Source organism: Bradyrhizobium sp. 2TAF36 (assembly GCF_052114925.1).
Taxonomy (GTDB): Bacteria; Pseudomonadota; Alphaproteobacteria; order Rhizobiales; family Xanthobacteraceae; genus Bradyrhizobium; species Bradyrhizobium barranii.
Genome location: NZ_JBFRFR010000071.1, coordinates 1 through 48,096, shown reverse-complemented (window position 1 = coordinate 48,096; position 48,096 = coordinate 1). Strand labels below are relative to the sequence as shown.

Annotated in this window: 38 protein-coding genes and 5 pseudogenes; 23 read left to right on the top strand and 20 right to left on the bottom strand. The window is 57.7% G+C overall.

What is annotated here, in order from left to right:
- From AB4Z51_RS33465 to AB4Z51_RS33445, 5 genes and pseudogenes are all read right to left on the bottom strand, one after another.
- Positions 1–1,046 (bottom strand): LysR family transcriptional regulator (locus AB4Z51_RS33465; RefSeq protein ID WP_441498825.1); only part of this gene is annotated, 1,046 nt, incomplete at its 3' end.
- 30 nt (positions 1,047–1,076) lie between these two features.
- Entirely contained in the window at positions 1,077–1,883 is an 807-nt protein-coding gene (locus AB4Z51_RS33460) for a sensor histidine kinase (protein ID WP_167768236.1), read from the bottom strand.
- 351 nt (positions 1,884–2,234) lie between these two features.
- Entirely contained in the window at positions 2,235–2,525 is a 291-nt protein-coding gene (locus AB4Z51_RS33455) for a hypothetical protein (RefSeq protein WP_135216219.1), read from the bottom strand.
- Between the two features lie 350 nt (positions 2,526–2,875).
- A complete protein-coding gene (locus AB4Z51_RS33450) occupies positions 2,876–3,946 on the bottom strand; it encodes an IS630 family transposase (protein WP_441498824.1) in 1,071 nt (356 codons plus the stop codon).
- 667 nt (positions 3,947–4,613) lie between these two features.
- A pseudogene (locus AB4Z51_RS33445) lies at positions 4,614–4,820 on the bottom strand (transposase); the annotation flags it as partial.
- Positions 4,821–4,995: 175 nt separating this feature from the next.
- Between AB4Z51_RS33445 and AB4Z51_RS33440 the strand changes: the two are divergent.
- From AB4Z51_RS33440 to AB4Z51_RS33430, 3 genes are all read left to right on the top strand, one after another.
- On the top strand, positions 4,996–5,820 hold the full coding sequence (locus AB4Z51_RS33440; RefSeq protein ID WP_167768234.1) for a biotin/lipoyl-binding protein: 825 nt from the start codon (positions 4,996–4,998) through the stop codon (positions 5,818–5,820).
- 694 nt (positions 5,821–6,514) lie between these two features.
- A complete protein-coding gene (locus AB4Z51_RS33435) occupies positions 6,515–6,970 on the top strand; it encodes a c-type cytochrome (RefSeq protein WP_244623337.1) in 456 nt (151 codons plus the stop codon).
- The gene (locus AB4Z51_RS33430; RefSeq protein WP_244623336.1) at positions 6,967–7,383 is read left to right on the top strand and encodes a hypothetical protein; all 417 of its coding nucleotides are present in this window, start codon (positions 6,967–6,969) and stop codon (positions 7,381–7,383) included. Before AB4Z51_RS33435 ends, AB4Z51_RS33430 begins: the two co-directional genes overlap by 4 nt.
- 507 nt (positions 7,384–7,890) lie before the next feature.
- On the opposite strand, the gene AB4Z51_RS33425 is transcribed toward AB4Z51_RS33430, so the two are convergent.
- Entirely contained in the window at positions 7,891–8,253 is a 363-nt protein-coding gene (locus AB4Z51_RS33425) for a winged helix-turn-helix domain-containing protein (protein ID WP_441498828.1), read from the bottom strand.
- Between the two features lie 633 nt (positions 8,254–8,886).
- Between AB4Z51_RS33425 and AB4Z51_RS33420 the strand changes: the two genes are divergently transcribed.
- A protein-coding gene (locus AB4Z51_RS33420; RefSeq protein ID WP_441498823.1) for an IS3 family transposase occupies positions 8,887–10,082 on the top strand; the annotation gives its coding sequence in 2 pieces (ribosomal slippage) (positions 8,887–9,148 and positions 9,148–10,082; 1,197 coding nt in all).
- A gap of 280 nt (positions 10,083–10,362) precedes the next feature.
- On the opposite strand, the gene AB4Z51_RS33415 is transcribed toward AB4Z51_RS33420, so the two are convergent.
- Positions 10,363–11,592, bottom strand: a complete 1,230-nt coding sequence (locus tag AB4Z51_RS33415) for an ABC transporter substrate-binding protein (protein WP_135216215.1) — start codon at positions 11,590–11,592, stop codon at positions 10,363–10,365.
- A gap of 529 nt (positions 11,593–12,121) precedes the next feature.
- Between AB4Z51_RS33415 and AB4Z51_RS33410 the strand changes: the two genes are divergently transcribed.
- Entirely contained in the window at positions 12,122–17,587 is a 5,466-nt protein-coding gene (locus tag AB4Z51_RS33410) for an AAA family ATPase (RefSeq protein WP_135216214.1), read from the top strand.
- A gap of 107 nt (positions 17,588–17,694) precedes the next feature.
- Here AB4Z51_RS33410 and AB4Z51_RS33405 read toward each other — a convergent pair whose 3' ends face one another.
- Entirely contained in the window at positions 17,695–18,336 is a 642-nt protein-coding gene (locus AB4Z51_RS33405; RefSeq protein WP_135216213.1) for a response regulator transcription factor, read from the bottom strand.
- A 304-nt stretch (positions 18,337–18,640) separates the two neighbouring features.
- On the opposite strand from AB4Z51_RS33405, the gene AB4Z51_RS33400 reads away from it, so the two are divergent.
- The 10 genes and pseudogenes from AB4Z51_RS33400 (at position 18,641) to AB4Z51_RS33355 (ending at position 31,042) form a co-directional block, all read left to right on the top strand.
- Positions 18,641–19,015: a response regulator gene (locus AB4Z51_RS33400; RefSeq protein WP_135216212.1), complete on the top strand. Its 375-nt coding sequence runs from the start codon at positions 18,641–18,643 to the stop codon at positions 19,013–19,015.
- A gap of 1,627 nt (positions 19,016–20,642) precedes the next feature.
- Complete coding sequence (locus AB4Z51_RS33395; RefSeq protein WP_244623335.1) at positions 20,643–21,242, top strand: HD domain-containing protein; 600 nt, start codon at positions 20,643–20,645, stop codon at positions 21,240–21,242.
- Between the two features lie 847 nt (positions 21,243–22,089).
- Positions 22,090–23,076 (top strand): MBL fold metallo-hydrolase, encoded by a 987-nt coding sequence (locus AB4Z51_RS33390; RefSeq protein ID WP_441498822.1) that lies wholly within the window; start codon positions 22,090–22,092, stop codon positions 23,074–23,076.
- A gap of 243 nt (positions 23,077–23,319) precedes the next feature.
- The gene (gene sorA / locus AB4Z51_RS33385; protein WP_135216209.1) at positions 23,320–24,528 is read left to right on the top strand and encodes a SorA family sulfite dehydrogenase catalytic subunit; all 1,209 of its coding nucleotides are present in this window, start codon (positions 23,320–23,322) and stop codon (positions 24,526–24,528) included.
- 77 nt (positions 24,529–24,605) lie between these two features.
- On the top strand, positions 24,606–24,866 hold the full coding sequence (gene sorB, locus AB4Z51_RS33380) for a c-type cytochrome (protein WP_441498827.1): 261 nt from the start codon (positions 24,606–24,608) through the stop codon (positions 24,864–24,866).
- A gap of 276 nt (positions 24,867–25,142) precedes the next feature.
- Positions 25,143–26,513, top strand: a complete 1,371-nt coding sequence (locus tag AB4Z51_RS33375) for an aminotransferase-like domain-containing protein (RefSeq protein ID WP_441498821.1) — start codon at positions 25,143–25,145, stop codon at positions 26,511–26,513.
- A 773-nt stretch (positions 26,514–27,286) separates the two neighbouring features.
- Positions 27,287–27,616 carry a hypothetical protein gene (locus AB4Z51_RS33370; RefSeq protein ID WP_135216206.1) on the top strand — a complete coding sequence of 110 codons (330 nt, stop codon included), beginning with the start codon at positions 27,287–27,289 and terminating at the stop codon, positions 27,614–27,616.
- A gap of 198 nt (positions 27,617–27,814) precedes the next feature.
- Entirely contained in the window at positions 27,815–29,401 is a 1,587-nt protein-coding gene (locus AB4Z51_RS33365; protein WP_135216205.1) for an MFS transporter, read from the top strand.
- Positions 29,402–29,925: 524 nt separating this feature from the next.
- Positions 29,926–30,057, top strand: a pseudogene (locus tag AB4Z51_RS33360) (5-aminolevulinate synthase); the annotation flags it as partial.
- Between the two features lie 658 nt (positions 30,058–30,715).
- Positions 30,716–31,042, top strand: coding sequence for a hypothetical protein (locus tag AB4Z51_RS33355; protein WP_441498820.1), 327 nt, complete (start codon positions 30,716–30,718; stop codon positions 31,040–31,042).
- Between the two features lie 378 nt (positions 31,043–31,420).
- Here AB4Z51_RS33355 and AB4Z51_RS33350 read toward each other — a convergent pair whose 3' ends face one another.
- The 10 genes from AB4Z51_RS33350 to ligD form a co-directional block, all read right to left on the bottom strand.
- Complete coding sequence (locus tag AB4Z51_RS33350) at positions 31,421–31,822, bottom strand: hypothetical protein (protein WP_441498819.1); 402 nt, start codon at positions 31,820–31,822, stop codon at positions 31,421–31,423.
- 89 nt (positions 31,823–31,911) lie between these two features.
- Positions 31,912–32,625, bottom strand: coding sequence for a sensor histidine kinase (locus AB4Z51_RS33345; RefSeq protein WP_441498818.1), 714 nt, complete (start codon positions 32,623–32,625; stop codon positions 31,912–31,914).
- Complete coding sequence (locus AB4Z51_RS33340; protein ID WP_441498817.1) at positions 32,625–32,990, bottom strand: DUF4118 domain-containing protein; 366 nt, start codon at positions 32,988–32,990, stop codon at positions 32,625–32,627. The genes AB4Z51_RS33345 and AB4Z51_RS33340 overlap by 1 nt, the downstream gene beginning before the upstream one ends.
- Before the next feature lie 117 nt (positions 32,991–33,107).
- Complete coding sequence (locus AB4Z51_RS33335) at positions 33,108–33,458, bottom strand: helix-turn-helix domain-containing protein (RefSeq protein WP_441498816.1); 351 nt, start codon at positions 33,456–33,458, stop codon at positions 33,108–33,110.
- A gap of 128 nt (positions 33,459–33,586) precedes the next feature.
- The gene (locus AB4Z51_RS33330) at positions 33,587–33,811 is read right to left on the bottom strand and encodes a hypothetical protein (RefSeq protein ID WP_441498815.1); all 225 of its coding nucleotides are present in this window, start codon (positions 33,809–33,811) and stop codon (positions 33,587–33,589) included.
- Between the two features lie 90 nt (positions 33,812–33,901).
- The gene (locus tag AB4Z51_RS33325; protein ID WP_441498814.1) at positions 33,902–34,090 is read right to left on the bottom strand and encodes a hypothetical protein; all 189 of its coding nucleotides are present in this window, start codon (positions 34,088–34,090) and stop codon (positions 33,902–33,904) included.
- 7 nt (positions 34,091–34,097) lie between these two features.
- Complete coding sequence (locus tag AB4Z51_RS33320; protein ID WP_441498813.1) at positions 34,098–34,814, bottom strand: hypothetical protein; 717 nt, start codon at positions 34,812–34,814, stop codon at positions 34,098–34,100.
- 74 nt (positions 34,815–34,888) lie between these two features.
- Positions 34,889–35,770 (bottom strand): dienelactone hydrolase family protein, encoded by an 882-nt coding sequence (locus tag AB4Z51_RS33315; protein WP_441498812.1) that lies wholly within the window; start codon positions 35,768–35,770, stop codon positions 34,889–34,891.
- A gap of 176 nt (positions 35,771–35,946) precedes the next feature.
- Positions 35,947–36,381, bottom strand: a complete 435-nt coding sequence (locus tag AB4Z51_RS33310) for an ion channel (protein ID WP_441498811.1) — start codon at positions 36,379–36,381, stop codon at positions 35,947–35,949.
- Between the two features lie 171 nt (positions 36,382–36,552).
- The gene (ligD, locus tag AB4Z51_RS33305; RefSeq protein ID WP_441498810.1) at positions 36,553–37,476 is read right to left on the bottom strand and encodes a non-homologous end-joining DNA ligase; all 924 of its coding nucleotides are present in this window, start codon (positions 37,474–37,476) and stop codon (positions 36,553–36,555) included.
- Positions 37,477–37,584: 108 nt separating this feature from the next.
- On the opposite strand from ligD, the gene AB4Z51_RS33300 reads away from it, so the two are divergent.
- On the top strand, positions 37,585–37,779 hold the full coding sequence (locus AB4Z51_RS33300; RefSeq protein ID WP_441498809.1) for a DUF3606 domain-containing protein: 195 nt from the start codon (positions 37,585–37,587) through the stop codon (positions 37,777–37,779).
- A gap of 38 nt (positions 37,780–37,817) precedes the next feature.
- Here AB4Z51_RS33300 and AB4Z51_RS33295 read toward each other — a convergent pair whose 3' ends face one another.
- On the bottom strand, positions 37,818–38,714 hold the full coding sequence (locus AB4Z51_RS33295; RefSeq protein ID WP_441498826.1) for a 3'-5' exonuclease: 897 nt from the start codon (positions 38,712–38,714) through the stop codon (positions 37,818–37,820).
- 230 nt (positions 38,715–38,944) lie between these two features.
- On the opposite strand from AB4Z51_RS33295, the pseudogene ku reads away from it, so the two are divergent.
- The 5 genes and pseudogenes from ku to AB4Z51_RS33270 form a co-directional block, all read left to right on the top strand.
- Positions 38,945–39,472: pseudogene (gene ku, locus AB4Z51_RS33290) on the top strand (non-homologous end joining protein Ku); the annotation flags it as partial.
- Positions 39,444–39,746, top strand: a pseudogene (locus AB4Z51_RS33285) (transposase); the annotation flags it as partial. The pseudogenes ku and AB4Z51_RS33285, both read left to right, overlap by 29 nt.
- A 753-nt stretch (positions 39,747–40,499) precedes the next feature.
- Positions 40,500–40,898 carry a response regulator gene (locus tag AB4Z51_RS33280; protein ID WP_135216195.1) on the top strand — a complete coding sequence of 133 codons (399 nt, stop codon included), beginning with the start codon at positions 40,500–40,502 and terminating at the stop codon, positions 40,896–40,898.
- A gap of 282 nt (positions 40,899–41,180) precedes the next feature.
- Positions 41,181–42,071: pseudogene (locus tag AB4Z51_RS33275) on the top strand (adenylate/guanylate cyclase domain-containing protein); the annotation flags it as partial.
- Positions 42,072–42,283: 212 nt separating this feature from the next.
- Positions 42,284–44,734 (top strand): AAA family ATPase, encoded by a 2,451-nt coding sequence (locus AB4Z51_RS33270; RefSeq protein ID WP_441498808.1) that lies wholly within the window; start codon positions 42,284–42,286, stop codon positions 44,732–44,734.
- A gap of 49 nt (positions 44,735–44,783) precedes the next feature.
- Here the strand turns inward: AB4Z51_RS33270 and AB4Z51_RS33265 are convergent, their stop codons facing one another.
- Positions 44,784–46,193 carry a patatin-like phospholipase family protein gene (locus tag AB4Z51_RS33265; protein ID WP_441498807.1) on the bottom strand — a complete coding sequence of 470 codons (1,410 nt, stop codon included), beginning with the start codon at positions 46,191–46,193 and terminating at the stop codon, positions 44,784–44,786.
- A gap of 382 nt (positions 46,194–46,575) precedes the next feature.
- Between AB4Z51_RS33265 and AB4Z51_RS33260 the strand changes: the two genes are divergently transcribed.
- On the top strand, positions 46,576–46,926 hold the full coding sequence (locus AB4Z51_RS33260) for a hypothetical protein (RefSeq protein WP_135216192.1): 351 nt from the start codon (positions 46,576–46,578) through the stop codon (positions 46,924–46,926).
- Between the two features lie 635 nt (positions 46,927–47,561).
- The coding region (locus AB4Z51_RS33255; RefSeq protein ID WP_441498806.1) for a nitrilase-related carbon-nitrogen hydrolase at positions 47,562–48,096 on the top strand (535 nt) is incomplete at its 3' end.

Below are 48,096 nucleotides of genomic sequence, written 5' to 3'. Positions count from 1 at the left end.
CGTCTGCTCCGAGGGGCCCACTCCAATGTGGTGCCAATAAACGAACGCTTTGATCCTGCAATATGCCCTGCGGATCGATCGCGCAGATGTTCAGTAGCACGCGATAGTATGTTGAGGAACCACTGCTGGGCCGCGTCATTCGTTGTGCGTTCGTGCCACAGAACGCCGACCTCGGCCGACTCGGATTTGTAGGGCAGCTCATACGTTGTCAGCGATTGTGTGCGGGACATTGACGCGGCTAGTGGGCGGGGCACGATCGCGGTCAACTCCGATTGCTCAAGAAGCGTCGGTAGGGCAAAAAAATGTGGCAGCGAGACCATTATCCGGGCGCTCTGGCCCGAGGTCGAAAGCGCCTTTTCCAAAGCAGCCCGATCGTACATTTCTGATCGCCGAAATAATCCGCGTTCGGATACGAACCCTTCAGCAAGCTCATTCTGTTGGCCATGCAACGAGATCGCCGCGATCGAGAGTTCCGAAAGCGACTCGACAGACAACCTTCCAAGATGTCGAGAAGATCCGGCGATTAGCACATCGTCGCACGCGAAGAGCGACTGTGACCTGAATCTGGGTGCAATGTGCGAGAAAGTCCCGATGGCGGCGTCAACGTGTCCCAGGTCGATCTGCTCAGCCAATTCGGTGGTGCTGTCGGACCGAACAACGAGGTCGATTAGGGGCGCCTCATGCCTAAGGAGGTCTAGCAAGCGAGGTACCATCACAATCGTCACGAAATCGCTTACGGCGATCGTGAACTGCCGATTTGCGTTGGATGGCTCGAACTTAGGTACGCCAACTGCTGTCTCTAACGATTTCCATGCCTGACGTACGAGGGGGGCCATCATGAGTGCGCGGGCAGTYGGCTGCATTCCGTTCGGAGTGCGGATGAAGAGTTCGTCCCCTAGGACTTCTCTCAATCGGGCAAGGGCATGACTGACCGCGGACTGGCTCAGACATATCCTCTGACCAGCCCGGAGTACGCTGCGCTCCTCCATCACCGCGTCGAAGACCCTTAGAAGGTTTAAATCAAGCCTGTTCAGTATCGTTGTCATGATTAGCCAGGGTGGTTACGGGAGTATAGGTCAGCGACAAGTCGGATCCACGGGGCGATCGTCACACTTCGGCAGCTCGGACCTCGTCGCAAAGATCGAGAAGAAAGATCCAAGTGATGGGCGCGATGCCGCATAAATTCGGTGTCCCAGCAAGCCGAGCGCCTGTCTGACAATAAAAAGCCCGATGCCGAGGCCGTCGTTCCGCATCGGATCAAGCCGCGTGAACGCATCAAATATTCTTGGCATCTGTTCGCTAGCAATGCCGATGCCAGTGTCGTGCACCTCGATCCGAAGGTCTGAACCGCAGCGCCTGCAACCAAGAAGGATGCGTCCACCTGGTTGCGTGTACTTTATGGCGTTACTCAGCAAATTGCGCAAAGCCGCTCGCAACAGCAGACCGTCACTTCTCACTATCGCACCGGAACTAACTAAGCGAACGCTGACCCCTTTGCTCAATGCGGTTTCCTCGTTGTCCTGGTACGCCTGCCGCAAGACCTCTCCTACGCAAACCGGCGTCAGCTTGAGAGACTTGGTATGCTCCTGGATTCGAAGCGCGGTGGTAAGCAATGCCAATTGTTCCCTGAGGCGATCGATCGCGTTCTGGCCTGTCTGCAGCAGGCGTAGCTCAGCGCTGGTTCGAATTCCCATGCCAAGCAGCTCGTGTGCACTCTGGATCACTTGCAACGGCTGACGAAGATCGTGCCCCGCGATAGCGAGTAGGACCGTCTCGAACTCCGTTGCGATGTGAGATTGGCCGCTTCCCTCACTGGCATGCTCCGGCATAATCGCAATTCGGCCAGCCGCGTCTCGATCCAAGGCAATGTGTGTGGGGTGCATAGTGTTTCCTTTCAGCCTAATGGCTGTGAAAGAACATTCATTATGACGAATGGTACCCCGCATACGCCGGCGTTCGAGTTAAACGTGCTAAGAATTTGTAAAGAGGGCCAACCAGGATCAGCCGTTTTTCGGATAAGCACGAATTTTGGAGCCGCATCCAGCTAGGGCGATCCCCCATTTGATGAGCCTATCGCGCCATTCGAATTCCTAATGAATTCGCCGTGCGTTCGCTAACCTCCGCTACACTCGCAGCTGGATGGAGTATCTAGTGCTGGATCATTTTCACCCCATCTGTCCAGCAGGAGGCGAGCGGCTAGGAGATCAGGCGCTTCATCCTTCTGTAAATTGTTCCTAAATGGATCTAACTATTGCTCTGGCGCCGTGGTCGCGGCCTTGCCGATCTTCCAAGCGCGCAAAGGTGGTCGCGGAGCGCAGTTGATACGCCAGCGCGGCCTGCTGTTTACCCACTTCCAAGGATCGGCGGATCGCGTTTATCGCGCAATGACTTCCTAGTTGCGACTTCTCAGCGAGAATTTCGGCCTGTATACGAAGCAGCTCGGCAAGCTCCAGCGCAGCCCCGGAACCGTTTGCCAGATGTATAGCTTCGTCGACGATGACCAGCGCTTCGTCGAAACGTCGCAATCGCATAAGTCCCTCCGCGAGAGCGCCAGAGAATACGGTACGGAGCATGTTGTGCTGTTCAGAGTCGAGTGACGCCAACGCCTGTCGGAGCAGATCAGTGCCCGAAGCAAGCTCCCCATTGTGAAGCGAACCTCGCCCTTGAACGCTAAGCCAATGAAGCGAAACGGATCCAACCCGTGGTGTGTGGCGTAATCGCTCAATCGATCTGAAAGTTCGGCTGCACGATGGACGAGGCCAGCTCTTAGAAATACTTGCGCCGTATAGAGAGAAATGCATATCGAAATCGGATGACGGCGGACTTCCGCCTCCCGGATCGCCTGCTCCGCCGTACTAGTACCTCGTCACAGAGATTATGACTCTTTGGAAGTGGCGGGGTAGGCGCCAGCCATTTTGGCGCGAGCCTTGTCTGTTGTGAACATCCATTTGATGCGGGAGCGGGCGGCATTTCGTTGTCGTTCCCAGGCGGTGATTTCGCGGCGCAGTCGCTTAGGGTCGTCGATCCTGCGATCCAGGCACTGGCCCCGCAGGACGCCGATTTCGATCTCGACCATGTTGAGCCAGCTTGCGTGTTTTGGGGTATAGTGGAACTCGAGCCGTCGCAAAATCCGCCTGGCTTCGGCGGGCGGGAACGCCTGATAGAGGGCGCCGGCGGAGTGGGTCGATAAATTGTCCTGGACGACCCGGATGATCTCGGCGTCGGGATAATGGATGTCGACGAGATCACGCATGCATTGGGCGTAATCCCTTGCCGCTCGCCGCTCGGTGACCTTGACCTTGCGCCAGGGACGATGCACGTCGAGGAGAACGAAGAGATTGACCGTGCCATTGCGACGATACTCATAATCGTAACGTTCGAGCCTGCCGGGCTTGGCCGGGATGGGCTGACGCGTTTCGCCGATGAGTTGCACCGGGCTTTCGTCGAAGCACACCACTGGCCGCCTGGAGTCGGGTGCCTCGGCATAGAGGTCGAGCACATCCTCCATGCGGGCGACGTATTCGCCGTCGACCTGCGGAATGCACCACATGTCTTTGCGCCAGGGCTTGAGGGCATTCTCGGCCAGGCGCCGCCGAACCGTCTCGTGCGACAGGCTCTTGTGTTCGGTGAGCTTGACCATCGCACCCGCCAGCAGCTTTAGCGTCCAGCGGGCACGGCCCCTTGGCGGACTGGCGCAGGCTGTCGCCACCAGCAAGGCTTCTTCCTTGCCCGTGAGTTTGCGCTCCGCCCCGGGACGCGGCTCTTCGCTCAGCGCCCGCTCCAGATTGCCTTCCACGAAGCGTCGCTTGGTCCGGTACACGGTCGAGCCGCTCACGCCGACGCTCCTTGCGATCTCCTCGTCGCTGGTCTCGGCATCGGCGGCCAGCAAAATCTGCGCTCGCTTGAGCTTGCGGGACGCATGCTTGCCGCCGCTGAGCAGACGCATGTGAGTCCTTCGACAAAACCCTTCACGCCCACGCAGGGGCAGTATCTGGCTTTTATCCACCTCTATACCCGGCTGCATCGCAGGCCCCCGGCCGAAACCGACATGCAGGAATATTTCCGCGTCAGCCCGCCTACGGTTCACCAGATGGTCCTGACACTGGAACGCGCCCGCCTCATCAGACGGCAGCCAAGGACGCCTCGCAGCATCGAGGTCCTCGTTGATCCGAAACTCCTGCCGGAGCTAATCTGACCGCCGGACCCAACCTGTCAAAATCACTGTGCAGAGCCACTAGTCGCGCGGTTTGCGTACCCGCGTAGCCAAAGCGTGCCTCCCAGACCGACGAGCGCACGCACTCGATGATCGTAGCCAAAAAAGCTCGGATCGTGCACCGCATAGTTTTTGGAGTGCGCAAAGCCCCGTTGGCAATGGCGTTGCGCAGCATCTTGACTTCCGACGCAATGATAGGCGACGCCAAGCATCCACTCGGCGGTCACTTGCCCAGCTGGAATGTTGTGACGTCTCGAAATCGTTCTTGCCTGCCTTGCCACAGCGAGAGCGCCACGAAAATCRCCCGTCCTATAAAGGAAAGTATTCAGGCGAGCTAGGAAATGAAGCTGCTGAGTGAAGTCATGTAGCTCTGTGGCAATGGCCAAGCCTCGTTCAAGACTTCCAGGAACTCCTTGGACCACCCGTAATACATCGAGGCGGCGATGCCTTCGCGGCGGCAGAGCTAGGAGATATTCTCCTCGCCGCGCAGCCCCTCCAGCACGATACGGATCTTCTCTTCGGCCGAGTAGTGCCCGCGCGTTTGGCGCCGGATGTCTTTCAGGACTCGTTCTGCCGGCGCTTTGCCCGGTCCAGAGTTTTGCTCCATCTTCGCTCCTTAAGGCTACGATGAACCAGAAATCCTCCCTTCGTGAAGTCCTTCTATTTGTCTCAAAGGTCCTGACGGCGAACAATGACCATTGTTCAGCCGCGCAATGACGTCGTTTCACTTCCACGCCGATGGCCGCCTAGGTAGTCCATGCGTAGCACGGGAGGGAAAGACGATGGTTACGGTAGAAGCTGGCGAGCGAGGACATCGACTCATAGGCCGTCTGGTTCTGCCGATCGCCGCCGTTTTGCTGGCTGTGGCCCTGGTCTGTGTTGCCGGTGTGCGTTGGAACGATTGGGTCGGGGGTACGTCAACCCAGGTCACAGATGATGTTCATGTCCGAGCCCACATTACGCGGTTGTCGGTTCGGATTGCTGGGCAGGTGCGGACTGTCGCCGTCGACCACTTTGAATCTGTCCGAGCCGGGGGCCTTCTGGCCCAAATCGATAATTCGGAATTTGCTGCGATCGTTGCCCAGGCAGAAGCCAATGTAGCTGCCGCACGGGCCGCGTTGGAGAACCTGACCAAACAAACAGAACTACAGTATGCGGCGATTGCGCAAGCGGAAGCCGCAGAGCAAGCTGCGGTGGCTCGGCAGGTCGAGACTCGGGAAGAAAATGTATTGGCGTACATCGATAGTTATTGGCTCGCGTTTGCCGCCGCCGCGGTTGGCTTGCTTCTTCTCGCGGCGATTACCGAGCCGCCGGCGGGCCCATTGCCCCCCTGTCGCCATCCTAACAACGGGACCGGCCGTCCTCAGGAGCGCGCGGCAGGCCGACCCTGGTGGAGGCAAGTCAGCATCATCAGTGAGGTCACCTCTACTTTCATGGCATTGGTTGTCGATTCCAGGCGCCTGGGCCTCCAGATCAAGCCGGCAAGGCGTCGAATCGGTGGGACCATGAAGCATGGATACAGCTCAAGAATTGAACCCGATCCCTTGCACGATCCTGATACTTGGAAGTGGATCGACGGGCCGTTAAAGCCTCCTGAGGAGGTGTAGGTTGCGCTCTCCGGGCAGATTTGGGAACGTCGGCAAGCACATGGCGGAGAGCTGCAGCATGCTCATTCACCATTGCGGTTCTTTCACTTCCTTGCGGCTGCACGTAGCGCTGGATGAGCCGATCGCGACCGCCCCAAATGGAAGCGATTTCGACCGGCATATTATTGTTTGCTCCGTCGAGCACCTCGGGGTGGCAGAGCACGTCGAAAGAGACGCCCGAGAGGTTAGAGAGTAGCTATTCATTTGCCGATACGCTCGCCCGGCTGCGGTCGAATCTTGAAGCGTCCGGGCGCTTGCGTCTGGGACCGTGCTGTAGACGAGGCTTGGTCGGATTGATCGGCCGTTCAGCAATAACGTTGCGAAGCGGCGGCTTGCTTCGATTGAAGCGATCGGCAGCCGCCTCGCTCTTCTTTGGACGGTGGCGGACTCCGACCATTACCGCTGTAACCCGAATTCGCGCTTCGCAATTGTCCCGTAGTGATCCTGGCTCAGAATTGTCCAGCGTTGAATTGTAGGAAGTCTAACCGTGCGGACGCGACCGTGCACCTGCGGCCCAGCCGCTAGCGCCGCCATCAGCGTAAACCACCAGCAAATCCCATCCTGCTCCGATCTCTCCTACGCATCACCTATCCGGGAGTACCATGCATAATATAGTTGAAGTGCTCGCATTGATTGCCGTGGGCGCAATATTGGCATGGTCTGGCCTCCGCACTTGGCTGAAACGCGTGCCATCAAATGGGGCGGTGCAGGTCTGCTAGGGGGGCTGTCCGCTGTGGCATTGTCTGTCAGCATGCTGATGTCGCTCGGGATGATCGAGCAGCATCGCCGCTCGGCCTCGATCCCGAACGTCAAGGTTACGGCGACGCCCGAGCTGCTTGCACGTGGCAAGGGCATCGCCGACGGTCTCTGTGGTGCGTGCCATTCACAGACCGGCACGCTCACCGGCGGCTACGATCTGGCCGTTGAACTCCAGTATCCAATTGGATCGTTCGTGGCTGCAAACCTAACTCCGACCGGGTCATTGAGACATTGGTCCGATGGCGAGATATTCCGCGCCATTCGTAACGGCATCGACGCGGACGGCCGATGGCTGACCATGATGTCCTCCATCAGGGCCGGGCGGTTGAGCGACGATGATATCAAGGCTTGATCGCTTATATTCGCAGTGTGGCTGCGGTAGGAAATCCGACGCCGGATCCGCCCGATCGAATGAATATCCTCGGCCTGGTCATGCTCGGTGCAGGCATGTTGCCGCCCGCCAAGCCGATCATCACAGGCCATGTCTCGGGGCCGTTGAAGGGGCCGACTTACGAATCGGAGTACATCCTGTCGTACCAAGATTGCCGCGAGTGCCACGGCGAGAAGTTGACCGGCGGCGTACCCGGGCAGCTGGCGCCGCTTGGACCCGACCTGAATCTGGTCAAGGATTGGACGCTCGCCGGCTTCACTGCAGCCATGCGCACCGGCATCGGCCCCAACGGCCATCAAATCAGCGAACAAATGCCGTGGCGTTCGGTCGGGAAAATGGATGATGACGAGCTGAAGCGATCTACCAGTATCTGACGCACATTCCCAGTTCATAGCGCCGGGGCCGTTTTTCAGGCACCAGCTCGGCTGTAATCCAAGCTCAGGCGCGACCCGTCCGAGCGCCCCGCCACGCGCGAGCGCGAGCGGCGAGGCCCCTTCCCAAGCCAATGTGAGCATAGATTTCGATCCCAGTAGTAGGCCGAGGAGGGGATCACGGCCAAGTAGGGGAGGCCTGACGGCTCGGGGCTGTTGTCAAGTACGCCTTTTCTACTGCCGAATTGAGCGAGGCAGGCGTAAGGCGTGCAGGTGGTCCGAATCGGATACTGGGTCTCGCATCTCGGCGGCGCCAGCCACCTCTTAGATTAGCCCCAATGTCCTTGACCGTCTGCCAAGCAAGAAGCTCATCGCAGCAACGGGCGCCATGATCGATTCTATGAACGAACCTTGCGCCGTCGGGCTGACGATTTAGGAGTCGTTCGCACGTGCGATTTGCGCGAGAAGACTCGCAACAATCAGAAAAGTCCTACCCGAGTGCTTCCGAACTTAGGTTGGCACAGGATACCCGTTGAGTTGACGGGAGGTGAGACGCTGCACCGGCGCAACAAACACATAGCCTCTCATGGGTACAGTCACGATGGAGCGCTGACACTTCGGAGCTAATGCACGTCTAAGCTCGCATACCTGAACTCGGATGTTTGACTCACTAACCATTAAGTCCTGCCAAACGTGCTCCAAAATCTCTCGAAGAGCCACAACTTCTCCCGATCTCTTCACCAGGAGCACTAGTATGTCGAAAGCCCGTCCTCCAAGCTCAACGTGATCCTGGCCCTCGAGCAGAAGACGTCTGCCGGGTATCAAACAATAGGGTCCAAACGTTACAACTTCTGCTTCTTGGGTTCTCGGCATATCCAGAATTTGCCCTAACACATCTTGTCGGGGCGGCATGCTAGCATGTAGGAGTTCATTGATTTGCATGGCATTTCCCAGTGTTCGATGGCCCTCAGATGATGCCTGTCGGCGCAACCAATCAAACAACGATCAGGTCCGGGGCCGCAATCGCACGTTGGTGGGACCGAGAGCTGGGGAAAGATGATAAAGCCTATACAATGGTATGGGTCACTTCAGATGGAATGCGTTGGTCCTGTTGGGTGCCTCTCGGAGCAAAGGTCGTCACCCAAACTCTCTCCAATGTCTTGGAATCGAATCTTCGAGATCCTTCGGTGGACAGTGAAGCGTTAAGGCATGACGTGCAGGCGCACGATCGATGGGCGCATCGGCGTCTCACATTGCGAGGGCACCAGAATGCCCAGAAGGGAGGAGGCGCGATTGCTGGCCACCGGCAGAGCACGTCGTCAGCGCAACGTGAACGGGCGTGCTACGTTAGGAGCCTTCACGGGCTGCCTTAGCAAAGGCACCGACGGAGGATGGACGTGCGGTACGTCGCGATAAAATGACGCAATCGGAAGATTACAGATCTGACCTGAGCCCCTGAACTTCCTCCAAAATTGGGTAGAGTCCGTCACCTTGAGGGAGACGGAGATGAAGCAGTCGAGGTTCACGGAAGAGCGGATCATTGCGATCCTGCGGGAGCAGGAAGCGGGGTCGAAGACGGGAGATGTTTGCCGCAAGCACGGGATCAGCAGCGCGAGGTTCTACAAATGGAAGGCCAAGTATGGTGGCCTGGACGTATCAGAAGCTCGGCGCCTGAAGGTCCTTGCCGACGAGAGTGCGAAGCTGAAGAAGCTGTTGGCCGAGGCGATGCTCGATAACGCCATGCTAAAGGACCTCAATTCAAAAAAATGGTGACGCCCGTCGCCAGACGGCAGGCTGTGGCTTACCTTTGTTCAAGTTTTCAGGTCAGTCAGCGGCGGGCGTGTGAAGTGATTGGGGCTGATCGGTCCACGGTTCGCTATCTCAGTCTTCGATCTGACGATACGACCATTCGCGTCCGCCTGCGCGATTTGGCGTCGGTACGCCGGCGCTTTGGCTATCGCCGTCTGCTTCTCATGCTCCGCAGTGAAGGCGTGCTTATCAACCACAAGAAGCTGAGGCGGCTGTATGCCGAGGAGCGGCTGCAGGTTCGCCGTCGAGGTGGACGTAAGAGAGCTCTCGGAACACGGGTTCCAGTGGAGTTGCCGCAGGGACCGAACCAGCGCTGGTCACTGGATTTCGTCAGCGACACGCTGACCGACAGCCGACGCTTTCGTATCCTGGCTGTCGTTGATGACTTCACCCGGGAATGCATCGCATTGGTGGCCGACACGTCGTTGTCGGGGATCCGGGTGGGTCGTGAGCTCGATGCCGCGATCGCCCGACGAGGCCGCCCAACGATGATCGTCAGCGACAATGGGACCGAGCTCACCAGCATGGCCATCCTGCGTTGGTCGCAGCTCACCCGGATCGAGTGGCATTACATCGCGCCAGGCAAGCCGCAGCAAAATGCCTTCGTGGAAAGCTTCCATGGACGACTGCGCGACGAGCTGTTGAACGAGACGCTGTTCTCGTCAATCGATCATGCTCGGGAGCTGCTTGCCGAATGGCAGGACGATTACAACACCGTGCGTCCGCACAGCGGGATCGGCAACCTGCCGCCATCAACTTACGCCAGGCTAACAGCGCCCGACATGCAACGGGACGGGACGCTGCGCCGTGTCGAGGGCTCCGCGCCCCATCCCGTTGCATCACCGAGCGACACAGGCTCAAATGACCAAAGGATTCTTCCCATCGCTGGATGATCTTTGGGGCTCAGGCCAGATCCAGAGAGAAGGACCGAGAATCTTCCTAAAGCTCTTTGTTCCTGATGACGAAATTCCTGCCCTGCCAACGTGCTGTGGTCAACTTGGCACACGAAGTAGTGGAAATGCTTCATCCGAAAAGCAGGTCTGGACCTCCCTCGCGTTGGTCGGGGGACACCAGGCTCAGCAGATTGTCGCCGGCAGGTGCAAGCGTAGGCCGATTGCTTCCCGGAGAGCACGGTCGGATAGGTAGCAGCAACTCACACCAAAATAGGGTCCGTTACTGCGTGCCGATTTCACCAGAGAGCGGTTTGCCGAACAGTTCATTGTACTCACCGTTGAAGCGCGAGAGCTGCATCTGTTCAATCGGGTTAAAATCGATCTCGCTGGTGTTGATCTTGATGCCCGGAAGGAGCGCGCCGAGCTCAATATCCTTCAAACTGGCCGCTTGCTTCATGATGTTAGCACGCGTCAAATCGTCACCGCACTGCTTGAGAACCCGTACAAGCGTCTGCGCGGTCGCGTACCCATACACGTTAAAGATGGAGCTCTTGTCGCCATCCGGAAAGTACTGATCCATGAAAGCCGTCCATTCCGTGATGGCCGTGTCATCCTTCCAGTTTGGATCGGTTGGGTCCTTGAGGTAGTTTGCAGAAATGATACCCTTAGAGTTCTCGAGTCCCGCCGGCTTGAGGACTGCACCTACCGAATTCGAGATGTTGGCCAGGATCAAGGTCGGCCTCCAACCGATTTCTGCCGCCTTCTTGATCGCTTGTGCAGCGAACTTGGGCGACGCCTCGTCGAAGAAAATGTCGGCGCCCGATGATTTCAGCGCCACCACCTTCGAGTCCACCGTCGGCTCGGTCAAATCGTACGAGATTTCGGCAACGATCATTCGCTTTGCTGCGGCTTCGCCGAGCCCGTCCTTCAAACCTTTCAAGTAGTCGCGGCCAGAATCGTCATTTTGATAAAGAATGGCGATCTTGCCCTCTGGGTGATTTTCCAGGATGTATCTTGCATAAATGCGGCCTTCGGTTTGATAGGTCGGCTGCCAACCCATAGTCCAAGGAAAGGTCTTGTAGTCGCCAAACCTGCTCGCTCCGGTTGCTACAAACAAATGAGGGACGTGCTTCTCGTTCATGTACTTTTGGATAGCCGCGTTTGTAGGGGTGCCTAAGCTCTCGAAAATGAAAAGTACCTCGTCGCCTTCGACGAGCTTCCGCGCTTGCTCCACGGTTTTTGGCGGACTAAAGGCATCGTCATAACTGATGAAACTGATCTTGCGCCCGTTGATGCCGCCGTGATCGTTCACCATCCTGAAGAAGGCCGCTTGTGTTCGACCTATTTGCGCGTAAGCCGACAAGGGCCCGCTATACGGCATGATATTCCCGACCTTGATCTCGGTATCTGATGCGCCGGGGTCATAATGTTTCTGAGCAGCACTCGGACCTGCGGTGAACGCAAGTGTCAACGCGACGGATACCAGCAGAATGAAGCGGAGCTGCATCATGTCAACCATCCCCTTGCCATTTGGAAAAGTGGCGCGACAACACTTGGAGCAACGCGTAATACTGTCTTCTGGTCCCGAGGACTAAGTGTTCCTTCTCGGGGCTTCTGTTCAAGAGCCGTATTTTACAGATCCTCGCGCACCCGGCCACCTCCCTTTGGCTTAGTCCCGTTTATACCAACGTATGATGGGAGGGCTTTTTGGCACTGCGGCAAAGCAAGCCAGTGCTCGCTCATTAYGGGCCGAAGAACAAGCTGTACCTTCGTCTGCGTCGTCGGGCCCGCAACTTGGCAACTCGAACTGTCTAAGCCAATCTTATTGGACTATCCTATTGAAAGCGCAGTTTATCGGCGAAGCGTGGGGCCAATTGCCGTTTTGCGCTCGACGTAGGAAAGCTTCCACGAGATTGCGTGAAAATGCTACTCTGACCGGACACAAACTCTGCTTCGCCCTTTTGTGGCTCTTACCCTTTTTGGCGAGGCGGTGTCCGCGCCTCCTGACCAACAACGGTTTGCGAGTGGGACCATTTCCAATGGTGAACGCGAGCGGAATAGACGTCCTTGAGATTTTGTCCGAAGACGGCGGGCTCATATTCGGCCGAGGTTCACGGTTAGCCGCAGGAGGGCAGCGCCAGCAAGTACTGGTTGCCCTTCCGGCTGCGAAACGAGCAGAAGCGAGCACTCTTAATCGTCTGGCGCATGAGTATTCGTTGAGAGATGAACTCAAAGGCGACTGGGCGGTGCAGCCGAGTGAACTCCTGACGGACTGCGGTCAGAGCATTCTCCTGTTTGAAGATTCGGGCGGCAAGTTGCTCAGCTCGCTACTCGACGCTCCGATCGGCATAGAGATCTTCCTACGAATTGCCCGTGGCCTTGCGGCGGCCCTACAAAAGGTCCATGAGCAAGGCCTGGTCCATAAAGATATCAAGCCCAGTCACATTCTGATCAACTCGGCTACGGGTGAGGTCCGGCTCACCGGCTTCGGCATCGCGTCACGCCTCTTCCGAGAACGCCAGGCGCCATCTCCCCCGGAATCGATCGCCGGCACTCTCGCCTATATGGCCCCGGAACAAACCGGGAGAATGAACCGCTCGATCGATTCCAGGAGCGACCTGTACTCCTTGGGCGTCACGCTCTATCAGATGCTCACGGGCGCGCTCCCCTTCAGCGCGTGCGATCCCATCGAATGGGTTCATTGCCACATTGCTCGAACGCCAATACCACCGAACCAGCGGTCGGATAATACTCCCTCGCCGGTCTCTCAACTTGTGATGAAGCTCCTCGCCAAGACTGCGGAGGAGAGATATCAGACGGCTGCGGGAGTCGAACACGATCTTCGGCGATGTCAGGCCGAATTCGAGAAACGGCACCGAATTGACGAATTTCAGCTCGCGGAGCACGATCTGATAGGCCGGCTTCAGATCCCTGAAAAGCTCTACGGTCGTGCGCACGAAATAGACTGTTTGCTTAGCACGTTTGACCGAGTCGTAACCACTGGTGTGCCCGAATTAGTTCTCGTATCCGGATATTCAGGCATCGGCAAGTCATCTGTAGTTAATGAGCTTCACAAGGTCCTGGTGCCGCCGCGAGGGCTGTTTGCCTCTGGCAAGTTCGGTCAGTATGAACGTCACATTCCGTATGCCACCGTAGCGCAGGCCTTTCGAACTCTCGTCCGCCAGATTCTAGGCGAAGGCGAAGCGGAGCTCCAACGCTGGCAACATGAGTTGCGCAGCGCGCTTGGCGAAAATGGCGGGCTGATTGTGAATCTCATCCCCGAGCTGGAACTCCTCATTGGCAAGCAACCGCCAGTCGCTGATCTATCTCCTCAGGATGCGCAGCGCCGTTTTCAGACAGTGTTACGACGATTTATTTCTGTGTTCGCGCGTCCTGAGCACCCGCTGGCGCTTTTCCTTGACGATCTGCAATGGCTCGATGTCGCAACGCTGGATCTAATCGAAAGCCTTACCGCGCAATCGGATGTGCGGCATCTGTTGCTGATTGGTGCTTATCGAGACAATGAAGTCACGGCTACGCATCCCCTCTTCGAAAAGATCGACGCGATCCGTCGAGGCGGCGCAACAATACAAGAAGTTTCATTAGCGCCGCTGACTTTCGCAGACCTTTCGGAGCTGATCTCAGACTCCTTACGCTGCGAGGCTAATGTCGCCGAACCGCTCGTGAGATTGGTTCACGTAAAGACTGGCGGAAATCCATTTTTCTCAATTCACTTTCTTTCTTCACTCGCGAATGACGCTTTACTCACGTTCGACGCCGCGAATGCGCGATGGTGCTGGGATCTCAATTGCATTCACGGCAAGGGTTACACCGATAACGTCGTCGATCTCATGGCAAAACAACTCGGTCGATTACCGGCAAGAACTCAGGAAGCGCTCTGCCAGCTCGCCTGTGTCGGTTCCAGTGCGATGTTTGGGCTACTCGAAATGGTCTGCGAGATATCGCAGGAAGATCTTCATGTATGTCTCTGGGAGGCGGTGCGAGCCGAGCTCATTCTTCGCTTAGACGATGCATATGCATTTCAACACGATCGTATCCAGGAAGCGGCCTATTTGCTCGTCCCCGAGGAAGCGCGCGCCGAGCGCCACCTACGCATAGGCAGACTGCTCTTCGCGCATACGCCGGCGCAAAAACTCGAAGAGGCGATCTTCGACATCGTCGGGCATTTCAATCGAAGTGCGGCATTGATCACCTCTCAAGGAGAAATGGAGCAAGTTGCACAGCTCAATCTACTTGCTGGCAAACGTGCTAAGAACGCAGCCGCCTACTCATCTGCACAGACTTATCTTGCTGTCGGCCGGTCGCTCTTAGGAAGCGATTGCTGGTCGCGGCTATACACCCTAGCTTTCGAGCTGGAATACAACCTCGCCGAGTCGGAATTTCTGACGAACGATTTGGAGCCGGCTGAAGAGCGATTACTCCTGCTTGCGAACCGCGTGAAGAATGTCGTCCACCTAGGCGCTGTCGCTTCCCTCCGCGTCGATCTTTATGTGATGCTCGCTCGCTCGGAGCGCTCCGTCGAGGTGGGACTGGAGTATCTTCGAAAGGTGGGCATTGAATGGTCGCCTCATCCAACGAGCGAGGAGGTGAGGGAAGAGTACGAAGGGCTTAGGGATCAACTCAGAAGATACTCTATCGAGGATTTGCTTGATCTTCCGTTGATGGAGGACGCCGGCACGCTTGCGACGATGAACGTCCTCTCCAAGCTCATGCCGTCCGGCAACAACACAGACTACAATCTGAACTGCCTGCTGATCGCGCGCATGGTGAACCTGAGCCTCTTGCACGGCAACAGCGATGCATCCTGTCTCGGATATGTTTCGCTAGCCTTGGTTTTGGCAACCGACTTTGGCGATTATATCACCGCGGAACGCTTAGCGCAGCTCAGCCTCGATCTCGTCGAYAAGCGCGGAATGGACCCGCTCAAGGCCCGCATCTATCTAAGGGTCGGAGGGGCTATTAGCCCCTTGATCCGCCACTTTCGTTTTGGGCGCCTGCTCGTGGTACGAGGCAGCGAAGAGGGCGATAAGGTCGGCGACATCCTTTACGCTGGTCATTGCCGCTCACACGTAATCAAGAGCTTGATTGCATCTGGTGAGCCTCTTGATGTGGTAGAAAGAGAAGCCCTGGCGGCCCTCGATTTCGCGCGTAGGACAGGTTCCAGTTTTGTTTTCCTCCTCATCCTCAATAAGCTCTACTTCGTTCGTACTCTGAGGGGACGGCCTTTAGATCTAAGATTGTTCGATAATACCGAGATCGATCAGGCCGACTATGAAAGTTATCTTGCTGCAGACCCGAATTTGACCAATCCTTCGTACGCATATTGGACCAGAAAATTGCAGGCTTGTGTCTTCGCGCAAGAATTTTCGTCGGCACTTCAAGCCGCGAGAAAAGCGCAAGGCATGCTCAATGGCCCGTCTCCAGTCGAGCGAGCCGAGTACCATTTTTATTCCGCATTGGCGCGAGCAGGGGCGGTCGTCAGTTTTGAAGACGTCGAACCCGACGAGAGGAGGGCGGTACAGGAAGCATTGACGGCCCATCACAAGCAACTTCAGATCTGGGCTCAACAATGTCCTGAAAATTTCGAGAACCGCGCGGCGCTCATTGCCGCGGAAATGGCCCGCCTCGACGGGCGCGACCTTGATGCTCAGCAACTGTACGATCAGGCGATCCGTTCGGCTCAGCTCAATGGGTTTGTGCACAACGAGGCTTTAGCGTGCGAGACGGCTGCGCGCTTTTACGAATCGCGGGGCCTCACGGCGATGGCGGATCTCCTTCGTGAAAAGGCCCGAGATGGTTATTTGCGGTGGGGCGCCGGGGCGAAGGTACGGCAACTCGAGTCCCTCTATCTCCACTTGGAGAGGAGTGAGTTGCGCGGCGCAAAGACAGAAATGTTGACGCCAGATCAACAGCTCGACGTCGCCGCTGTGGTGAAGGCATCACAAGCCTTGTCCGGTGAGATCCTTCTGCCGCGCTTGATCGAACGTTTAATGACGATTGCCATGCAAAGTGCGGGAGCAGATCGGGGCTTATTAATCCGCCCAAGCGAAGGTGATTACCGGATTGAAGCAGAGGCACGGAGTGATGGTGACTGTATCGTTCTGGATTATGGCTCAGACGCAAGTGGGATACTTCCTGTAAGTGTCGTTCGGTATGTAATGAGAACACACGAGACTGTGCTTCTCGACGATGGGTCCAAACAACATCTATTCTCAGAAGAATATTTCCGAGTTGGAGGGGTGCGATCTGTACTTTGCGTTCCGCTTCTTCGTCAGGGAATACTGGTGGGAGTGATCTATCTGGAGAACGCGCTCGCATCCCACGTCTTCACGCCTGAGCGGGCGAGGCTCTTGGAGCTCCTGGGTTCGCAAGCGGCGATTTCGCTCGAGAACACCCGCCTTTATGGCGACTTACAGGAGCGTGAAGCGAAGGTTCGTCGGCTGGTCGAGTCCAACATAATCGGCATATGCATTTATGACGGCCAAAGCCGTATCACAGAGGCGAATGACGCGTTTCTGGGCATCGTAGGCTATAGCCGGGATGACATCTCTTCTAGTCGGCTTAGCTTTAACGACTTGGCACCTCCGGAAAGGAGTGCTGCTGACGTGCGGCTGTTGTTCGAGATTGCGTCGGCGGGAAGCTCGGAGCCTGCCGAAGAGGTCTTTGTGAGAAAAGGCGGGGGTCGCGTTCCAGTACTTGTGGGAGGAGCGTCGTTCGGCGAGCCACCACACCAGGGTGTAGCCTTTGTCCTAGACTTGACAGAGCGAAAGCGCGCTCAGGAAGAGCTGGCGCACGCGAATCGAGTAGCCACAATGGGTCAGCTCTCTGCCTCCATAGCACACGAGGTCAACCAACCGCTTGCTGCGCTGCTTACAAATGCTGGAACGGCAGCGCGCTGGCTCGCTCGTCAGCCACCGAACTTGGAAAAAGCCAAGCCGTTGATCGACCGCGTTATCGCAGACGGTAAACGCGCCGCTGACATTCTTAGCCGTATCCGTGATTTCTCGAAAAAAGCCCCTGCGCGAGCAGAGGAGTTAGACATCAACAAGGTGATTTTGGAGATCGTCGGGCTAACTCGTGTTGTTCTGTCCGAGCATAGCGTTTCACTTAAGATGGTACTCTCGGAAGATCTGCCGCACATATTTGCAGATAGAATCCAGTTGCAGCAAGTGATCCTGAACTTGATCATGAACGCCATCGAAGCTATGAACACAGCTACTGAAGGATCGCGCATGATATCGATCGGAACGAGTGTTGCCGATCCTACCGGTGTCCTTGTAGCCGTAAGCGACTCGGGGCCGGGGCTCTCGGCGGGAGACGCCGAACGTATCTTCGAGCCGTTCTTTACAACGAAATCAACCGGGTTAGGGATGGGCTTATCGATCTGTAGATCGATTGTCGACGCGCACGGCGGACGGCTATGGGCGACTCCGAACAGGCCTCAGGGCGCTGTCTTTTGCATGCTGCTGCCTGCTGGAAAATGAATTCAGATAAGATGCTCGCCGGTGGCGTTCTTATCGACTGGTACGCAAGCGTTTGCGGCTGCGCTGCCTGTGACGGTACATCTCTGGAGACGGCGAGTGACTTTTTGCTAGCCTCCAGGATTGCTACGGCGAGCTTTCAAAGCGTCGGCCATTCGGACCAACTCGGCAAAGCTTTGCGCCATCATTTTGTGCATGACCGCGCCACGGTGAATCTTGACCGTGATCTCGCTGATACCGAGATCGCTAGCTACCTGTTTATTCATCTTGCCGGCGGTAACGTGCCACATGATCTCCTGCTCCCGGCGTGAGAGAGCCTTGTATCGCTCCTCTAGCTGAGAAAGATCGTACTCAGAACTTCGGCGTTGGCGGTCCCGGTCAATGGCAGTAATGACTGCGTCCAGCATGTCCTGGTCGCGAAACGGCTTTGGGAGAAAATCCACGGCGCCGTGCTTCATGGCACGAACCGACATCGAAATGTCGCCGAAGCCTGTGATCATCACCACCGGCATGCCGACGCCGATTTGACTCAGACGTCCTTGGAATTCTAGACCGTTTACGTCCGGCAAGCGGACATCCAGAACGATACAGCCTGGCCGGTCGGCCCGCCTAGCCGAAAGAAAGTCCTCCGCTGTTGCATAGGTCTGAGTTTGTAGGCCCACTGAATCAAAGAGATCCGCTAACGCGCTTCGCATAGACGCGTCGTCATCAACCACATGCACCAGGGGCTTTGTCTTCTCTCCAGATAGCATGCTCCTAGTTTAAACCCTATCTCGGGTCAACTGCTATCAAAATGGCACGGATGTTGCGATCAAAGCTGGTATAGGCCGAGGATGCCTGCATCCCCAGATCTTTGCGAAAAAGTCGTCCGGTGACAACGGCTTAGATAGGGCATCGGACTTTAAGCAAACGGCTGAAATAAGGGTACCAGTATAGACCTATCAAGATTCAACCGTGCCGGGCGGACAAGGTAACACTCTCGTATGATTTCGCCAAACCTCGGCTCGTGCGAGTGTACTGCGTGCTCCACGCTTCCCAGCTGAAGTTGAATGCAAAGTGCCGAGAGAGCTCGAGATCGCAGTCATCGATGATGATGAACCATTCCGGATGGCGCTGGTGGAGTCGCTTTCCTCGCTGGGGTTTGGTGCTGATGGATACACTTCCGCGGAGGCGTATACTAGCACAGTTGCAATCGTATCATGCGATTGCATCGTCACAGACATTCATATGCCCGGAATGAGTGGGCTAGAGCTGATTAAATGGCTGAAGGCTCGCGGGTCAGTAGTTCCTGTTGTGCTGATTACTGCACACACAGAGGAAAACCTGGAGGGCAGAGCAGCCTCTGCCGGTGCAGCGGGCTTGCTTCGTAAGCCGTTTGAAATAGATGATCTTGTCGAATGCATTGAGCGGACGCTGCGTGCATCGAGGTGAGCGGATGGCCGGCATTTTGCGGGATTGATGGCGAGTAAACCAGACGAAGCCTCTGGATGGGGACGCTCGTTGAGTCGCAGGCGACCCCCGCATGTGGCGTGAGAGCGAGATCGAGATGCTGTGAAAGGTCTGTAGCCGGGCCGCGGGTACGCACGCTGCCCTCGGTACAAGTCGAGGATTGTCGTGGTGCTGGAAGTGAAGAGCTGAGCGCCGCGGGTAGTTACGGCGACACGGTAGCTTGCGCATGCGCGGGCGTTTGTTGATGCAAAGCCGAAATTCGTCGACCTCAATGGATCGCCGAGTTTGCGCCTATCTTGCTCGTGCGGCCTCAACGTTGATAATGGCAATTAGTGGGCGGACCAGAGCGCAAATGTTTTGCGGGGGGCGATTGCCGATCTCTTCCCACGAGCCACACGACTTCCCCGAGCTCAGCGCGACTGCTTGACCAAAAGCTGGCGTTCTGCAGAGGCACTCCTGGGGTCGCGGCTTGCCTCTGCGCTCCTTCGGCGGAATCTAGGGCGCGTGATCCTCACGCCACACGCCTACGAACGCCATTGCGGGGCATCAATTGCCCTGAATGCGGTTCGTGGCCGGACGATGTTCGATTGCACGTCTCGAGCTACGCTTCGTCAGTCGGAGCTGCGGAGCTGCGGAGCCGTGGTGCCGACGATCGGACCGACTTCGAGCTGGCTAAGCTTGCGGTCACGGGGTTGCGCAACAGTCAGTAGCAAGGCGATCAGTCAGCGCGAGCGCGCGGCGACCGCCACTAAACGGTAGCGGCCCGTGTTGTACGATGTGGCAGAGGCCGGCTTTGACCCGCAGCTCACCTCGACGGTTCAGCCGCCGTCGTGTTCGCGCGGGGCCTTGACGCTTGTGCACTCGGGCAAGGCCTCGCCTATTTCGTGATCTCTCCCTGGGTTAGCAAAAATGTTGCGATGCAACTTGACACCGAATCTGACTCGGCATCCGCCCAGGACAGTACGAATGAGGAGGTCAACCATTCGTCTCAAGGCCGACCGCGTTACTATAAGTCTAGCAGAGCGGCGCGGCGCCTAACAATCGTAGACAATGGGTGCTCAATGGATCGACGAGTGTTCGTTGCGGTCATTCTCGCGCCGTTTTTGGGCCTGTCTCGCGCGCGCAGTCACGTAAAAGCAAGCAGGTCATGACGGTCGTAGATTGGCGTCCGAGCGCGTACCACTGTTTCAACGGCTTGATCACTTCTCGCGCTTCGCCTTCCTCGACCAACTACCTCCGTCCCACGATGTTTTTCGTTGCCTGGTGCGCTCCAGTGCCCTTCGCAGTCCAGCGGTCGTGCAGAGTCCTCATCTGGCGGCTGCAATCGTTTCATTTCCGTAGTTAACGTCGCATCGCTATCAATGATGAACGATCTGGAGCGAGCGATCCAACACGAGGATCGCACAGAAGTTGCAGATGAGGCGCTCTCCGACCGCAGCGGTCGCTTAGCTTTGAAGCGGGACCTCCGTGCGTCTTCACTCTGAAAGGAAAAAAGATGTGTGCGAAGACCCCAAAAGATGGCACCCAACATGTATGCAGTGTGGATTGCGATCATGGAAGTGATCCAACGTCCGTAGCCATCGATGGGGTGCGAATTCCGGACAGTAAAATGGCCCAGGAATTAAGGCAGCTGATCCGCGACACCGAAACGGATCTTCTCTTCAATCATTCAACGCGCGTCTATTTTTTCGGGGCTCTGACCGGAAAACGACGTCGCCTGAGGTTTGACCACGAGCTTCTCTACGTCGGCGCGATGTTTCACGACATAGGTCTTACGGAACGATATCAGGCATCCGCCAACCGTTTCGAAGTCGACAGCGCCAATGCCGCTCGAGACTTCCTGAGAAGGCACGGGATCCCCGAAAGGGGCGTCGAAGCAGTGTGGGACGCGGTCTCGCTGCATACCACGCCGGGAATTCCCGAGCATAAGCAAGCCGAGGTGGCCCTTTTGACTTCCGGAGTAGAAATGGACGTTATGGGCCTCGCATACGAGCAGTTTACCGAAGCCCAACGTAACGCAGTTCTGGCAGCTTATCCACGTGGCGACTCGTTTAAGAACGACATCATCGAAGCGTTCTATAACGGGATGAAGCACAGGCCGAACAGTACATTCGGGACCGTCAATGACGACGTGCTCGCTTACCGCGACCCCCACTTCCAGAGAGTGGATTTCTGCAAACTTATATTGCAGTCGCCTTGGAGTGGGTAACGGGTCCCATCGCAGCCCACTCCCGCCCGATAATGTATCCGAATTCTAGGTTTTCGGATTTCGTATCGAGCCAAACGCGAGAGCACAGATGATAGAGAGATGATTCCCGGTCCGCATGAAGTCGCAGCTTTAGACTGAACGCATGTCAATCAGAGATGACAGGCCGACCAAAGTGTTGCGTTTGACGAGAACCCTATCGATAGCCATCGAGGATAAGTCATGTCTTGCAAGTGGATCGCAGCGGCTTTCACGATACTGTTGGCGACCCGATTGGAGGCCGCCGGTCAGACCGCGCGGACTGGCAAAGAGCCCTGGCCCATTCGGAATGGTCATAATAACCAGCCGACGGCGCAAGAGCTCAGAGCTTTAGGTCGGGAGGATGTCACACCCGACGAAGCGCGCGAAATCGATCGATTGTACGATCAGCTCTTGACGAATGAAAAAAAAGCTTTGAAGCCCAAGCCGTCTTCTGGACGCTAGCCGATCGGTCGGACACTAAAGGTCCGTTGAATCGCGCCACAGCAGGTCTAGAGCACACTGCATCAACGAGCGAGTGAACAAGCCCTGCCACGCAGCAGCCACGCGGTCGCTAAATGCAATTCGACAAACTGTCGTTTGATAGCGCAGACAGCATCTTAGTAGCTGAACGCGTCCATGGTCGTGGATATCTAATGTGCCGAGGTGCTCGCGCCTGTAGGTCCTCGGTCCATACACTGTCATCGGCGCCAGGTTTATTTCCGGACAGCGAACGCTATTTTCAATCCAGGCAAGCGCAACGCATGCAAAACATCTCTGACGCATATGGCCAACTCGTTGCGCCGATTGCGTTGGGAAAGGAGATCCAGTCATGGCAATCAGCCGGCTTACGATTCCATCGATCGCCGTATTCATTTCGGCTCTTGCTTTTGGATATGCGGCCCCCGTAACCGCCACCGCGCCGATAAAGGGAGACTATTTCCATACTGGGGCCGGCGCGCATTATCTTGAGCGAGCCAAGGGCGACATCGTCACTGTGCCTTTTCGCGGCAACATCAATGTCCTTATGGGATCCGGCGCGAATATCGTGGTTCTCTCCGGAAGCGAGGGTAAGTTCCTCGTCGATTCGGGCATCAAGCCTTCAAAAGAAAAGTTGCAGGAGGCTCTCAATAACCTCAGCCCGTCACCGTTGAAATACGTCGTAAACACTCATTGGCACTGGGATCATACCGACGGAAACGAGTGGATGCATGCAGCCGGCGCCTCGATCATTGCGCAGATAAATACGCTGAAGCATCTTGCCGAGACCGCTCACGTCGATGATTGGAATTGGACGTTCGATCCCGTTCCAGCCGGCGCGCGCCCGACGATCCTCGTGGAAAATGAGAAAGAGTTCACCTTCGCAGGTGACACTATAAAGGTGGAGCATTTCGGCGCCGGCCATACCGATGGCGATGTGGTGGTGTATTTCGAAAAGGCCGATGTGATGGYCCTCGGCGACGCGTTCTGGAACGGAAACTATCCGTTCATCGACAACGAAGACGGCGGCAGCGTCAATTCGGCCATCGCATTTGCCAATAAGATTATCGACCACACCACGGATAAAACAATCCTGGTTCCGGGTCATGGGCAGGTCGGCAACCGCGCTCAATTGATTGAATTTCGCGATATGCTGGTCGCGGTGCGCGATAAGGTCGCTGCACTGAAGTCACAGGGAAAATCCCTCGAAGAAGTCATAGCGGCGAAGCCGACCGCCGCCTTCGACGCGAAGTGGGGAAGATTCGTAATCGGTCCGGAATTCTTCACAAAGCTTGTGTACGAAGGACTTCCGGCACGTTCGCAGGAAGACCCATCGTGAACGTCGTGCAATCTACGTTCGAAGGCGATCTGTCCACACGTGCCAGTCKGTCGCCAACGCTTTCGAAAAGCATAGCGCCGACGTTGCGCGGTGGCCGACCGGCATGAGTTCGGCCGATATTTCGCCGCTGGCACCACGAGACGATCCGCAAGGTGATGCCGGTCGAAAGCCACATCATTCCCGACCCGGTTGAGATCAGCGACAGCTGAACTTCATTTTGACGAAGGCAACGAGAGGACCACCATGATCGACAGACGCACCCTCATGCACTCCGGAATGATGCTTGCGGCGTCCGGTGCCGCTATATCTTTTTCATCAAAGTTGGCTTTGGCTGAGACTGTGACGTTGCCGTTTGGCAATGGCGAGCGGCCGCTGATCAAATACCCTCAGAAGCGTCCGCTGATCGGCCTGACCAGCCGGCCGCCGCAGTTAGAGACGCCGTTCTCCGTGTTCAATGAAGGTGTGATCACACCGAACGATGCGTTCTTCGTGCGCTACCATCTCGCCGATATTCCGCTGGAGATCGATCCGGATACTTTCTCCGTCGAGATCAAAGGGAAGGTGGACAAGCCGCTGAAGTTGTCGCTGGCCGAGATCAAAAAGATGCCGGCCATTGAGCTCGTGGCAGTCAATCAATGCTCCGGCAATAGCCGTGGATTTTTTGATCCGCGCGTCGGTGGTGGTCAACTCGCCAACGGCGCCATGGGCAATGCACGCTGGAAGGGCGTTTCTCTAAAGGCAGTCCTCGACCAAGCCGGCATGCTGGCTGGTGCTAAGCAAGTCGTATTCGGTGCGCTCGATGGTCCGGTCAGCGACAGGACGCCGGATTTTGCCAAGGCACTCGACGTCGATCATGCGAGAGACGGCGATGTGATACTGGCCTATGCCATGAACGGAGAGGACCTTCCGGTCCTTAACGGATATCCGCTGCGCCTGATCGTGCCCGGTTACTATGGCACCTACTGGGTCAAGCATCTCAACGAAATCACTGTCATCGACACGGTGTTCAATAATTTCTGGATGAAGAGTGCCTATCGAATTCCGGACAATGACTGCAACTGCGTCGAGCCGGGAACGGCGCCAAAGGCGACCATTCCAATCAATAAATTCACCGTGCGCTCCTTTCTGACCAGTCTCGTTGACGGCGCCAAGGTGAAGGCTGGTGCTGAGACGCCGTTAAGAGGCATTGCATTCGATGGCGGAAGCGGCATCAAAGAGGTCGCGGTCTCGACCGATGGCGGACAGATCTGGACGCCGTCACGCCTCGGCGAGAATCTCGGCCGGTACTCATTCCGCGAATGGACGTTGATGGTCAAATTGCCGGCCGGCGCGCATGAGTTGAAGGTCCGCGCGACCAGCAATGACGGACAAACGCAGCCCTTGCAGCCATTGTGGAATCCCGCTGGCTACCTGCGCAACGTCGTCGAAACCTATCGTATTGTGGCAGCTTGAGGAGAGTGGTCATGAAGCTCGTGGTTATGACTGGCCTCCTGGGTGGGATGGCCTTGGCAGGAATTGCTTACGGTCCGATGTTGGCGAAGGCCAAGCCTGTCTCCTACAACCTTCCCGAGGAGACAGCTGCTTTCAAGCCAGGGCCAAACCTGGAAGTCGTCCAGAACAACTGCACCGCATGTCATTCAGCCGACTACATCAAGACTCAGCCACAGGGCCCCAAATTCAAGAAGGATTTCTGGCACGCCGAGGTCATGAAGATGATCAAGGTGTACGGCGCACCGATCGACGAAGCGGACGTCGACAAGATCGTCGAGTATCTTTCGCAGACGTATTAAAGCGACCAGCCCGCTGTATCGATCAGTCGGACAACGGTGAACGACCACTGCGATGCCCGTTCGAGCCCGTATCGAGATGGCAGCAACGAAGTCGTGTTCGTGCAATTTCCTCAAAAGAAGTCTTGAGGAGATGGACCACATCTACCAAGTTCATGAGGAGGGCTCCCTCAACGTGGAGGTAAAAATACTACCGAAGGATATCGATCAGCTACACGTAGCCCCATCACGTTGGTGGCCTCGGAATTCAGTCTTGGTCCTAACACGAGGGGCAGTTGTATGAGCTGGACTCCTACACTAACCGATCGCGAAGGCCCGGTTTATTTGCGCATTGTGGCAGCCTTGGCCGCGGACATCGAGAGCGGAAGGCTAGTGCGCGGACAACAGCTCCCCACGCATCGGGAGCTGGCGAAGACGCTCGGCATCGATCTCACCACGGTGACGCGCGCCTACACGGAAGCTCGGCACCGCGGGCTGACGCAGACCCGCGCCGGGCAAGGCACGTTCGTCGTCGAGTGTCTATCGTTCCCGAGGCGCAGCTCGTACCAGGCGCCGGACGTCGACCTTTCGATGATTCTTCCGCCTCAACCGCTGGACAGCGACCTGGAAGGGCGGCTCACGCGCGGACTCGCAGCGATCCAGCGCGAGGTTGGGTTCTCCGCGCTTCTCACTTACCGGGACCCTAGAACATGCCAGGCAGAGTGCAACATTGCTGCGGAGTGGCTCCGTTCGCGCATTGCGGACGCGCGTGGTGATCGCCTCGTGATCTGCCCCGGAACTCAGAACGCAATTTTCAATCTGCTTGAAACGCTGATGTCGCCAGGTGATGTGGTTCTCACCGAAGCGCTGACCTATCCCGGGATAAGGGCCGCGGCCGGATATGCGGGCGTTCGCCTGGTCGGGGTCCCGATGGATGAGGACGGCGTCGTTCCGGCCGCGCTCGAAGAGGCATGTCGGCGACATGCCCCCAAGGCGGTGTATTTGGTTCCGACGATCCACAACCCGACGACCGCGACAATGCCGCTTCCGCGGCGCCAGGAGGTGGCCGAGGTATTGCGGAGAAACGACGTACTGCTGCTGGAAGACGATGCCYACGGCGCACTCGAGCCGGAGGCGGTGCCGCTTGCGTCACTGATTCCGGAGCGGACATACTTCATGGCGAGCCTTTCAAAGTGTATCRCTCCYGGCTTCCGTGTATCATTTGTTCTGACCCCCGACCACGCGTCCAAAGAGCTTCTGGCGGCTGCGCTGCGAGCGAGCGTTCAGATGCCGATGCCCCTCACAGTCGCGCTCGTCACGCGGTGGCTGCAGGACGGCAGCGCCAATGCGATCATTGATGCCGTCCGCGCCGAAGCGGCAGCAAGACAGAAGCTGGCCGCCAGCGCGCTCGCGCGACACCCCTATTACGCACGTCCCAACGGTCATCACATCTGGATCCCGTTGCTCGGTGATTGGACGAGCACCGAATTCGCGTCGCATGTTCAGGGTCAAGGTCTTGCGGTCTGCACCTCCGAACCATTCGCCGTCGATAGAGTTCCGCCGCACGCTGTTCGCATCTCGCTCGGCGCCGCCACCAGTCGATCCGATCTCATCAGAGCGTTGAATCTCGTCGCCGCCGCATTGAATCATCAATTGAACAAGTCAGTCTGACTCAACCCGGTCGAAGCAACTGTGTCGTCGCTAACACGAGCCGCTCAGTACTTCCTCCCGGCTACTGAAGTACCCGACGGCGGTTCTGATCTATCGAGACCGCTCGACTGCGTTGGCCCACGCTGAATGCAGATTCTTTATCGCCCGCAGGTCCTCGGTCCATACACTGTCATCGTAGCGAGCTTTATCTGCGGCAGGCGGAATGCTACTTCAATCCGTGCAAACGCAATTAGACAGTTCGATGCGCGGATGAGGTTTGAATGAGTCCTTACGCGCACAACTTTCTGCCTCGCAGAGTGGGTGCTCGCATGCCTTTTGCCAAAGATCGTGGTTCAAGTCTTTTGAAATCTGACGAGCCGATTGCGGGGCCCGAACGGAACCGGACGGCGCGAGTCGCGTTTGGTCTCAGATCATTCTGGCTATTGGCTTCAGCATCTGTAGCGTTGCTGTTTGGCTGCTCCGACAAAGCTCAGATCTTCCAGACACCAGGCACACCCGTCTTGGAGCGAGAGTATCATCATTTGTGGTTGATCACGCTGGTCACGCTAATCGTCCTGGCGTTGTGCCTGATGTTATTCTCGGGGTCGCTAGTTACACTTATGAACTCACGAATGCTGTGGCTCCTTTTCAACCTCCATAAGCGGATGATGTCGGTAGCCAACGCCGCCAGCCTTGAGCTCGTCTGTCCCGGAGCCGGATCATTGTAAGTCGATGTCGCGATCTCATGCGACAAGACTGCACGAACCCAACTATCAAACATGAGGAGAAAGAAGATGATAATTTCACTGTCAGCCCTAGTACTGGCTTCGCAACTGATCGTCACGGTTGCGGATCATGTTCCAGACTTCAACATTGAATTGGGATGCAAAGTCGAGACTGCCTCCGCAGTCGATCCAAATGCAGGTTTGAACGCAACGATAAAAAAATGTGCTGACGCCGAGCAACAGGCAAAAGATCAGCTTCAAACGCAGTGGGGGCAATATGCACCGTCCCAAAAGAAAATATGCATGGGGTTAACAACTGGCGACGCTTCTATCCTGCCAAGCTACGTTGAACTGGAGACGTGCCTTTATGGCCAACAGCTAGTCCGACGGAAGGATTAGCAGGCAAGGCGCTTTGGCTCTTCACTCTAAGAGCGCGATAGAGCACCCACTCGCGGACAAGAAACACCGCGGCGTTCCGTGCCAGCTCGCTATCGACAAGGCCGCCGTCGGCATCGAGGCGCGCTCCGCGTCAATTGCTCGCAAAGTTCATACGCGGGCGCGAGGCAATTCATTCGTCTGATCTTCCCCGAGCAGATCATGTCCACGCATGCCGGCACGGCTGCAGTCTGCCGCGCGACGGGTTTCCGCGGCGGGCTCGCCGTCGCCCCACCGGACATGGGTCGAACGAAAGCAAAGATAAGAAAAATGAAGCACGAAAGGTCGATAACTCCCACGGCACCAGCGAAGAGCGAGGTCCAAAATCTCGATCCAAAGCGGTGGTGGGCGCTCGCGTGTCTACTAGTGGGTTCATTTCTGGCGCTGCTCGACTTCTTCATCGTCATTGTCGCAATGCCGTCGATCACGTCGGGTCTGCAAGCGACGGCGGCGGACGCGCAGCTCATCATTTCAAGTTACTCCGTGGTCTATGCGGTCTTTCTCATCACCGGTGGACGGCTTGGGGATATTTATGGGCGCAAGTCCATCTTCCTGATCAGCCTTGCCGGCTTCGCCTTGGCTTCCGCATTCTGCGGCCTCGCCTGGTCGCCATCCTCGCTCATCATGGCGCGCCTGTTGCAGGCGATGGCCGCCGCCGCCATGGCCCCGCAAGCGCTGGCGTCCGTGCATGCCCTGTTTCCGCCGCGCGAGCGCGGACGCGCGCTCAGCATTTATGGCATCACCCTCGGCCTCTCCTCGGCCGTGGGCCAACTTGTGGGCGGCGCCCTCGTTGCCGCCGATATCGGCGGATTGAGCTGGCGGTTGATCTTCCTGATCAATGTGCCGATCGTGGTTGTCGCATTCATCGCCACGCTCCGCGTGCTGCGGGACACGCGTAGCGAACGCCGTCCGCGCCTCGACTGGGGCGGCGTCGTTTTGTCCTGCGCAGCACTTACGGCTTTCGTGCTGCCGCTGGTCGAAGGGCGCGAGCGCGGCTGGCCGGTGTGGTCGATCGTCATGTTGCTGACCACGCCGATCTTCGTCGAGTGGTTCCGACGCTACGAAATCCGGCTGGCTGGGGCCGGTGGCGATCCGCTCATCGCTCTTGAAATCTTTCAACAGCCTGGCCTGATGCGCGGCTTGGGCGCCATCATGACGCTCTACGCCATTTCCACGTTCTTCCTGATCTATTCGATCTATCTCCAGGCTGCGATTGGCTTTACCGCCCTGCAGGCCGGGCTCGGAGTCATTCCGTTTTCCATCGGCTTCGTGACCGGGTCGACCTTCAGTCCACTGTTCGGCCGCTGGTTAGGAAGGGCAGCGACGTCGCTCGGCTTTTCTCTTTCGGCGACCGGCGCTATCGCGATCGCGTTGATTGCTTCCCATTTCGCCGCTGGCGTCGCTCCGCCGTGGACGTTGCTGGGTCCAGCGGTGGCGGTCGTCGGGCTCGGCATGGGCATGTCCATGCCGACGATGATGCGGGCGATTGTCGAGCGCGTGGAGCCGCGCCACGCAGGTCTTGTCGGCGGCATTGTCAATTCTACGTTGCAGGTCAGTGCCGCGGTCGGCATCGCGGTGCTCGGCGGCCTGTTCTATTCCGTCATTGGCGCGCATGCCGTTCCGGCAACCGTGACGCGAGCCTTTTCAGTCACCCTTGTCGGGATTGCCATCTGCCATGTCGGCGGTGCTTTGCTCGCCGCCGGTTTGGGGCAGCGCAAGCCGCGCTCCCCAACGGGCACGGTATTTTAGGAGTCGTATCGCGCTTAAGTGAGGACCAGCCAAATCATAGCCATGACGGCTGCCGTACCGCCAATACCGAATACCCGATCGAATAGCCCACAGGACCTTAGGCCCCGAGATTTTGCAGCGCCAAAACAATGCGGACGTTTACCGAAGTCGGCTGATGATCGATACTGTTGAAAAAGTCGAAAATAGTACCAGCGCAAAATGTCGCTGAGATCAGCTCAGGGCGAATTCCGGCAAGAACAGCCTTCACGGCAAAGCTAGGAAGATCGAAGAGCGATTCAGCGCAGATTGACGTGGCGCCCCGTGTCTAACGGCGTCGACCGCACCGGTAGCCCTTAGAAAATAGGCATGCGCGCAGATCGGACTTTTTCAACAGAATCGCTCCTGAGCAGAACAACGCAAGAGCCGTCGCTATGTCGGCTGTCTGCGGCAGAGCGTGCGCCATGTGATCGCTGAGCTGACTGCTGCTGTTGACCCTGGCTGTGTGAAGAGCCACGAGTCAGCTACGATTCCCCCGTTTCCTGATGGGGGATACTGTCCAGCCGATCAACTATCCGACCGTTCCGCGCGGCACCGAGCGGCTGCGCATTACCGCGACGCCCTACCACGATGACGCCTGGTTCGCGCCGGTCGCTTTAGCGAGCTCGCAAACGATTTGAGCGCGATCGTCCTGTGCACATGACTGCACGACGATGGGCCGGCCTTCGTATTCCTGACGGTGGAAACTCCTAGGCCAACTCAACCGGTGAGAGATAGCGCGCCGCGGACTCAACTATCGCGCCCGGCGCTCTTACTCGGCTCAGCCTCGAGGTCCTTGAGACCTTGAACTTGCCGTGTTGCTTGCAATCAAACCCTTCGGCATCACCGGTTCTTGGAAGCTCTCCGATTTCGTTTCCGCAAATCGGACATGTCACCATTTGGAATCCTCTCCATGCGGGGCCGCTCATGGCACTGCAGAACCAAGCGAGATTTAGCGTGCGAGAAGCGTGCCGCTATAGGCGCATTCCCGCGCACGTTTCTGCATTTGTACTCACTGCGCCTACCCCGATGGTTTTCCAAAGAGCCTAAAAATCAAAGGGGGAAGCTGGTGCTGCCAGACAGGATTGAACTGTGATAGCGATCCCGCCGGGAATTGATTTTATTGGGCTTTTCGGTCCAGCGATCTATTTTTGTGTGGCACCCTTGAGGGGCACCGCAAGTAATGTTTAGCACATCGGCGCGAGAAGGAAAATCTCGTTATCTGTGAGTAGCTGATCTTCGGCACCGGCAGAGGGCGCACTGGCGGAGATAGTGGGACCCTCACCCCCGATGCCGCGAATGCGTGAAAACTCCGGGCGGGCATTCGACGTGCAGGAGCACAAGGCGAAGTACGACCTCGCGCAGACGACCGTCGTCGCTCCCGCCGACGGCAACCTCGCCTTGAGCAAGGGCGACCGGGCGACCTCTCGAAGTCGATCCTCTCGTTTCTCGTCGTCGACGCTGTTTAACTGTCGGGATCTTTTTGCAGAACGGATACCAGGCCATCCGGCCCGGCACGCGGGTCCGGTTCGCGCTCTCGAACAATCCGGGCCATCTCACACATCGACCATCCACAAGATGGTCAGCGGAGTCGGAGAGAAGCAGATTACCTTGTCAGGGAACTGACGCGCGTCACATCGCTCCCGATGACGGCCGAGTATCCCGCGCTGATCGAACGACCGAAGGAAATCGATCCCGCCGCGATGCGCCCCGGATGTCCGGCACAGCGACCGCCTACGCGCCGAATCCGCGCCCTTCGACTTTTTCGGCTGGGTGCTGCTCTACGGCAGGGCCTTGGCGCTCTATCTTTAAGCTTGGCGTGGGTCCGCAGACGTCATGCCTAGCGCAGGCCCGGCGTCAATTTCGTAGCGTGGCCGCCGCTGGAGCTTGCTGCCCGGTCATGTCACCGATGATGGTAGTATGAGGGTTGGAGAACCACCGCCGGTAACGGGAGGATGGGCAAGGGCGCAACGTGGCTTTTGCGGACAAGAAGGAGGCGCGGCCTTACTTCGCGTCGGCGCACTCAGCTTTCTCGCGTTTCGCCAGAGCTTCTGCGGCTTGCGCCCGCTTTAGCCACTCGTCGGCAAACAAGAGCCACTGATCCCTAGAGGACGAGACGTGGGTCTTGGCCGCTTGTTCGCGGCACACCTCATACTCGCGACGGAACTTGGCTGCATCTTCGAACATCGCGCCCAACCGGGGACCGCCAAATCCAAGGATCGACCTAAGCCAGATTACAATCCTAGCCAGAAAGCTCGAAAGCGCAATAGGCCCTTCAATCCTCGCGCCGCAGCTTTTTAATGATCTGCCGCAAGCCGTCGGCGTATTCGGCGACGACTCGCCGCGCTTCTTCCGAGCGGGAGGGCTTAGGCTCGGGTGCATCTTTGTCCGGAGGTGGGTCAACATCGAAGAACTCACGATGAGCAAATGAGTCCGTTATTGAGCGTTGAAGTGCGAGCGGGCAATGAATGATCTCGCAAAGCCGGAAGCTGGCCCTATGTTTCATTGCACGGACGCATTCGCGCTTGTTCTCCGTGACTGGCACCCGATGACCAAGGTACCGAGTTCGTCCCGTGCAGAGCGGATTTCGTCGCAACCGGTGCCCGAACGGAGCCGAGAAGAACCTCTAGTTCGTAAGCGAGTCCTTCAGGTCGATAGTTTACTTCCACATGTTCGGCAAACCGCTTTGCCATTCCATTCAAAATCGAACTGCCGAAGCCTCTCCGCTGTGGTTGGTTCACCGGGGGTCCGCCACTTTCGGTCCAAGAGAATCGGAACAGGTCGCGTTCCTCGCGGGATTGAACAGATCCCTTGATCAGTATCCGCCCGCCGGGTCGCGACAGTGCTCCATGCTTCACAGCATTTGTAGCCAGTTCATGGATGATAAGCGCAAAATTTTGGGCCGCGGGAGTATTCAGAGGAAGGCTGCAGCCGGTACAGCCAACTTGATCGGCAAAGCACGTGAGCTCCTCCGAAACGATTTGATCGAGTGGCGCGCTCATCCAGCCGTTGTCGGCGAGCATCCCGTGAGTGCGCGCCAGCGAGCCGAGCCGCATTTCCAGCGCCTCCCGTGCCTGCGCGAGCGTTTGGTCCTCAGTCAGTGTCCGGGAAACGATTCCTTGCACTACGGCAAAAAGATTCCGAGACCTGTGACGCAGTTCTCCGAACAGAAATTGCTGATGTTCGTCGTGCAAAAGGATCGCGGCCATCAATCCCGAAACCAAGACGACCTGGATGCTGCCGACGACGGCGAAGATGAGCAGCGGCCACTCAGCCCCTCGGCGAGCGTAAGACTGAAAGCGGGCGGAAGAAACAGAATCGAGCCGGTCACCACGGATGCTGCCAACGTGACCATGCCAGCGCAGAAACCGCCGGCAAGTGCCATGCAGAGTATGGCGAGACTGTAAGCCGTGAACGGGGACGCGGTCGACAGCTCTTGATGAAGCCCCAGCCTCACCAGCGTTGCCGCGGCAACCAACCCGAATGCTGAGCCGTAGACGCGAACTGGACTGGATCGAAAACGACGAATCCACCCAAGCAGGTTGGGTCTGTCAAAAGCACGCGCGAATAGCATCGGCCGGTTCCCCGATACGCAATTGGATTGAATTGTGAAGCAGTCTGGAAGCAGGGGCCGAGCGAGCACGCTCGCGGGATCCCGCGCAAACGGGTATTCAGTTTTCGCGCGCCACAGTCAATCCGGCAAAGTGTCCAAAACGGTCAATTCGTCGGCGGCTTTGTCGAGCACGCGGCGTATGTGCTGATAGCTTCGCAGCCCCAACAGGGAATTGAGCGCGCTATCATCTACATGGTAGTGGCGCCCTTGACGCCGAACGAGCCCCCAGCTTTGCAGCCGCTCCAACCTCCGCATGACGGTCGTTCTGGGCACGCGCATGTAGTTGGCAATCTTCGTGACGGAAAATGGCTTCTGCTCGAACTGACCGAGAGCTATGCACAGTCCGATAAAGAACGTCTCCACCCGGTTGCCGAACGGCTCGCTCGCCGGAGCGTAGGCTCCGTGCAAATTCCTCATAATGTCGATCATCAGACGACATAGCACCAACCGTTGTCGCGCCGCTCGGACCTTGGCCGGACCGCTTTTGACAATGGGTCTCATGGTTCCTGCACGTACCGTCGGGGGACTTCACTACAAATGGAACGCTTCAGGGCGCACTAGCAGAGCGAACGGGGTGTAATGGCCGTGGATTGCCGCGCGGGTGTTGGAAAGAATTCGGCCAAGCCCGATCGGCAACTTTCAACGCCAGTCTGCCGCCACCTCGGCTTACGGGTCAGTGCCCGACATCCAAGGTCTAGCAATCGACGCCTGGTGAACGGTTCGGCCTTCTCGGCAAGGGTCCGGACCCGATGCGCGAGGCCTTGATAAAATTCCTGCTCCATGACGGAATCCCGCAGCACGCTGAAAGGTGTAATTGAGGACGTCGGCCCCCGGCGAGTCAAGCGGCCGGGGCGATCGGATCGAGCCGGTCCTCAAGCGGGTCGGGAAACCTGCCCCTGGGGCGCTATTCCGGACCGAAAGGTGATGACGGACCCGAACTGGTCGCCAAACCACGCGGCGTTCGCGTTCAGGCATTCCGGCGGCTCCCCGGCGGCCACGCCGTCGTCGGAGAAGACGAACGGTAGAGCGACATAGTCGGTCACGTCGTCCCCGCCGATCATGCCGCAGTCAAGTTCGCGCCGGCGATGCAGCCGGCGGCGAAGCGAGTTCGTGGAGTATGGCGACTAGCTCCGTGTGAACAGGCGATGTCCGATCGCTGAACGCCTCGATTGGATTTGCTTCCGTGAGCCGGTTGAGACGTGTGAGCAGGCGAATGCGCTGACGGCGGGTGAGCTTGGCCTCGGACGAGCGCCAGCGGAAGAACAGGCGATAAAGTTCACCGTCGCCGAACAGCTCGTTAAGTTCGTGTATCGTGACGTAGGCTAGGAATAGGACCATCAGCCATAGCTGAATTGACAAAAAGCGCGGCAACGAAAAGTGATTAACAAAGTGGTCTCCGAAAGCGGCGATTGCGCCGCCTGCGGCGACAAAATGGACGACCTCCTCGGCCAGTCGCGCGATCAGTACGCACACCCAGTAGATCGCGCTCTTGAACAAGATGGGCTGGATCATTGGCGCGCCGTCGAAGCGGCGCATAAAGGACAGGTTGTCGGTCACCAAAACGGCTTTTCCGACGAGCAACGCCGCTACTATCGCGGTGAAGAAGCCACTGAACTGGACGCCGTGCTCCTGCAAGATCAGACGTTTGGTCCATAGGATCAGATTGAAGCCGATGAAGAAGAAGATCGTGGGCGGAAGCGCGTGTTTCACCTGTACAAGCCACCAAGTCACGGCCCGCCTCAGGAGCGGTGTCGACGTGGAGGCGGCAAAAGCGGGCTGGCTCACCAACTCCCCCAAGGATCGCGCCGAGGTTCAAGCCGTTGTGACCACCGAGATGCTAGAAACTGGGTGAAATAACTTCATTGATGCTGGTCGAGGAACCGGCTTACGAAGGGTGACCATATCGGAACGGCTTCGGCGGCATCAATGAAGAAGTGGCCGTCGCTTCCATACGGTGGAAACACTCGCAACTCCGCATTCCCGCCCGCCGCTGTAAACGCCTCGTGCATTCGTTTCGCCAAGTCCGGGCCAAAATATGTGTCGTTCTCCGCGTAAATCCAAAGCATTGGAATGCGGGATGTCTTGCCGAAATTGCGCGTCGCTTCGACGAGCTTGTCGGGCGCGCAATTGTTGTTCGGCTTACCATCAACCCGTCCGCCCCGGCCTGCCGCAAACGTGATGATCGCTTGGACCGACGACGGGTTCAGGCTGGACAGGGCGATGGCTCCCCATCCCCCACCTGATTGACCAACCACGATGGCTTTCCCCGGCGCAACTGCCGCTTCCTCGTGCATGAAGTCGATCACCCACTGATCGAGGGTCGCAATCATCAGTCCCGGCCCGCGAAAATTGGGCTTGTCACAACTCCCAACGTCCGCGAAGTAGAGGCCAAATAGGCCTTGATCCGGCTGGTCGGTTGACACGGCACCGTATCTCACCGGGGAGACTACGAAGTAACCCTGCCGTGCGAACCAATGCGCCGCGTCGCGGTACTCGATTGCCGGGAAGAAAGGCCGCTGCTGTGGGTTGCCAGAGATGCCGTGGTTCATCACGAGAAGGGTATATGGGCCTCCGCCGACCGGTCGCACTACGTAGGCGAACATGGGCAGCGGGGTTATCAACGCCCAAATCTCCTCCCGAACACCTTGCACTGCGGGGCGATCTGCTGCCGAGGCTGGTGAGGTTATCGCCGCTAAGCACGTCAAAACTAAAGAAACAATACGCAAGAAATCACCACGCATTTTGCTTCCCTCCACAAGATGCCGCTCGCCGGAGCGTCTTTTGGCTCGGGCGGAGCTTGTTGATCTGCATCAATGATGGCTCGGAAAGCCCGGCTTCGTCGGCTCTGGCCCAGAGTGCCGCTTCGACCGAGCGTCGATCACTTGCGTCAAAAACGTTATGGGTGGGACATCCGCCCTTATTCGGTGGCGGCGGTCTGAGAACCAAGCGCCATTGTTCTTTGCAGCACATCAAAAATGACAGCAGTCGACCATCCAAATAGCAGCGCACCATTCATCGCCGCCATTGGACCAAGCAGTTGCCAGCGCTCCACGGGTAGAACGTCGCCATAGCCGAGCGTGGCGTAACTGACGAATGCGAAATACACGAGGCCTCCTTCAGCAGGCACTGCACCGACAATCGCGTAGGCCAGTGACCAAACAAACACCTCCAGAACATGCGCCGCCATCAGGACCGAAACAGTTGCGATCATGGTGATAATCAGGAGCAGCGATGGATGGTTTGTTGCCGAAACGGAGGCTCGCGCTACGCGCACCACCACGGTCATCACCAAGGCATGAATTGTGATATTACAAATACTAACGATCCCGCCTATCAAAAATTGGATCAGCATGACTATCCCTGTGAATTCGGGTGTGGTCCCAAAACTAGCAGAGGTCGGCGTGAAAGTGTGAGGGGTTACCTTAGCTCGGAGATGTCCGCTGAGGAGGTCATTAGCAGTCATCGACTGCAACCGGCGCGATGTCTGCAATTAGTGTAACGCGAACTCTGCGCTTTACGATGTTTATAGATCGTCTCGCAGGCCCTTGAAGAACGGATGCCGGACCTTTCCTTCCGCCGACTTGGCCCGGTACTCGATCTCGGCAAGTAGTTTCGGCTCGACCCAGACGCCCTTGTGCGCGATGCGCTTGGCATAGGGCTGGGTTTTCCGGACGAGCGGTTCTAGCCGCCTCCGGAGCTCCGCGGTCGAGACCCTGTCGAAGCCGTGGTCGACCTTGCCGGCGTAGACTAGATCGGCGCCCTTTCTCCGCCCAACGTAGAGGCCGTCCCACTTCGTGCCGTCGAGCGCGAATCCGGCGATCGTCAAGGTCTCCCGCTGCGCGCAGGTCTTCTTGACCCAGTTGTTGCCGCGGCCGCTGGCGTAGACGCTGTCGCGGACCTTCGAGACCACGCCCTCTAGCCCGATCTTGCAGGCGTGGGCGAACATCTCGCGGCCTTCGATCTCGAAGCTCTCGCTGAACTGGATCTCGGTGCCGGCGATAATCTTCTTGAGTTCGGCCTTGCGCCGGAAGAGCGGCAGCTTCCGCAGGTCGCAACCCTTGAGGTAAAGGAGATCGAAGGCGACCAGAACGATGCTTCTCGAACTGCCCCTGAGCTCGTTCTGCAGGACGGAGAAGTCGGTCGTGCCGTCGGCAGCCGGCACGACGATCTCGCCGTCGATGATGGCGGAGCTTGCCTTGATGTGCCAGGCGTCGTCGGCAACCTTCTTGAAGCGGCGGGTCCAGTCATGACCGCGCCGGGTGAAGACCTTGATCGCCTCGTTATGAAGATGGACCTGCACGCGATAGCCGTCGAACTTGATTTCGTGAATCCATCGTGACCCGGACGGCACCTTCTCGATCGAGGATGCCAGGGCCGGCTCGACGAAATCCGGAAACGGGGCCTTCTCGCCGAGGCCGGCGGCCGGCTTCTTACGCTGAAACGCCACGGACGAACTCCACGCAACACTGATTCAAAGTGGCACAGACGGAATCGTTCCGGAACCGGCGAGTCCTTCGCGGCGTTGCACTGTCTCAACAACTCGAGGAGAAAAGCGATGGCTGCAGCGAAGAAGGCGACCAAGAAGACCGCGACAGGACGCAAGCAGGACCGTGCCCGCGTCGCCGGCGGGCAGAAGCACGAAGTCGGTTACGAAGCCAGGAAGACCGGCCGCTCGGCCTCCGCCGTCAAAAAGGCGGTCAAGAAGGTCGGCAACRCCCGCAAGCGGGTCGAGAAGCGACTCGGGCGGTAAACCCGCGATCGGCTACAACAAGCGCGACGACCGCCTTCTCAGACCCTGCAGGAAAATCGGGTGAAGGCGGTTAGCGTCTGCAGACGCGGCTCGACGTCGCGCAGATAGATCTCCGCTTTCAGGAACGCGAGCTCGTCGTCGACAGCGGACTCGCCGACGTCGACGTACCACGACTTGGGGCGGCCATCCGTGCCGTCGCTCCAGCGATAACCTCGCCGTTTCAACGAATCCTTCAACTCGAACGGCGACTGCACCGCCCAGATCCGGACCGTCTTCCTGCGTGCCGTATCGAGCAGGAGAGCGAGCGCCGGTCCTCCGGTCGTCGGCAATTCGAAAGCGAGCACCTCCAGCAGAGCGTGGCAGTCGTCGACAGCCCGGTGGGCCTGGTGGAAGAAGCCGGCACCGTTCAGCAGATAACCGAGTTGCGCTCCCGCGAAGCCGTGTTTGCGCCAGTCGATCTCGCTCATGCTGCAGCCCCAGGCCTTGTGCTCGAACACGGGCCAGTAGCGCTCGGCAAACTTCCTGTCGAAGCCGCTGTTGTGGGCTATGACGATGACTGCGTCTTCGACGAAAGCCGTGATGGCCGCCTCGTCGAATCTGTGACCGGCCACCATCTCGTCGGTAATGCCCGTGAGTGCCGTAACCTCCGCCGAAATGGGCCCGCTAGGCGCATTGAAGGCGGATAACGTACCTCTGACGCCGACGATGCGGCCGTCCGCCGTGTAGTCGAACTTGACCATCCCGAGCTCGATGATCTCGTCCTTGGCGTGATCGAGGCCGGTCGTCTCGGTGTCGAGCAGGACGCCGGTTTTGGTCTCTTGCCCGGCTGCCGGGGACGCCGGGATACGCGGCACCAGTCGGCGCAGCACCCGGAAATCGGCCGATCGGCTCAGTGCCTCGGCCATGGCCGCCAGATCAATCGAGGTCGATAGCATCGCGTCAGGAGGGTTGGGTTCGATCGCTCCTTCGGTATCTCGCACACAAAAGCTCCACGAGGTACCCGAATTTCGGGCGATTCACGGCCTTTTCGAAGGTATGGGCCGGGTTGAGCGGCCTTGGTCTGCTACTTCGGATGCCGCGGGTCCAGATTCTCCCACCGGATCTGTCGGAACCTAGGCGGGCCGTTCGTCTTGAATCCAACACCCTCACCTGGAGTACCGCGTTCATGGCCCCCCGCGCCAATTGGAAAGGCTTCCTGCGCCTGTCGCTCGTCACGTGCCCGGTGGCGCTGTACCCCGCGACGTCGGAGTCCGAGAAGATCAGCTTCAACCAGTTGAACCGGCAGACGGGCCACCGCATCAAGTACCTCAAGGTCGACGCCGACACTGGCGACGAGGTTCCCAACGAGGACATCGTGAAGGGGTACAAGGTGGACACCGACACCTTCATCGAGGTTACAAAGGARGAGCTCGARAACGTCGCYCTGGAATCSACCCGSACCATCGARATCGACGAGTTCGTCGACARGRCYGACATCGATCCGCGCTACCTGATCCGCCCCTACTAYCTSMGWCCKGACGGCAAGGTCGGCCAYGATGCCTTYGCGGTGATCCGSGARACSATCCGSGAGATGGACAAGGTCGCGATCGGRCGGGTCGTGCTGACCAAYCGCGAGCACATCATCGCGCTSGAGCCGCTSGACAAGGGCCTGATGGGGACGAACCTGTCCACTCAAATCGAAGTGCACGCCGAGCCCACAACGCCGTATCAAGCGATGGGTGCACGAGGACGTTCTCGAACGCGCTCAGGCGCGGCTCGACAAGAATCCAAACGCCATGCGCACACGCCGCGAGACCGTCGAGCATCCGTTCGGCACACTGAAGATGCGCATGGGCGCGACGCACTTCTTGTGCGTGACGCTGCCGAAAGTTGCGACCGAGATGGCGCTGTGCGTGCTCGGCTACAATCTGACACGCGTGCTGAACATCGTCGGGATGAAACCGCTGCTGGCGGCGGTGAGGGCGTGATACGGGCGCTGGCGCGCGCCGTTGCGGTTCATGGGGCGCGTAAAAAAGAGCCCCGACATTGCCTCAGGATGAGTTCTGGTCGAGCGGCCGTAAAACTTGCCCAAATTGATCGGACTGCGGTAGCCTGAGTTCGACCGCGCCGGTCCCGTCATGCAATAGCGTTTTTACACGACCAAGACCCGAAGCTGACCTCAGTGGTTCTGGAGAGACAGGGCAAAAAGCCAGACGCCAACTCCCGTGCGGCTCAGCTTTGCAGTTTGTTTTGCTTCTTTAAGATGGAATAGCGAGCTTCGACCGATGCTTGGCTACGGCCGAGGGCTGCTGCAATGTCGCTGAACGCCGATCCGCTCTCCCGCATCAGCAAAAGCTTTTCCTCGTCCTCTGCGGACCAAATTGTCGAAGCTTTAAGAGCCCCGGTTCGGACCATTCCCACCCCCACTGCTGTGTTTTCTACGACTGTCCAAAGATGGACCGACACTCGGCAAATTATGGCAGTCTGCCATTCAACTACAACCGCCTCCAGGTTGGGCACCCGTATACGCGCAAGCCGGATTGAAGATCTGGGTAGCTAACTTGGCCGCGTCATCTTCTTTGTGCCCGTCGCTCCCTGCTGCGTTGCTCCTGTTATGGAAGGCGGCGAGGCAAATTCCACCAGTGTTAACTTTTAAACATTTATGCGGAACACTTTCCGTTCGACGGACTTCTCACTCCGACGTCAATATTGCTTGACGATTAGGCAGGGGTGGAAATGCAGTGGAACAAGTGCAGACACTTCCGACGATATTGCTCGTTGAGGACGATCAGTTAATTCAAAGCATGGTCGAGGAAGCACTGAGGGAAGGCGGGTTTGAAGTCAGCATTTTTGCATCAGGCGAGGAAGCGGTAGCCGCCCTAAATCACAAGAAGTTTCTCGCAGTTGTCAGCGACATCCATCTGTCCGGCAAAATGGAGGGATGGGACGTTGCCCGCGTGGCGCGGGAGATCGATCCCGCGCTACCAATAATCTATATGACGGGCAAAGCAGCCGAAGAGTGGTCATCTAAGGGCGTGCCGAATAGCGTGCTTCTCACAAAACCGTTCGCGCCTGCTCAGCTTGTGACCGCCGTTTCCCAACTGTTGAATGCTGGCACGCCGACCGGCAACGCGCCGTAGGATGTCGCCTTTTGGCCCTTAGCTGAATCAAGCTGGGCCGATTTGGATGTCTGCAATTGGCCGCTGACCGGACGCGGGTCCGGACCGCCCCGACCGCCGCTTTTGACCGATATTGTTGCAAAAGTCGAAAGTCGAACAACCACAAGAATCTCGCGAAAGTTAATCTTAAGACCTCGCCGCTGCCGCATTGGCTGTCGGTGCGATTACGGACATCCGTGATCGATTTTGGTTCAATCGATATGGTCCCTCACATCGCCGCGCGCAAAATGCATCAGCGGCTCTATGACTTTTTGTTCGACCTCCAAAAAGACTTTTGCAACCCAATCGACCCCTAACAGATATCGCGCTTGGCGGCGTTCACTTCTCGGCTGGGCCACAGCGTTACATTGGGCAAGAAGTCCGGCGATCGGCGCTTCGGTCGGCAGATGTGCCTTCGCAAGCCTCTCTTTAATGTGCTATTCTCATTGTATAAGCCATAGGTATACCATGACCGGTATTGCAGAGTGGCTAGCATCGATCGGTTTGGGCGAGTACGCCGAGCGATTCCGCGAAAACGCCATCGATCTCTCGGTCGTTCGAGATCTCACGGAGCAGGATCTAAAGGACTTGGGCGTCCTGCTTGGCCATCGCCGCAAGATGCTGCGCGCGATCGTAGCACTTCAGGGAGAGGTCCCGCGAACGCCTCAAGTGGGCGCGAAGCTGGCGTCGGCAGACCACGCCGGGCGGCGTCAGCTTACAGTCATGTTTTGCGATYTGGTCGGCTCGTCCGCACTTTCGGCCCGCCTTGATCTGGAGGACCTGCGGGCCGTAATGGGCACCTATCACCGCTGCATCGCAGAGGTTGTTGCCCGGAATGAGGGCGTTATCGCGCGGTACATGGGAGATGGCGTGCTCGCCTATTTCGGCTATCCCCAGGCGCACGAGGATGATGCTGAACAGGCGACACGCGCCGGGCTGGCGCTGGTCGATGCCGTGGCTAGCCTCCGGACAGACCCCGCCACCGAGCTGCAGGTTCGCGTTGGTATCGCTACCGGTATGGTGGTCGTGGGCGATTTGACCGGCGAAGGTTCAGCTCAAGAGCAGGCGGTCATTGGCGAGACGCCGAACTTGGCTGCGCGCCTGCAGACCTTCGCCAATCCCGGCACCGTGCTGATTTCCGAAAGTACGCACCGGCTCACTGATGGGCATTTCGAATTCCGCAATCTCGGCCCTGTCGCGCTTAAAGGATGGGCGGATCCAATACCAGCCTGGCAGGTCCTGGGAACAACCGAGGTGGAAAGCCGCTTCGAGGCACAGCACAAAACCCGATTAGCGCCGCCAATTGGGCGTGACGAGGAAATCGAGATACTGTTGCGTCGCTGGCAGCACGCCAGGCGTGGCGAAGGTTGCGCGGTGATGCTCATCGGAGAGCCGGTATCGGCAAGTCGCACATTGCGCTGGCGCTTGACGAGCGGCTCCAGGCCGAACCGCATATCACGGTGCGCCAGTTCTGCTCGGCGCACCACACCAACAGTGCGCTGTATCCTTTCACCCGCCAGCTCGAACGCGCTGCCCGGTTCGAGCGGGGCGACCCGCCCGCAGAGAAGTTTGCTAAGCTCGAGGCTCTGCTCGTGCGGGCTGATGCCGACCGCGTGTTGCTACCTTTGGCTAACCTTCTGTCGCTACCCCCCAGTGAGCGCTACCGCATACCAGAGCTGAGCCCGCAGAAGCGCAAGGAGATGACATTGGCGGCGTTTTTGACTCAGCTCAATCGCTTGGCGGCGCGACAGCCCGTGTTCGTCGTTGTGGAGGATGTCCATTGGGCAGATCCGACGTCGCTGGAGCTGCTCACGATGACCTTAGAACAGATACCGCGGCTTCGGGTGCTGCTGCTCATCACCGCGAGGCCAGAGTTCACGCCGCCCTGGCCAGGTCATGCGCATGTGACGACGATCTCGCTCACGCGGCTGAACCGACGCAACGGGGCGGCGTTAATCGAGCGCGTCACCGCCGGCAAGACGCTCCCGGAAGAGGTAATGGACCAGATCCTCGCCCGCACCGATGGCGTGCCCCTATTCGTGGAGGAATTGACCAAGACTGTGCTCGAAACGGGGCTATTGCATCAGCAGGGCGATCACTACGTCCTCAACCGTCCTCTGCCCCCAATGGCGATTCCGACGAGTTTGCACGCATCGCTGATGGCGAGGCTCGATCGATTGGCTCCGGTGAGGGAGGTGGCTCAGATCGGCGCTGTGGTGGGTCGCGAGTTCTCCTACGAACTGCTGAGCACCGTAGCCGGGTTGCCAAAAGAGAGACTTGAGGAGGCGCTTGCCCAGTTGGTTCGGTCGGAGCTGATATTCTGCCGGGGCGAGATACCCCAGGCGGTCTATACCTTCAAGCACGCGCTTGTGCGAGATGCTGCGTACTCGGGACTGCTGAAGAGCCGACGCGCAGCGCTGCATGCCACGATCGCACACGCCTTCGAGCAACGGTTCCCGGAAATTGTGGAGCCTCACCCCGAAACTCTCGCGCACCATCTGACTGAGGCCGGGCTGTTCCAAAAGGCGGAGGCATATTGGCTGCGCGCCGGCAAGAAAGCCGCCATGCGATCGGCCAACCTTGAGGCCATCGCGCACCTGCAACGAGGCATCGAGGCCTCGGGGCATCTGCCCGAGGGCGCGCGAAAGGACAGGTTGGAACTTGACTTCCAATTCGCTCTCGGGCCTTGCCTGATCGCTACCCAAGGACCAGCCTCGAACAAGACGATGGCAACCTTTGCCCGCGCGCGTGAGCTGTGCGAGCGCCTTGGAGACCCCCCTGAGCAACTCCAGGTGATGTTCTGGTTGACCACCGCGAGCGTAATGCGCGGTGAGTTGCCGGTGGCTGAGGAAACGATCGCCGCCCTGCTCCAACTCGCCGAAGCGCGCGACGATCGACCGACGTTGCTCAACGCGATGCGGGGGCAGGCGATGATCCGCCTTTTCATGGGACGTCTCACCGGTGCCCATGAAGCGATCGAACGGGCCTACGAAGCGTTCGAGGCGAGCAGCGAGGAGGATAGGCTGGCGGCACGTGTGGCAGGCCAGGATGCCGGCGTGGCTGACCTGGCGTTGATGTCGTGGGCGCTCTGGCTGCTCGGCTACGCTGATACGGCACTCACGCGAGTGAACGTCGCCATTCAGCGCGCCGACGCCATCAGTCATCCGCATTCGCAGGCGTATGCTTGTTACTATGCATGCATTCTTCACGCCCTTCGCGGCGAGTTCCTGACTGCGCAAGTTCATGCCGAACGCTGTATCGCCCTGTCGGAGGAGCATGGATTCCGGCAATGGCGCTTGGCGCGCGCTATTCGGGGCATATGCGTGGCGTCGCTCGAACCTTCACCCAGCGCACTCGGGGAGATCCGTGCCGCGTTGGACGAATATCGTAGTGCAGGTTATCAGCTGGCCATCACCGCGCTCTACGTGCTTTTGTGTCCGCCATTGTTGATTGGTCACGACTACGAGGCGGCGCTGGATTTGATCGAGCACGGCCTCGCAACAACGAGCCGAAACAGCGAACGAATTTTGGAGGCCGAATTGTATCGGCTGAAGGCACGGGTGCTGGTCGTCCGCGGCGGACCAGACGTCGAAGCCRAAGCGCAGGCACTGCTCGAGCAGGCATTAAATACGGCAAGATGCCAACACGCCAAGACGCTTGAACTTCGAGCCGCAATGGACCTTGCCGCGCTGTGGATCGATCGGGGTAAACGCGAGGAAGCGCTGAATTTCCTCGCGCCGATTTATGCCAACTTCACCGAAGGCTTCGAGACGCATGATCTAAAGGAGGCAAAAGCGCTTCTCGATGTGCTGCGGTAATCAAACCGGGACAACGCATGCCCAGATCTAAATCCACAACGCGATCTGCCTACTTTGGCTTGGCGCCACTAGCCGCCTTCTTTAGACCCGCATAAGTACGATCTCGCAGATCTAACCAATTCGCGTCGTCCTGTGGATTCTCGTTTATGAAAATGGGCTTGAGCAGCTTGCCGTCTCTACTATTCGCCTTGATTTCGATTTCCGCTTTGTTAAATGCGTCGATTGCTTGTTTGGCGGCGGCGTATCCCAGCATTATCGAATTTTCGAGATTGCTGTGATTCCATTTGAAATTGATGTGTCCCGGCACGTGAATCTCGACGACTACGCCTCTCCAAGGCTTTTTCCAGTTCTTTCCCTCCACGGCTGGTTTGTCGAGCATCCCGCACTCGACTGCTTTCTCGAGTATCCCGGCTTCGGCTGCTCTGTCGAGCGTGTGCGCCTCTTTGACGTGATATTTGAAAAGCTTGACGTCATCCTCGCCGACCGTTGCCGCAAACAATTGGCAGAGATTTGCTAGTGCATCGTGAAGATTTTCCGGCTTGCGGATTTGCTTCGCATCGACGATCCGGCTCACCCAGATTTCTTTCAAATCGGGGTGCTCCTCGAGCAAGCTATCGAAGTTCACAGTATCGACTAACGCCCCTTCGCAATATGTAACTTGGTCGATCTCAACCGTCCCTTCGACGAAGGGAAGAGACGAACACGCACACAGGCTGCGTGAGTCGATAGCTCCCTTGTACTGCTTTTTCTCGTCCTCCTTCATCCGACGATTGGAAAACAACGCCAGCTTCTGTTCGTCGAGATTCCAGGCGTTGTGATAGATGTGTGGCATTCTGTCCGTTTTTAGCTCGTCGAAGTTTATGCTCTTCATAAACTCGCTATCCGGATAGTTGATCCTGGATAGGCCGTTGACCTTGGACAAGTACATCAGGGAGGTGAGGTATCGGACAAATGGATTAGGTGCGAGCACTTTATTGAGTATCCAGTTGTTGATGTCTCCTTCGCGCCATTCCTTGAAGGGTTGTTCACTACGAGGCAGATGGTTGAACCAAGCGGATATGGTGCCCTGGATCTGTTCCATCATCTTGTACGGTTGCCATCGGAAATCACTGTAACTTTTGGGATCGGTGACGAAGTCCTGGAAGGCCTTGATGTTGGCGTTCCAATCCGCCCCGAATACGGTGTTTATGGGGAAACGCTCATAGCCTTCATCGTCCCGAAATACGCCGTCCCTGAAGAATTCATAGGTCAGTTCGGCTCTGCTTTTGTTTTCTTTTTTGAGGGTTTCTTCATTGAATTGATTGTGGACGATGCCAACCCAGGCGCCGATGCAAGACAACGCCCACACATCAGACTCATCGTCGAACGTCTTGCCGTCCTCTGCAAGTGCTTTCAGAACCCCGATGTGTAGCCCTGCTGCCGGTCCGCCGCCGCCGAGCGTAATCGCTCTCTTCACCATTGGTTCCTCCATCTAATTTATCGTGTGGCTTATTCTCCGATCGACTTTCTGAATTGCGTGAAGGGAAAGAGATTAATCGTTTTTGGGATCATTGGAAAGCGCGGTTGACGTCGATATTCGACGCTTTCTCGGACCTGCGCATCGCACTAGCGCACAGGCGCTAAGAGCCCGGGCTTGCGTATCGCGAGCGGTTACGTTTGACCCTCTCGTCCATTTGTGGACCAGTTCGCGTTAGATATTAATTGCTGACGGTAGTATGGAGTAAGTGAGTCCATTCGTGACTTCCGTTATTGGCCCATCAGCGAAGTGACGGCACGTTTCAATGAGGTCCGCTCCGTGGGACATTGCAGACTAAATTTGCTCACGTTGAGTTCTTCGCATTTTGGCCCATAGCAGTCATTTTCTTCAGCTGGTGGCTGGGGCGTGCGCCGCTTCTGCTGCCGTGTTTGGGAGCGTCGCGGCGCGGCTGAGGGCCGAAGAGTCCAATCCCCCGCCAGAGACCACGACAATCCGCCTTGCGAAGAAGCCGAGCATTTGTATCGCTCCGCAGTACGTGGTGAGCGACCTTTTAAATGCCGAGGGCATTTCAAAGTTGGTTTACGTCGAATCTGACGCCGGCGTGGAGCAAACCAAAGCAATCGCGAAGGGCGACATCGACATCACGCGCGTTAGGCCGCAGATTTTCAGATTATTTTTCCGGGCCGCGGAGTCGGCCAACCGCACGTCACGCTGAGATGAACGCAGCAAACGACAACGGCCCAATTCAGGCCAGCGATTTCCCAGACACCCCCCGAGTGTGCGCGCGCCAATTGAATACGTTGGTCGTGTTTCCGAAGTTCGACGGCGCCTGCCGTCAATAGAGTCACTTGGCTGACCGGGGAGGGGTGCCAGATGGTTCTAAGTCAATCCGCCATCGGACGCCGGCGGCCCCCACTTTCACCCGCATCTGCAATTGAAAACATGGGTCTAGATTGTGGCTGTCCACGTCTAGCAAGAGATAACTGTCATTAGAATTGAGAGCGGATGGGTGCCTCGTAAGACTTATGGAATTTTGAACTCTGAGCTCGCCGATGTCGCGAGAAACGTCCAGAGCGCTGTCCTAATGAAGTCGGGGCACTGGATCATGCGATCTCGAAAGACCCTCGAGAAGGAGCCAACTAGAAGCGGTACGCTAGATGGGCTTGCGGCGCGGCACCGGCGAGGGCTGGGATTTGCCAAAGCTGAGTAACTCTGTCCTGAAGCAAGTCCAGGGCCGGAGTCCAATAGCAGCTCCGTGGAAACCCGCGGCGGTCCTGTTCGAGACGCCTAAGACGATCGCAAGGCTTGCCGAACTCACACGCCACGCCGCCCGGAAAGGGAGCCGATCTCGTGGTTGATCCAGAGGCCTTCGTCGGCGGTTATCCGAGGGGGATAGATTTTGGCGCGCGCTTGGGGAAGCGTGGTCCTGAGGGCCCGGAGGAGTTTCGCCGCTACGATGAAAGCGCAATCGACTTGCCAAGATCCGACCCAGCACGCCTCGGCGAGGTCGCCCGTGACAATTCCGTGCATCTCGTCGTGGGCATTATCGAGCGAGATGGCGGATCGCTCTATTGCGCAGCCCTAACTTACGGCCCGTCGGGCAAACTTCTAGGCAAGCACCGCAAGCTGATGCCGACGGGCCTGGAGCGTGACGCGCGGCGATGGCCGCCTAATTATGCGCCCATCCATGCGCGAACTGTGCTCATTCGCCGCGGATCCTGCATCGTGGGTCCACTTGGGGATGTGCTGGTCGAACCACATTTTGCCGGCGAGACATTGCAATTGCCGAATTGGGTCGCCGTATCATTGCTCGCGGAAAATATGATCTCGACCACTATGCGAAAATATGATCTCGACCACTATGCGTGGCCAGATGTCTTCGGTC

Bases quoted from the DNA above. Each gene is read 5' to 3' on its own strand.
- AB4Z51_RS33460 (WP_167768236.1), bottom strand. From the start codon at position 1,883: ATGCACCCCACACACATTGCCTTGGATCGAGACGCGGCTGGCCGAATT.
- AB4Z51_RS33450 (WP_441498824.1), bottom strand. From the start codon at position 3,946: ATGCGTCTGCTCAGCGGCGGCAAGCATGCGTCCCGCAAGCTCAAGCGA.
- AB4Z51_RS33440 (WP_167768234.1), top strand. From the start codon at position 4,996: ATGGTTACGGTAGAAGCTGGCGAGCGAGGACATCGACTCATAGGCCGT.
- AB4Z51_RS33435 (WP_244623337.1), top strand. From the start codon at position 6,515: ATGGTCTGGCCTCCGCACTTGGCTGAAACGCGTGCCATCAAATGGGGC.
- AB4Z51_RS33425 (WP_441498828.1), bottom strand. From the start codon at position 8,253: ATGCCGAGAACCCAAGAAGCAGAAGTTGTAACGTTTGGACCCTATTGT.
- AB4Z51_RS33415 (WP_135216215.1), bottom strand. From the start codon at position 11,592: ATGATGCAGCTCCGCTTCATTCTGCTGGTATCCGTCGCGTTGACACTT.
- AB4Z51_RS33405 (WP_135216213.1), bottom strand. From the start codon at position 18,336: ATGCTATCTGGAGAGAAGACAAAGCCCCTGGTGCATGTGGTTGATGAC.
- AB4Z51_RS33395 (WP_244623335.1), top strand. From the start codon at position 20,643: ATGGCCCAGGAATTAAGGCAGCTGATCCGCGACACCGAAACGGATCTT.
- sorA (WP_135216209.1), top strand. From the start codon at position 23,320: ATGATCGACAGACGCACCCTCATGCACTCCGGAATGATGCTTGCGGCG.
- sorB (WP_441498827.1), top strand. From the start codon at position 24,606: ATGTTGGCGAAGGCCAAGCCTGTCTCCTACAACCTTCCCGAGGAGACA.
- AB4Z51_RS33370 (WP_135216206.1), top strand. From the start codon at position 27,287: ATGATAATTTCACTGTCAGCCCTAGTACTGGCTTCGCAACTGATCGTC.
- AB4Z51_RS33365 (WP_135216205.1), top strand. From the start codon at position 27,815: ATGTCCACGCATGCCGGCACGGCTGCAGTCTGCCGCGCGACGGGTTTC.
- AB4Z51_RS33355 (WP_441498820.1), top strand. From the start codon at position 30,716: ATGCGTGAAAACTCCGGGCGGGCATTCGACGTGCAGGAGCACAAGGCG.
- AB4Z51_RS33350 (WP_441498819.1), bottom strand. From the start codon at position 31,822: ATGTTGACCCACCTCCGGACAAAGATGCACCCGAGCCTAAGCCCTCCC.
- AB4Z51_RS33345 (WP_441498818.1), bottom strand. From the start codon at position 32,625: ATGGCCGCGATCCTTTTGCACGACGAACATCAGCAATTTCTGTTCGGA.
- AB4Z51_RS33340 (WP_441498817.1), bottom strand. From the start codon at position 32,990: ATGCTATTCGCGCGTGCTTTTGACAGACCCAACCTGCTTGGGTGGATT.
- AB4Z51_RS33335 (WP_441498816.1), bottom strand. From the start codon at position 33,458: ATGATCGACATTATGAGGAATTTGCACGGAGCCTACGCTCCGGCGAGC.
- AB4Z51_RS33330 (WP_441498815.1), bottom strand. From the start codon at position 33,811: ATGGAGCAGGAATTTTATCAAGGCCTCGCGCATCGGGTCCGGACCCTT.
- AB4Z51_RS33325 (WP_441498814.1), bottom strand. From the start codon at position 34,090: ATGATCGGCGGGGACGACGTGACCGACTATGTCGCTCTACCGTTCGTC.
- AB4Z51_RS33315 (WP_441498812.1), bottom strand. From the start codon at position 35,770: ATGCGTGGTGATTTCTTGCGTATTGTTTCTTTAGTTTTGACGTGCTTA.
- AB4Z51_RS33310 (WP_441498811.1), bottom strand. From the start codon at position 36,381: ATGCTGATCCAATTTTTGATAGGCGGGATCGTTAGTATTTGTAATATC.
- AB4Z51_RS33295 (WP_441498826.1), bottom strand. From the start codon at position 38,714: ATGCTATCGACCTCGATTGATCTGGCGGCCATGGCCGAGGCACTGAGC.
- AB4Z51_RS33265 (WP_441498807.1), bottom strand. From the start codon at position 46,193: ATGGTGAAGAGAGCGATTACGCTCGGCGGCGGCGGACCGGCAGCAGGG.